General features: G+C 70.1%; 55 protein-coding genes, 2 tRNA genes and 1 other RNA gene (2 of these 58 cut by a window edge). 29 read left to right on the top strand and 29 right to left on the bottom strand.

Annotated features, from left to right (window positions below):
• A protein-coding gene (locus RKD05_RS15395) for an RNA polymerase sigma factor (RefSeq protein ID WP_424711202.1) crosses the window boundary here: on the bottom strand, positions 1-430 show its 5' end (the start). Its footprint begins 902 nt before the window's first position; 430 of the gene's 1,332 nt are visible here — the first part of the coding sequence; it begins with the start codon at positions 428-430; its stop codon lies beyond the left edge, outside the window.
• Positions 431-710: 280 nt separating this feature from the next.
• Complete coding sequence (locus RKD05_RS15390) at positions 711-1,637, bottom strand: proteasome assembly chaperone family protein (RefSeq protein WP_022878348.1); 927 nt, start codon at positions 1,635-1,637, stop codon at positions 711-713.
• An 85-nt stretch (positions 1,638-1,722) separates the two neighbouring features.
• Here RKD05_RS15390 and RKD05_RS15385 point away from each other — a divergent pair, with 85 nt between their 5' ends.
• The 3 genes from RKD05_RS15385 to sucB are packed head-to-tail and all read left to right on the top strand — an operon-like array spanning position 1,723 to position 6,335.
• On the top strand, positions 1,723-3,189 hold the full coding sequence (locus RKD05_RS15385; protein WP_424711200.1) for a leucyl aminopeptidase: 1,467 nt from the start codon (positions 1,723-1,725) through the stop codon (positions 3,187-3,189).
• Positions 3,186-4,559 (top strand): dihydrolipoyl dehydrogenase, encoded by a 1,374-nt coding sequence (gene lpdA / locus RKD05_RS15380; protein WP_424711199.1) that lies wholly within the window; start codon positions 3,186-3,188, stop codon positions 4,557-4,559. The genes RKD05_RS15385 and lpdA overlap by 4 nt, the downstream gene beginning before the upstream one ends.
• Positions 4,560-4,613: 54 nt before the next feature.
• Positions 4,614-6,335, top strand: a complete 1,722-nt coding sequence (gene sucB, locus RKD05_RS15375; RefSeq protein ID WP_424711198.1) for a 2-oxoglutarate dehydrogenase, E2 component, dihydrolipoamide succinyltransferase — start codon at positions 4,614-4,616, stop codon at positions 6,333-6,335.
• A 17-nt stretch (positions 6,336-6,352) separates the two neighbouring features.
• Here sucB and RKD05_RS15370 read toward each other — a convergent pair whose 3' ends face one another.
• Positions 6,353-7,456: a hypothetical protein gene (locus tag RKD05_RS15370; protein ID WP_424711196.1), complete on the bottom strand. Its 1,104-nt coding sequence runs from the start codon at positions 7,454-7,456 to the stop codon at positions 6,353-6,355.
• A gap of 120 nt (positions 7,457-7,576) precedes the next feature.
• On the opposite strand from RKD05_RS15370, the gene RKD05_RS15365 reads away from it, so the two are divergent.
• The gene (locus RKD05_RS15365) at positions 7,577-8,287 is read left to right on the top strand and encodes a DUF4191 domain-containing protein (protein ID WP_424711194.1); all 711 of its coding nucleotides are present in this window, start codon (positions 7,577-7,579) and stop codon (positions 8,285-8,287) included.
• 41 nt (positions 8,288-8,328) lie between these two features.
• On the opposite strand, the gene RKD05_RS15360 is transcribed toward RKD05_RS15365, so the two are convergent.
• Complete coding sequence (locus RKD05_RS15360) at positions 8,329-8,799, bottom strand: RDD family protein (protein WP_424711193.1); 471 nt, start codon at positions 8,797-8,799, stop codon at positions 8,329-8,331.
• A gap of 90 nt (positions 8,800-8,889) precedes the next feature.
• Here RKD05_RS15360 and glnA (RKD05_RS15355) point away from each other — a divergent pair, with 90 nt between their 5' ends.
• The gene (gene glnA, locus RKD05_RS15355) at positions 8,890-10,314 is read left to right on the top strand and encodes a type I glutamate--ammonia ligase (RefSeq protein WP_063258174.1); all 1,425 of its coding nucleotides are present in this window, start codon (positions 8,890-8,892) and stop codon (positions 10,312-10,314) included.
• A gap of 165 nt (positions 10,315-10,479) precedes the next feature.
• Here the strand turns inward: glnA (RKD05_RS15355) and RKD05_RS15350 are convergent, their stop codons facing one another.
• Complete coding sequence (locus tag RKD05_RS15350) at positions 10,480-10,794, bottom strand: DUF2277 domain-containing protein (protein ID WP_424711192.1); 315 nt, start codon at positions 10,792-10,794, stop codon at positions 10,480-10,482.
• Positions 10,795-10,891: 97 nt separating this feature from the next.
• Between RKD05_RS15350 and RKD05_RS15345 the strand changes: the two genes are divergently transcribed.
• On the top strand, positions 10,892-12,586 hold the full coding sequence (locus RKD05_RS15345) for a long-chain-fatty-acid--CoA ligase (RefSeq protein WP_424711191.1): 1,695 nt from the start codon (positions 10,892-10,894) through the stop codon (positions 12,584-12,586).
• A gap of 6 nt (positions 12,587-12,592) precedes the next feature.
• Here the strand turns inward: RKD05_RS15345 and RKD05_RS15340 are convergent, their stop codons facing one another.
• From RKD05_RS15340 to RKD05_RS15330, 3 genes are read right to left on the bottom strand one after another with little or no spacing between them, the layout of a single operon-like run.
• Complete coding sequence (locus RKD05_RS15340) at positions 12,593-15,583, bottom strand: bifunctional [glutamine synthetase] adenylyltransferase/[glutamine synthetase]-adenylyl-L-tyrosine phosphorylase (RefSeq protein ID WP_424711871.1); 2,991 nt, start codon at positions 15,581-15,583, stop codon at positions 12,593-12,595.
• 10 nt (positions 15,584-15,593) lie between these two features.
• The gene (gene glnA, locus RKD05_RS15335; RefSeq protein ID WP_026096109.1) at positions 15,594-16,934 is read right to left on the bottom strand and encodes a type I glutamate--ammonia ligase; all 1,341 of its coding nucleotides are present in this window, start codon (positions 16,932-16,934) and stop codon (positions 15,594-15,596) included.
• 27 nt (positions 16,935-16,961) lie between these two features.
• On the bottom strand, positions 16,962-17,168 hold the full coding sequence (locus RKD05_RS15330) for a hypothetical protein (protein ID WP_022880545.1): 207 nt from the start codon (positions 17,166-17,168) through the stop codon (positions 16,962-16,964).
• A gap of 98 nt (positions 17,169-17,266) precedes the next feature.
• On the opposite strand from RKD05_RS15330, the gene ppgK reads away from it, so the two are divergent.
• From ppgK to RKD05_RS15315, 3 genes are all read left to right on the top strand, one after another.
• Positions 17,267-18,052, top strand: a complete 786-nt coding sequence (gene ppgK, locus RKD05_RS15325; RefSeq protein ID WP_424711189.1) for a polyphosphate--glucose phosphotransferase — start codon at positions 17,267-17,269, stop codon at positions 18,050-18,052.
• A 5-nt stretch (positions 18,053-18,057) separates the two neighbouring features.
• Complete coding sequence (locus RKD05_RS15320) at positions 18,058-18,489, top strand: YkvA family protein (protein ID WP_424711187.1); 432 nt, start codon at positions 18,058-18,060, stop codon at positions 18,487-18,489.
• A 114-nt stretch (positions 18,490-18,603) separates the two neighbouring features.
• Positions 18,604-18,966, top strand: a complete 363-nt coding sequence (locus RKD05_RS15315; RefSeq protein WP_424711185.1) for a hypothetical protein — start codon at positions 18,604-18,606, stop codon at positions 18,964-18,966.
• A gap of 106 nt (positions 18,967-19,072) precedes the next feature.
• Here RKD05_RS15315 and rnpB read toward each other — a convergent pair.
• The 4 genes from rnpB to RKD05_RS15295 form a co-directional block, all read right to left on the bottom strand.
• Positions 19,073-19,437: RNase P RNA component class A (gene rnpB, locus RKD05_RS15310), an RNA gene on the bottom strand.
• A 48-nt stretch (positions 19,438-19,485) separates the two neighbouring features.
• Positions 19,486-20,508: a hypothetical protein gene (locus tag RKD05_RS15305; protein WP_424711183.1), complete on the bottom strand. Its 1,023-nt coding sequence runs from the start codon at positions 20,506-20,508 to the stop codon at positions 19,486-19,488.
• A 28-nt stretch (positions 20,509-20,536) separates the two neighbouring features.
• Positions 20,537-22,249, bottom strand: coding sequence for a bifunctional 3'-5' exonuclease/DNA polymerase (locus tag RKD05_RS15300; RefSeq protein WP_424711870.1), 1,713 nt, complete (start codon positions 22,247-22,249; stop codon positions 20,537-20,539).
• A gap of 6 nt (positions 22,250-22,255) precedes the next feature.
• Entirely contained in the window at positions 22,256-22,984 is a 729-nt protein-coding gene (locus tag RKD05_RS15295) for a zinc ribbon domain-containing protein (protein WP_424711182.1), read from the bottom strand.
• Between the two features lie 76 nt (positions 22,985-23,060).
• Here RKD05_RS15295 and RKD05_RS15290 point away from each other — a divergent pair, with 76 nt between their 5' ends.
• From RKD05_RS15290 to RKD05_RS15275, 4 genes are all read left to right on the top strand, one after another.
• Positions 23,061-23,396, top strand: coding sequence for a hypothetical protein (locus RKD05_RS15290; RefSeq protein WP_424711180.1), 336 nt, complete (start codon positions 23,061-23,063; stop codon positions 23,394-23,396).
• Positions 23,393-24,631 (top strand): hypothetical protein, encoded by a 1,239-nt coding sequence (locus RKD05_RS15285; RefSeq protein ID WP_424711178.1) that lies wholly within the window; start codon positions 23,393-23,395, stop codon positions 24,629-24,631. The genes RKD05_RS15290 and RKD05_RS15285 overlap by 4 nt, the downstream gene beginning before the upstream one ends.
• A gap of 25 nt (positions 24,632-24,656) precedes the next feature.
• Positions 24,657-24,729: transfer RNA gene (locus tag RKD05_RS15280), tRNA-Val, on the top strand.
• Between the two features lie 47 nt (positions 24,730-24,776).
• Positions 24,777-25,094, top strand: a complete 318-nt coding sequence (locus RKD05_RS15275; protein WP_424711176.1) for a hypothetical protein — start codon at positions 24,777-24,779, stop codon at positions 25,092-25,094.
• Between the two features lie 375 nt (positions 25,095-25,469).
• Here the strand turns inward: RKD05_RS15275 and RKD05_RS15270 are convergent, their stop codons facing one another.
• Genes RKD05_RS15270 through RKD05_RS15260 form a run of 3 tightly spaced genes read right to left on the bottom strand, consistent with a single transcriptional unit; the run spans position 25,470 to position 29,252 of the window.
• On the bottom strand, positions 25,470-26,165 hold the full coding sequence (locus RKD05_RS15270; RefSeq protein ID WP_424711175.1) for a hypothetical protein: 696 nt from the start codon (positions 26,163-26,165) through the stop codon (positions 25,470-25,472).
• Between the two features lie 4 nt (positions 26,166-26,169).
• Entirely contained in the window at positions 26,170-27,252 is a 1,083-nt protein-coding gene (locus tag RKD05_RS15265) for an acyltransferase family protein (protein ID WP_424711173.1), read from the bottom strand.
• Positions 27,237-29,252 carry a hypothetical protein gene (locus RKD05_RS15260; RefSeq protein WP_424711172.1) on the bottom strand — a complete coding sequence of 672 codons (2,016 nt, stop codon included), beginning with the start codon at positions 29,250-29,252 and terminating at the stop codon, positions 27,237-27,239. The genes RKD05_RS15265 and RKD05_RS15260 overlap by 16 nt, the downstream gene beginning before the upstream one ends.
• Positions 29,253-29,596: 344 nt before the next feature.
• Between RKD05_RS15260 and aceE the strand changes: the two genes are divergently transcribed.
• From aceE to RKD05_RS15230, 6 genes are all read left to right on the top strand, one after another.
• Entirely contained in the window at positions 29,597-32,323 is a 2,727-nt protein-coding gene (gene aceE / locus RKD05_RS15255; RefSeq protein ID WP_424711170.1) for a pyruvate dehydrogenase (acetyl-transferring), homodimeric type, read from the top strand.
• A gap of 89 nt (positions 32,324-32,412) precedes the next feature.
• Positions 32,413-33,600 (top strand): PucR family transcriptional regulator, encoded by a 1,188-nt coding sequence (locus tag RKD05_RS15250; protein ID WP_036329550.1) that lies wholly within the window; start codon positions 32,413-32,415, stop codon positions 33,598-33,600.
• Positions 33,601-33,682: 82 nt separating this feature from the next.
• Positions 33,683-34,603 (top strand): ACP S-malonyltransferase, encoded by a 921-nt coding sequence (locus RKD05_RS15245; RefSeq protein WP_424711168.1) that lies wholly within the window; start codon positions 33,683-33,685, stop codon positions 34,601-34,603.
• Positions 34,600-35,604: a beta-ketoacyl-ACP synthase III gene (locus RKD05_RS15240; protein WP_424711166.1), complete on the top strand. Its 1,005-nt coding sequence runs from the start codon at positions 34,600-34,602 to the stop codon at positions 35,602-35,604. Before RKD05_RS15245 ends, RKD05_RS15240 begins: the two co-directional genes overlap by 4 nt.
• 74 nt (positions 35,605-35,678) lie before the next feature.
• The gene (locus tag RKD05_RS15235; protein WP_022880558.1) at positions 35,679-35,927 is read left to right on the top strand and encodes an acyl carrier protein; all 249 of its coding nucleotides are present in this window, start codon (positions 35,679-35,681) and stop codon (positions 35,925-35,927) included.
• Between the two features lie 65 nt (positions 35,928-35,992).
• Positions 35,993-37,231: a beta-ketoacyl-[acyl-carrier-protein] synthase family protein gene (locus RKD05_RS15230; protein WP_424711164.1), complete on the top strand. Its 1,239-nt coding sequence runs from the start codon at positions 35,993-35,995 to the stop codon at positions 37,229-37,231.
• Positions 37,232-37,388: 157 nt separating this feature from the next.
• On the opposite strand, the gene RKD05_RS15225 is transcribed toward RKD05_RS15230, so the two are convergent.
• From RKD05_RS15225 to RKD05_RS15215, 3 genes are all read right to left on the bottom strand, one after another.
• Positions 37,389-37,892: a DUF3145 domain-containing protein gene (locus RKD05_RS15225; RefSeq protein ID WP_424711163.1), complete on the bottom strand. Its 504-nt coding sequence runs from the start codon at positions 37,890-37,892 to the stop codon at positions 37,389-37,391.
• A gap of 121 nt (positions 37,893-38,013) precedes the next feature.
• On the bottom strand, positions 38,014-38,991 hold the full coding sequence (locus tag RKD05_RS15220) for a hypothetical protein (protein WP_424711161.1): 978 nt from the start codon (positions 38,989-38,991) through the stop codon (positions 38,014-38,016).
• Between the two features lie 63 nt (positions 38,992-39,054).
• Entirely contained in the window at positions 39,055-39,630 is a 576-nt protein-coding gene (locus tag RKD05_RS15215) for a hypothetical protein (protein ID WP_424711160.1), read from the bottom strand.
• Positions 39,631-39,777: 147 nt separating this feature from the next.
• On the opposite strand from RKD05_RS15215, the gene RKD05_RS15210 reads away from it, so the two are divergent.
• Both RKD05_RS15210 and RKD05_RS15205 read left to right on the top strand, forming a co-directional pair.
• Positions 39,778-40,452 (top strand): response regulator transcription factor, encoded by a 675-nt coding sequence (locus RKD05_RS15210; protein WP_424711158.1) that lies wholly within the window; start codon positions 39,778-39,780, stop codon positions 40,450-40,452.
• Complete coding sequence (locus RKD05_RS15205; RefSeq protein ID WP_424711156.1) at positions 40,449-41,915, top strand: HAMP domain-containing sensor histidine kinase; 1,467 nt, start codon at positions 40,449-40,451, stop codon at positions 41,913-41,915. The genes RKD05_RS15210 and RKD05_RS15205 overlap by 4 nt, the downstream gene beginning before the upstream one ends.
• Here the strand turns inward: RKD05_RS15205 and RKD05_RS15200 are convergent.
• Positions 41,861-42,211 (bottom strand): ATP-dependent DNA ligase, encoded by a 351-nt coding sequence (locus RKD05_RS15200; RefSeq protein WP_424711154.1) that lies wholly within the window; start codon positions 42,209-42,211, stop codon positions 41,861-41,863. The genes RKD05_RS15205 and RKD05_RS15200 overlap by 55 nt on opposite strands.
• A gap of 276 nt (positions 42,212-42,487) precedes the next feature.
• Here RKD05_RS15200 and RKD05_RS15195 point away from each other — a divergent pair, with 276 nt between their 5' ends.
• Both RKD05_RS15195 and RKD05_RS15190 read left to right on the top strand, forming a co-directional pair.
• Complete coding sequence (locus tag RKD05_RS15195) at positions 42,488-43,876, top strand: hemolysin family protein (protein WP_424711153.1); 1,389 nt, start codon at positions 42,488-42,490, stop codon at positions 43,874-43,876.
• Positions 43,873-44,880 carry a CNNM domain-containing protein gene (locus tag RKD05_RS15190; protein WP_424711152.1) on the top strand — a complete coding sequence of 336 codons (1,008 nt, stop codon included), beginning with the start codon at positions 43,873-43,875 and terminating at the stop codon, positions 44,878-44,880. Before RKD05_RS15195 ends, RKD05_RS15190 begins: the two co-directional genes overlap by 4 nt.
• 11 nt (positions 44,881-44,891) lie before the next feature.
• On the opposite strand, the gene RKD05_RS15185 is transcribed toward RKD05_RS15190, so the two are convergent.
• From RKD05_RS15185 to RKD05_RS15165, 5 genes are all read right to left on the bottom strand, one after another.
• Positions 44,892-45,758, bottom strand: a complete 867-nt coding sequence (locus RKD05_RS15185; protein WP_424711150.1) for a zinc-ribbon domain-containing protein — start codon at positions 45,756-45,758, stop codon at positions 44,892-44,894.
• A gap of 34 nt (positions 45,759-45,792) precedes the next feature.
• Positions 45,793-45,978, bottom strand: a complete 186-nt coding sequence (locus tag RKD05_RS15180) for a zf-TFIIB domain-containing protein (protein ID WP_424711148.1) — start codon at positions 45,976-45,978, stop codon at positions 45,793-45,795.
• A complete protein-coding gene (locus tag RKD05_RS15175; protein ID WP_424711147.1) occupies positions 45,975-47,306 on the bottom strand; it encodes a glutathionylspermidine synthase family protein in 1,332 nt (443 codons plus the stop codon). The genes RKD05_RS15180 and RKD05_RS15175 overlap by 4 nt, the downstream gene beginning before the upstream one ends.
• Before the next feature lie 2 nt (positions 47,307-47,308).
• The gene (locus RKD05_RS15170) at positions 47,309-47,770 is read right to left on the bottom strand and encodes a hypothetical protein (RefSeq protein WP_424711145.1); all 462 of its coding nucleotides are present in this window, start codon (positions 47,768-47,770) and stop codon (positions 47,309-47,311) included.
• A gap of 217 nt (positions 47,771-47,987) precedes the next feature.
• Positions 47,988-48,200 carry a DUF3263 domain-containing protein gene (locus tag RKD05_RS15165; RefSeq protein ID WP_424711144.1) on the bottom strand — a complete coding sequence of 71 codons (213 nt, stop codon included), beginning with the start codon at positions 48,198-48,200 and terminating at the stop codon, positions 47,988-47,990.
• 742 nt (positions 48,201-48,942) lie between these two features.
• Here RKD05_RS15165 and RKD05_RS15160 point away from each other — a divergent pair.
• The 3 genes from RKD05_RS15160 (at position 48,943) to RKD05_RS15150 (ending at position 50,140) form a co-directional block, all read left to right on the top strand.
• The gene (locus RKD05_RS15160; protein ID WP_424711142.1) at positions 48,943-49,092 is read left to right on the top strand and encodes a hypothetical protein; all 150 of its coding nucleotides are present in this window, start codon (positions 48,943-48,945) and stop codon (positions 49,090-49,092) included.
• Positions 49,089-49,313: an XRE family transcriptional regulator gene (locus tag RKD05_RS15155; RefSeq protein ID WP_424711141.1), complete on the top strand. Its 225-nt coding sequence runs from the start codon at positions 49,089-49,091 to the stop codon at positions 49,311-49,313. Before RKD05_RS15160 ends, RKD05_RS15155 begins: the two co-directional genes overlap by 4 nt.
• Before the next feature lie 110 nt (positions 49,314-49,423).
• The gene (locus RKD05_RS15150) at positions 49,424-50,140 is read left to right on the top strand and encodes a hypothetical protein (RefSeq protein ID WP_424711139.1); all 717 of its coding nucleotides are present in this window, start codon (positions 49,424-49,426) and stop codon (positions 50,138-50,140) included.
• A 91-nt stretch (positions 50,141-50,231) separates the two neighbouring features.
• On the opposite strand, the gene RKD05_RS15145 is transcribed toward RKD05_RS15150, so the two are convergent.
• Together RKD05_RS15145 and RKD05_RS15140 are read right to left on the bottom strand one after the other, a co-directional pair.
• The gene (locus RKD05_RS15145) at positions 50,232-50,552 is read right to left on the bottom strand and encodes a hypothetical protein (RefSeq protein WP_424711138.1); all 321 of its coding nucleotides are present in this window, start codon (positions 50,550-50,552) and stop codon (positions 50,232-50,234) included.
• A 90-nt stretch (positions 50,553-50,642) separates the two neighbouring features.
• A complete protein-coding gene (locus RKD05_RS15140) occupies positions 50,643-50,837 on the bottom strand; it encodes a hypothetical protein (protein ID WP_424711136.1) in 195 nt (64 codons plus the stop codon).
• A gap of 145 nt (positions 50,838-50,982) precedes the next feature.
• Here RKD05_RS15140 and RKD05_RS15135 point away from each other — a divergent pair, with 145 nt between their 5' ends.
• The gene (locus RKD05_RS15135; protein ID WP_424711135.1) at positions 50,983-51,270 is read left to right on the top strand and encodes an ImmA/IrrE family metallo-endopeptidase; all 288 of its coding nucleotides are present in this window, start codon (positions 50,983-50,985) and stop codon (positions 51,268-51,270) included.
• 438 nt (positions 51,271-51,708) lie between these two features.
• Positions 51,709-52,599, top strand: coding sequence for a tyrosine-type recombinase/integrase (locus tag RKD05_RS15130; protein WP_424711134.1), 891 nt, complete (start codon positions 51,709-51,711; stop codon positions 52,597-52,599).
• A 46-nt stretch (positions 52,600-52,645) separates the two neighbouring features.
• Here RKD05_RS15130 and RKD05_RS15125 read toward each other — a convergent pair.
• Both RKD05_RS15125 and RKD05_RS15120 read right to left on the bottom strand, forming a co-directional pair.
• Positions 52,646-52,719 (bottom strand) — tRNA-Ile (locus tag RKD05_RS15125).
• A 174-nt stretch (positions 52,720-52,893) separates the two neighbouring features.
• Positions 52,894-53,856 (bottom strand): DMT family transporter, encoded by a 963-nt coding sequence (locus RKD05_RS15120; protein WP_424711132.1) that lies wholly within the window; start codon positions 53,854-53,856, stop codon positions 52,894-52,896.
• A 41-nt stretch (positions 53,857-53,897) separates the two neighbouring features.
• Between RKD05_RS15120 and def the strand changes: the two genes are divergently transcribed.
• On the top strand, positions 53,898-54,464 hold the full coding sequence (gene def, locus RKD05_RS15115; protein ID WP_424711131.1) for a peptide deformylase: 567 nt from the start codon (positions 53,898-53,900) through the stop codon (positions 54,462-54,464).
• A 6-nt stretch (positions 54,465-54,470) separates the two neighbouring features.
• Here def and RKD05_RS15110 read toward each other — a convergent pair whose 3' ends face one another.
• Positions 54,471-56,000 carry the 3' portion of an acyltransferase family protein gene (locus RKD05_RS15110; RefSeq protein WP_424711130.1) on the bottom strand. The gene runs 828 nt beyond the window's last position, so the window shows 1,530 of its 2,358 coding nt (coding positions 829-2,358); its start codon lies beyond the right edge, outside the window — the gene reads right to left on this strand; it ends in the stop codon at positions 54,471-54,473.

The raw sequence follows: 56,000 nt of genomic DNA, 5'->3' as shown, positions 1-56,000 counted from the left end.
GGTCGGCGGTCGCGCCGGTGATCTGCGCCGAGTAGACGGGGACGTCGTCCTCGTCGCTCGACGAGATGACGATCGCGCCGGTCGGAAGCGCCTCGGCGGCTGCCGCGGGCTTCTCCTCGTCGTCCTCGTCGTCGTCGCTGTCGTCCGACTTCTTGGCCGCGGGCTTCGCGGTGTCGTCGCTGTCGGTGTCGTCGTCCTCGTCGGAGTCGTCCGCGACCTCGAGGTCTTCGTCGAGGTCTTCCTCGATCTCGTCCTCTTCGATGTCGTCGTCGGCCTTCGCCTTGGACTTCGCCTTGGCGGGCGTCGCCTTGGCCTTGGCGGGGGCCTTCTTGGCCGCGGTCTTCTTCGACGCGGTCGTGGTCTCCTCCGCGGTGTCGAGGTCGGTGTCCTTCTCACTGCGGGAGCGGGTCTGGGTGTTCGTGCCTGCCACGTTTCGCCTTTCACCGGGAACGTACGTTGCACGGCCGCCGGTCGTTCTCGGACACTAGTAAGACCCTTGTCAAGTCCGATCCGGTGGAGCGGGCTCCAGGTTCGGCCGACAATGGGTCAGGTTCTTCATTGTCTCACATCCCCGGCGCGGGACTTGACGTGCACCGGGCATCTGTGCGTATACAACCGTTCACGGCCGCGAGGTATTCCTGTGCGGCGTTGTCGTCGGCGGGCGCGCGGCGGCGCGGATCCCGGCTTTCGCGGTCGTGTGTGCGGAGCTGTCAGCCGAGGCGCCCGCGGCGGTCGTCGTCGCCGGGACGGTTGGCGAGGAACCGCTCGAGCTCGGCCGCGAGCTCGTCGGCGCTCGGCAGGTCGCCCGTGTGGATGATCGGTGTCGCCTGGGTGGATCCGGCCATGTAGGCGTCGTAGCGTTCCTCGAGCCCCTGCAGCATGCGGGTCAGCTCGTCGCTGCCCTCCACCTGTTCGGTGACCTTGACGAGGAACTCGCGGTTCTCTTCTCTCAGGACCTCGCCCGAGAAGACGAGTCCCGTCGCGACGGTGAGGCTGTCGAGCGCGGCCAGCGCGGCCGCGGGGTACTCCGTGTCGCCGAGGTAGTGCGGGACGAGCAGGGCGAAGCCGGCGACCTTGGCCCCGGCCTCGGCGAAGCGGTACTCGAGCAGGTGCCCCGCTGTCGAGGGGATGTGCGTGTGCGGACGCCACACCGAGTGCGCCTCCGCGAGGTCGCTCCGTGTTCCGCTCACGGTGGTGCCGATGGGGCGGGTGTGCGGCACGGGCATGGGGATCGCGTGCACCCACGTCACGGACGACACCTGAAGGCCCGCGCTGATCTCGAGGACGCTCTCGGCGAACGCCTCCCAGAGGAAGTCGGGTTCGTAGCCGGCGAGCAGCAGAAACGGCTGACCCAGCGAATCGTGGGCGAGCGACAGTTCGAGGCGCGGGGGGCGGTAGTCCGTGAGGTGGTCTTCGACGAACGTGATGAGCGGCCGCCGCGCGCGGTAGTCGAGCAGCGTGTCGTTGTCGAAGACGACGACGGGGTTCGGCTCGAGATCGTCGCGGAAGTACTCGACGAGGCGGGTGACGGCTCCGCCCGCATCGGTGAAGCCCGTGAGCGCGATGACCAGCGGCAGCCCCGACGGCACCGGCGGCGCGGCGGGTGCGCGGTCGTACAGCGGTGCGGGATAGGCCATGTCTCCACTCTACGAGCCGGGTCGGACACCTCGGCGACGGTGCGTCCCGCTGCTAGCGAACAGCCGCGAACCTAGGATGGAACCCATGCCGTATCCCTCCGTCACGCACACCGATGTCCCCGTCCTCGAGTCCGGCGCCGATGCGATCCTCCTCGTGGTCCCCAAGGCGAACGGCTCCGCGACAGATCCCGAGGGCTGGGACGGTCTCAGTGCATCGCTGACCTCGGTCGGCTTCACGGGTGGGCCGGGATCCTTCCAGCGCGTGCACGTGCCCGGCGTGACGGTTCCCGTCGCCGTGGTCGGTGCCGGATCCGACCCGGATGCCGCTGCTGTCCGCGACGCGGTCGGAACGGGCCTGCGTCAGCTCACCGGGTTCGAGCACGTCGCCGTCCAGTCGCTCGTCGACGTCCCGTGGGCGTCGCTGGCCGAGGGCGCGGCGCTCGGTGGATACCGTTTCGCCGGCTACAAGACCGAGGCCCCCAAGGAGCGCGCGTCGCGCGTGTCGGTGTACACGCCGGACGCCCCCACCGAGGCCGAGCAGACCGCCGTGTCGGCGATCGCCGGTGCTGTGGCGCTCGTGAAGGACCTCGTCACGACGCCCGCCGAGTGGCTCGGTCCCGCCGACTTCGCGGACGCCGCGGTGGAGGCCGTGAAGGGCCTGCCGGTCAAGGTCCGGGTGCTGGACGAGTATGCGCTCACCGAAGGCGGCTACGGCGGGATCCTCGGCGTCGGCCAGGGGTCGGACCGGCCGCCGCGTCTGGTGCACCTCGAGTACGCCCCCGCCGACGCCGGACGCCACGTCGCACTGGTCGGCAAGGGCATCACGTTCGACACGGGTGGCCTCTCCCTCAAGCCCGCGGCATCCATGGTCGGGATGAAGTACGACATGTGCGGTGCTGCCACGGTGCTCGCGGTACTGCGCGCCGCGGCGGAGATGGCGCTGCCGGTCCGTGTGAGCGCGTGGCTGTGCATCGCGGACAACATGCCCTCCGGTCGCGCGACCCGCCCGGGAGACGTGCTTCGCATGCTCGACGGCACCACGGTCGAGGTGCTCAACACCGATGCGGAGGGACGCCTGGTTCTGGCCGACGGTCTCGTCGCCGCGAGCCGCGAGAACCCCGACCTCATCGTCGACGTCGCGACGCTGACCGGCGCGATCACGGTCGCCCTCGGCAATCGCCACACGGGTGTCATGGGTGAGGACGACGCCGTCGCCGAATACCTCGCCGCCGCCGAGCGGGTGTCCGAACTCGCGTGGCAGCTCCCTCTCCCGGCCCACATGGTCGACGACCTGGACTCCCCCATCGCCGACTTGCAGAACGCGAAGATCGGCGATCCGGCGGGCGGGTCGCTGTTCGCCGGTCTCTTCCTGCGCCACTTCGTGGGGCGTGTCTCGGAGGAGGCGGACGCGCCGCGCATCCCGTGGGTGCACCTCGACATCGCCGGCGTCGGCATGAACAAGGGTGCGCCGTACGGCTTCACCGACAAGGGTGTGACCGGCGCGACCGTGCGCCCGCTGATCGAACTCATCGCCGCCGGCGGCGTGCGGTGACCGAGTACTCCGCCGACGTCGTCGTCCTGGGCGGAGGGAGCGGCGGCTACGCCGCTGCCCTGCGTCTGGCCGAGCTCGGCAAGGACGTCGTCCTCGTCGAGAAGGACAAGCTCGGAGGCACCTGCCTCCACCGGGGCTGCATCCCGACCAAGGCGCTCCTGCATGCGGCCGAGGTCGCCGATGCTGCGCGCGGGGCCGCGGAGATCGGCGTCCAGGCGACTTTCACGGGCGTCGATCCCGCTCGTGTGCGTTCGTACCGCGAGGGAATCGTCGCGAAGAAGTTCAAGGGACTCGAGGGCCTGATCTCGACCCGCGGCATCCGCGTGGTCGCCGGTGAGGGATCGCTCGAGGCGGGGCCGGCCGTGCGCGTCGGCGACGACCTGTACCGCGCGTCCGACGTCATCCTCGCGACCGGGTCGTACACCCGCACCCTCCCGGGGCTCGAGATCGGGGGTCGAGTGCTGAGCAGCGAGCAGGCGCTCGACCTGGACGTCGTGCCCGAGCGCGTCGTCGTCCTGGGCGGTGGAGTGATCGGCGTGGAGTTCGCGAGCGTGTGGCGCTCGTTCGGCGTCGAGGTGACGATCGTCGAGGCTCTGCCGCACCTGCTGCCCGCCGAGGACGTCGCCTCGAGCAAGGCGTTGGAACGGGCGTTCCGCAAGCGCGGGATCACGTTCCATCTGGGCAAGCGGTTCTCGTCGATCACGGAGACGGCAGCGTCGGTGACGGTCAGCCTGGATGACGGGACGACCCTGGATGCCGATTACGTCCTTGTCGCCGTCGGTCGCGGTCCCGCCACGGCGGGCCTGGGCTTCGAGGAGGCCGGCGTCCGCCTCGAGCGCGGTTTCGTGCAGACCGACGAGCGCCTCCGCACCACCGTCCCGCACGTCTGGGCCGTCGGCGACATCGTCGCCGGTCTGCAGCTCGCCCATCGCGGATTCGCGCAGGGCATCTTCGTGGCAGAGGAGATCGCCGGCCTCGCTCCGGTGCTCGTTCCCGACATCGATGTCCCGCGCGTGGCGTATTCGCATCCCGAGGTCGCCTCCGTCGGACTCACGGAGGCGCAGGCGCAGGAGCGCTTCGGCGCTGATGGCATCCGTGCCTACGAGTACAACCTCGCGGGCAACGGGCGCAGCGAGATCATCGGCACGTCGGGCATCGTCAAGATCGTCCGACGCGTCGACGGTCCCGTCGTGGGTGCCCATCTCGTGGGCGATCGCGTCGGCGAACTCATCACCGAGGCGCAGCTCGCGATCGGGTGGGAAGCCCACCCCGAGGACATCGCACCGTTCATCCACGCCCACCCCACTCAGAGCGAAGCACTGGGCGAGGCCTTCCTCGCACTGGCCGGCAAGCCGCTGCACGCACTCTGACCCCTCAGCCGTCACTAAGCTAGACACCGCATCCGGTACGAAGGAGACATATCCATGAGCACTTCCGTCGTCCTCCCCGCTCTCGGCGAGAGCGTGACCGAGGGAACGGTCACCCGCTGGCTCAAGCGGGTCGGTGACACCGTCCAGGAGGACGAAGGTCTCTTGGAGATCTCGACCGACAAGGTCGACACCGAAATCCCCTCGCCCGTCTCGGGCGTGATCGAGGAGATCCTCGTCCAGGAAGACGAGACCGTCGAGGTCGGCGCCATCCTCGCCAAGATCGGCGACGGCTCGGGTGCAGCTCCCGCGGACGACGCTCCCGCGGCCGCCGCCGCCGAAGAGACGCCCGCGCCCGCCGAAGAGGCCGCGCCCGCCGAGGAGGCGGCGCCCGCCGCCCCGGCCGAGCAGCCCGCGGCTCCCGCCGCGTCGAGCGACGCGACCGAGGTCAAGCTCCCCGAACTCGGCGAGAGCGTCACCGAGGGCACCATCACCCGGTGGCTGAAGGCCGTCGGCGACGACGTCGCGGTCGACGAGCCGCTCCTCGAGATCTCGACCGACAAGGTCGACACCGAGATCCCCTCGCCCGTCGCGGGCACCCTGCAGGAGATCCTCGTCCAGGAGGACGAGACGGTCGCCGTGGGCTCCGCGCTCGCCCGCATCGGCAGCGGAGCGGCCGCCCCCGCGCAGGCGCAGCCCGCCCCGGCCATCGAGCCCGAGCCGATCCAGCAGCCCCAGCCCTCCGAGGTGCAGGAGCAGCCCGCCGCCCCCGCCGCGGAAGAGAAGCCCGCCGCTCCGGCGCCGCAGGCCCCCGCTCCGGCGCCTGCCCCGGCGGCCGCTCCCGCCTCGAGCGGTGACGAGATCACTTACGTCACGCCGCTCGTGCGTCGCCTCGCTCAGCAGCAGGGCGTCGACCTCTCGACCGTCAGCGGCAGCGGCGTCGGTGGTCGCATCCGCAAGGAAGACGTCCTGAAGGCCGCCGAGGCCGCGAAGGCGGCTCCGGCCGCGTCCGCCGCTCCGGCCGCTGCGCCCGCGGCTCCCGCCGCGCCGGTCGAGGTCTCGCCGCTGCGGGGAACCACGCAGAAGATGACGCGTCTGCGCAAGGTCATCGCGGAGCGCGCCGTCGCTTCGATGCAGGCCACGGCGCAGCTGACCACCGTGGTCGAGGTCGACGTGACCAAGGTCGCGGCTCTGCGCGACCGTGTGAAGGGCGAGTTCCAGCAGAAGACGGGCGACAAGCTGTCGTTCCTCCCCTTCTTCGCCCTCGCCGCCGTCGAGGCGCTGAAGACGTACCCGATCATCAACTCCACGGTCGAGGGCGACGAGATCGTCTACCCGGCGCACGAGAACGTCTCGATCGCGGTCGACACCGAGCGGGGCCTTCTCACGCCGGTCGTGAAGGATGCGGGCGAGAAGAACATCGCCCAGCTCGCGCGCGAGATCGCCGATCTGGCGGCGCGCACCCGCGACAACAAGCTGAAGCCCGACGAGCTCGCGGGCGGCACGTTCACGCTGACCAACACCGGTTCGCGTGGCGCGCTGTTCGACACCCCGATCGTCTTCCTGCCGCAGTCGGCCATCCTCGGCCTCGGTGCGGTCGTGAAGAAGCCCGGCGTGGTCTCGGTCGACGGCAAGGACGCGATCTCGGTCCGCTCGTACGTCTACCTCGCGCTGTCGTACGACCACCGCATCATCGATGGTGCCGATGCCGCCCGCTTCCTCGGTGCGGTCAAGGCTCGCCTCGAGGCCGCGGCGTTCGAGGGCGACCTCGGGATCTGATCCCCGCCGACACCGGCTCATGATGGCTGGTCCGCAACGTCTCTGACGGAGCGGACCAGCCATCGGTCTTGTCCCCGGACGAGGGTGACGTACTGAGCCCGTTCCCCGTCCGTGAGTCGGACGACGGCGAGCCCGCCGAAGTCGTCGATCACGTCGAGTCGGGCGTTTCGCGGATCCAGCGGCGCGGGTTCCGCGAGGTCGGCCGGAGCTTCGCGAAGCGGAGCCGCACACACGTCGTCCGTGCAGGCGGCGAGCGAGGACAGCAGGGCGGATGCCGCGGAGGCGAGGTCGCCGGACGTCGTCTCGGACGAGCCGCCCGGTGCGGTGTCGGAGGCTTGCGGCGCCACCCCATCGCGCGAGGCCGTGGCAGGTCCTGACTCCGCCGCGCTGCTCGAGGAGTCCGTCGGCTCCGCAGTCGGAGTCGCACGAGAGGACACGGCTCCGTTATGCTCCCTGCGGTCGGCCCCCGCCCCCGGCGTCTCCCCGCCGGGCGCCGCGGCAGCCGCAGGCTCGCCGAACGACGCAGCAGCCCCAGGCTCGCCCGACGGCGTCGTCACCATCATCGCGACCACCACGACGACCACGGCGGCCCCGACTCCGGCGAACAGCACCCGCGGCCGCACACGTCCGAGGGCGGCACGCACTGCCGCGAGGAACGGCGGGGGCTCGGCATCCGATCCGCTGACGTTCGGCGGCGGCGTGCTGTCGGGCATGGCCGGGCTCAGCGGTCCGAGGACGATCGGCTGCGGCTCGATGACGGCGAGCAGGCGCCGCTCGAGGGTGTCCCACGTCGGCGGCGGGTCGGTGAGCAGAGCGTCGCGCAGGCGAGCGAACCCGGGGCGCACGTCGGGCGGTACGAGGGACGCGAGGTCGTCCAGGACGGCGACGCTCGCCTCGAGGACGTCGTCACCGCCGGGCTCGTCCACGAGGACGGGTCGTCCCTCGGCGGTGATCCGCCACTGGGCGCCCGCGGCACGGGAGGGAGCCGCCGCACACCCCCGCACGACCGCGACCGCGAGAGTCGTGGCCTCCCCCGCGGTCAGCGGGAGCGCGCTCCGTCGTCGTCGTCGGAGATAGCCGACGACGGTGTCGATCGTGGTGTCGAGCGGAACGGGAGGCATGTCCCGATGCTCGCCGACCGGGGACCACGCCGTCGGGGTAGAACCGCGGTTCCGTGGAGGAATCCGAGATCAGCTCGGGTGGGGAGGAGCGGTGCCGGGGGCGAAGATAGAATCGAACGCATGGCCGCTCGCACCTCCACCCCCGAGAAGCGCCCGGGATTCTTCTCCCAGCTGCGCACCCTGTACACCTTCACGCAGAAGGAGTACCGCTGGCTCCCCTTCGCGCTGGCCGGAATCGTGCTCGTGGGCATCGGCCTCGGCGTGCTCGTCGGGTTCCTGCTTCCGCAGCCCGCGGCATGGAGCATCATCCTGTGGGGTGTCACGGGTCTGCTCGCCGGCATCCTGGCCGGGATGATCACCATGACGCGCCTGTCGACGAAGGCCATGTACCGGCAGATCGACGGCATGCCCGGTGCCACCGGCCACGTGCTCACGTCGTCGCTCGGACGCAATTGGCAGGCCTCGGAGACGCCGATCGGTGTGAACCCGCGGACACAGGATGCCGTCTACCGCGCCATCGGCCGGGGCGGCGTCGTGCTCGTGGGTGAGGGCTCCCGCGCGCGCCTGTCCCGTCTCGTGAACGAGGAGCGCGCACGTGTCCAGCGCGTGGCCGCGGGCGTTCCCGTCACCGTTCTCTACGTCGGACACGGCGAGGGTGACGTGGAGATCAAGAACCTCGCGTCGGCCATCAAGGCGCTGCCCAAGAAGGTCGACCGCACGACCCAGGCCGCGGTCATCAAGCGCGTGGCATCCGTCTCTCCGGGGCTGTCGTCGCTGCCGATCCCGAAGGGCGTCGACCCGACCAAGATGCGTGCGCCGCGCCCTCGCTGATCCTCGACGAACGACCCCGCTCCGGCGGGGTCGTTCTCGTTTCAGCGTCGGACGAGAACCGTTCCGACGGCCTTGTCGTGCAGCCCGCGCTGATCGGCGTCCCACACGACGGCGGGGATGATCAGACCCAGCAGCAGGGTGCGGACGACCGGGCGCCACACCCCGACCCATCCCCCGGATGCCAGTTCCAGACGCATGCCGAGCAGTCGGTGCCCGGGGCTTCCCCCGATCAGCGGGATGAAGACGATCTGCACGAGGAAGAAGATGAGGTTCGTCGCGATCGGGTTCGCGAACGGCACACCGGTCACCGGATCGGGCGACGAGAAGAACGCGTAGCCGATGAGCCCGGCGCACGCGACGTCCACGAGGAGGGCGGCGATCCGGCGGCCGGGACGGGCGATCGAGCCACGGCCCTCGCGGGGAAGGCCGAGTCGCTGGCCCGGGTAGGTGTTCTCTGCGGCGGGTGTCACAATCCTCAGCGTAATCGGGCTCGTGTAACACGCCCGAAACATCCGAGATATCGCAGAGACACCGGTTCTGGATAGGGTCGGGGAGGCTGGCCGAGGCCTACCGATCCCGAATGTTCTACCTCTGGAGTCTTCATGTTCAAAGATTCGTCCGAGGTGCTCAAGTTCATCCAGGACGAGGACGTCAAGTTCCTCGACATCCGTTTCACGGACCTTCCTGGCGTGCAGCAGCACTTCAACATCCCCGCGTCGACCGTCGACGAGGAGTTCTTCACCGTCGGACAGCTGTTCGATGGCTCGTCGATCCGCGGGTTCGCGAACATCCACGAGTCGGACATGCAGCTCATCCCCGACGTGACGACGGCGTACCTCGACCCGTTCCGCGAGGCGAAGACGCTCATCATGGTCTTCGACATCTACAACCCGCGTAACGGTGAGATCTACTCGAAGGACCCGCGTCAGGTCGCCAAGAAGGCCGAGAAGTACCTCGCCTCCACCGGCATCGCCGACACCGCGTTCTTCGCTCCCGAGGCCGAGTTCTACATCTTCGACGACGTCCGCTACGAGGTGAAGCAGAACGCCAGCTTCTACTCCGTGGACTCCGAAGAGGGTGCCTGGAACACCGGTCGCGTGGAAGAGGGCGGAAACCTCGCCAACAAGACCCCCTACAAGGGCGGCTACTTCCCCGTCTCGCCCGTCGACAAGCAGGCCGACCTCCGCGACGACATCAGCCTCAAGCTGATCGACGCCGGCCTCATCCTCGAGCGCGCTCACCACGAGGTGGGCACCGGCGGTCAGGCCGAGATCAACTACCGCTTCGACACGATGGTGCACGCGGCCGACGACATCCTGAAGTTCAAGTACATCGTCAAGAACACGGCGCTCGAGTGGGGCAAGGTCGCGACCTTCATGCCGAAGCCCCTCTTCGGTGACAACGGTTCGGGCATGCACACGCACCAGTCGCTGTGGAACGACGGCAAGCCGCTGTTCTACGACGAGGCCGGCTACGGCGGGCTCTCCGACATCGCGCGCTGGTACATCGGTGGCATCCTGGCCCACGCGCCCGCCGTGCTCGCCTTCACGAACCCGACCCTCAACAGCTACCACCGTCTGGTGAAGGGCTTCGAGGCTCCGGTCAACCTGGTGTACTCGGCCGGTAACCGCTCCGCGGCCATCCGTATCCCGATCACGGGCACGAACCCCAAGGCCAAGCGCATCGAGTTCCGCGCGCCGGACGCCTCGGGCAACCCGTACCTCGCGTTCGCCGCGCAGCTGATGGCCGGCATCGACGGCATCAAGAACCGCATCGAGCCGCACGAGCCCGTCGACAAGGACCTGTACGAGCTTCCCGCCGAGGAGGCCAAGAACATTCCTCAGGTTCCGAACTCGCTGCTCGACTCGCTCGAGGCTCTCCGCGCCGACCACGAGTTCCTGCTCGCCGGTGGTGTCTTCACCCAGGAGCTCATCGACACCTGGATCGAGTACAAGATCGAGAACGAGATCCAGCCGCTGGCCCAGCGCCCGCACCCCTTCGAGTACGAGCTGTACTTCGGGGTCTGATCTCCGGATCATTCACGACGAAGCCCGTCCCCGCCGTTTCGCGGGGGCGGGCTTCGTCGTTCCACGCGCGGAATCACCGCGGTACCGAATGACGACGGCATCCCGGATCTGGAGAGCCCGGATGCCACTCCCCTGTTCGAGCGCTTCGACGAGGGCTGATGGGGCTCAGGATGCCGAGCGCGCGGCGCGCTTCTGCTCCTGGAACACGCGGATCGCCTCGTAGCGGTCCGCCGATCGGGCCTGCCGTTTCGCGGCCTCCACCTCACGCGTCTTGGGCGGAGCCGTCGTGACGAGTTCGTCGAGCAGCCGACGTGTGGCCTCGGCGATCTCCTCCACGGCGCGATCGAACACTTCCTGATTCGCGCGGGACGGTTTCGTCGTCCCCGAAATCTTGCGGACGAACTGCAGCGCCGCGTCGTGGCACTCGTCGTCGGACGCGGGCGGCTCGAAGTTGTGGAGCGGCACGATGTTGCGGCACATGCCGACAGGGTAAGCCGCTCGCCCGCGACGGGAAAGACCCCGCGTTCCCGGCATCCGCACAGCGGACGTGTCGGTGGGGTCGGGAAGGATGGATGCCATGACCTCCCCCTACGCGTCGCGTCCGTGGCTGAGCTCGTACGCCGAAGGCGTGCCGCACGACATCGATGAGCCCTCGCAGACGCTGCCCGAGATGATCGCGGACTCGGTGCACCGCTACGGCAAGAGCGTCGCGCTCGAGTTCTTCGGCGCGCAGACCACCTACCGCGAGTTGGGCGACCAGATCATCCGCGCGGCTGAGGGGCTGCGACGTCTCGGCGTCAAGGCGGGCGACCGTGTCGCGCTCGTGCTGCCGAACTGCCCGCAGCACGTGGTCGCGTTCTACGCCGCGCTGCGGCTCGGCGCGATCGTCATCGAGCACAACCCGCTCTACACCGCGCGTGAGCTGCGGCACCAGTTCGAGGACCACGGCGCGAAGTTCGCGATCGTGTGGGACAAAGTCGCCGACCTGGTCGCCGATTTCCCGTCCGACCTGGCGCTCGTGCACATCGTGAGCGTCGACATCACGCGGGCGATGCCCCTCGGCACTCGCCTCGCGCTCCGTCTGCCGGTGAAGAAGGCGCGGGAGTCCCGCGCCCAGCTCACCGCCGCGCCGACGTCCAAGCGCCCGAAGCCGTGGGACGCGCTGCTCACCCACGGGAGGCTCTCGCGGAAGCACCACGGTCCGCTTCTCGGCGACATCGCGCTGCTGCAGTACACCAGCGGCACGACCGGCAACCCCAAGGGCGCCGTCCTCACGCACGCGAACCTCCGCGCCAACGCGATGCAGGGTCGCGCCTGGGTTCCGGGCCTCCACGACGGCGAGGAGACGTTCTACGGCGTGCTCCCCCTGTTCCATGCCTACGGGCTCACGCTGTGCCTGACGTTCGCGATGAGCATCGGCGCGAAGCTCGTGCTGTTCCCGAAGTACGACCTCGACCTCGTGGCATCCGCGGTCAAGAAGAGCCCGCCGACGTTCCTGCCGGCCGTTCCCCCGATCTACGACCAGCTCGCGCGCGCCGCCGTCCGCGGCACGCTCGACCTGTCGACCGTCCGGTTCGCGATCTCGGGCGCCATGAGCCTGCCGGTCGCCACCGTCGACCGGTGGGAGGCGGCCACGGGCGGTCTGCTGGTCGAGGGGTACGGCATGACCGAGTCGTCGCCGGTGGCACTCGGCAACCCGATCGGTCCATCGCGGCGTCCGGGCACGGTGGGTGTGCCGTTCCCGAGCACCGACATCCGGGTGGTCGACCCGTCCGACCCCGAGAAGGACCTCCCGCTCGGCGAGGCCGGCGAGCTGCTCCTGCGCGGGCCGCAGGTGTTCCAGGGGTACTGGAACCGTCCCGCCGATACCGCCGCGACGCTCCTCGACGGCGGCTGGCTCCGCACCGGCGACATCGCCTCGGTCTCGGCCGACGGCTTCGTCACGATCGTCGACCGGCTGAAGGAGATCATCATCACCGGCGGCTTCAACGTGTCGCCCAGCGAGGTGGAGGACGTTCTGGTGTCGCATCCCGACATCGAGGGTGCCGCGGTCGTCGCTCTCCCGAAGCCCCGAGGCGGGGAGGACGTCGCCGCCGCGATCGTCGTGCGCGACGGCGTGCAGATCGAGCCCGAGGCGATCCGCGACTACTGCAAGTCGCGGCTCGCGGCCTACAAGGTCCCGCGGCGCGTGGTCGTCGTCGACGACCTGCCGCGGTCGCTCATCGGCAAGGTGCTGCGTCGTGAGGTGCGGGAGCGACTGCTGGCATCCTGAACCGGATCATCCGTAGAAGAGCTTCTCGAACACGCGGCGGGCGCGCCGCGTGGCGCCGAGGTAGTCCTCTTCGACCTGGGTGGCCGAGTGGGGCGGGTACTCGAGGATCCGTCCGATGCCGTCGAGGCGGGCACGGTCGGCCGGCAGCACGTCGCTCGTCTGCCCGGACAGCAGCGTGTTGGCCGATCGCAGGCGGCTTGCCAGGTGCCAGGATGCCGCGAGCTTCTCCGCCGCGTCCGGGGCGATGAGGCCGGCCTCCACCGCGGCTCCCAGCGCGCCCAGCGTCGACGTCGTGCGCATCTCCGGGATCGCGCGTGCGTGCTGCAGCTGAAGGATCTGCACGAGCCACTCGACGTCGCTGATCGACCCGGGGCCGAGTTTCAGGTGGCGCGCGGGGTCGGCGCCCTGCGGGAGGCGTTCGTTCTCGACGCGGGCCTTGATCCGACGGATCTCGCGGAGCCCGTTCGGGTCGGCGGTCGCGGGGTACCGCACGTCGTCGGCGAGGGCGATGAAGTCGGCGATGAGCTTGACGCTTCCCGCGACACCGCGGGCGCGTAGCAGCGCCTGCGCCTCCCACGACAACGACCACCGGCGGTAGTACTCGGCGTACGCGTCGAGCGAGCGGGCGAGGGGGCCGCTACGGCCCTCCGGGCGCAGATCCGCGTCGAGGTCGAGGGGAAGGCGGTGGTCCTCGGAGTGCTCGCGCAGACCGGCCACGATCTTCAACGCCAGCGTGCTCGCGCGCTGCGGGTCGACGCCGTTCGCGCGATAGACGTACATCACATCGGCATCCGACCCGAATCCGATCTCGCGCCCGCCGAAGCGTCCCATGGCGATGATCGAGAAGTCGAGGGCGTCGTCCTCGGGCGGAACGACCTCGCGGCGCACCGCGCGGAGCGTCGCCTGGATCGTGACCTCGGTGATCGTGGTGAGGGCGTCCGACAGCTCTTCGAGCGACACGACCTCGAGTACCGCGGCCATGGCGATGCGGAGCATCTCGCGGCGGCGGAGCGCGCGCACCGACCGCATGGCGCCCTCGATGTCGTCCCAGCGCGTCTGGATCGCGCGAGCCTCCTCCTGCAGCGCAGCGCCGGAGCGCGGCCGCAGCAGCGCGTCGTCGTCGAGCCACGCGACCGACTCGGGGATCCACTCCATCAGCTCGCCGATGTAGCGCGAGCCCGACAGCACGCGGGTGAGGCTCTCGGCGGCGCCGGCGGAGTCGCGCAGCATCCGCAGGAACCACGGGGTGTTGCCGAGCCGTTCGCTGATACGGCGGAACACGAGCAGGCCGTAGTCGGGGTCGACGCCGTCGGCGAACCACCGGATCATGATCGGCATGAGGTGCCGCTGGATCGTCGCCTTGCGGCTCAGGCCGCTGGTGAGCGCCGCGATGTGCCGCAGTGCGCCGGCCGGGTCGCGGAAGCCGATCGCCGCGAGGCGGTCGCGCGCCTGCTCGGTCGAGAGCGACCGCTCCCCCTCGGGCAGCGCGGCCACGGCCGACAGCAGCGGCCGGTAGAACAGGCGGACGTGGATGTCACGGACCTCGCGCTTGATGCTCTCCCAGGCGGCCTGCACGCCCGCGGCGGAGTCCGCGAGTCCGGTGGCGCGCGCGAGGACGCGGAGGTCGTCCTCCTTCTCGGGCAGCAGCGCCGTGCGACGGAGTCCGCGGAGCTGCAACCGGTGCTCGATGAGCCGCAGGAGGCGGTAGTCGCGCCCGAAGGCCTCGGCTTCGCTCCGGCCGATGTACCCCTCGGCGACGAGCGCGTCGAGGGCCTCCAGCGTGCCGCGCTGACGGATGCGGTCGTCGGTGAGTCCGTGCACGAGCTGCAGCAGCTGCACGGTGAACTCGACATCCCGGATGCCACCGGGCCCGAGCTTCACCTGCCGGTTGATCTCGGCCGCGGGGATGTGCTCGGTGACGCGCTCGCGCATGCGCTGGACGCCCTCGACGAAGTTCTCGCGCGCGGCACTGTGCCACACCAGCGGCTGCACGGCCGCGATGTACTCGGCGCCGAGGGCCGGGTCGCCGGCGATCGCGCGGGCCTTCAGGAGCGCCTGGAACTCCCAGCTCTTCGCCCAGCGGGCGTAGTACTGCTCGTGGGCGCCGAGGCTGCGGACGAGCGCCCCCTGCTTGCCCTCGGGGCGGAGGTTCGGGTCGACCTCCCATAGCGGCGGCTCGATCTCGGGGCCGGAGATGCCGCGCATCGTCTGTACCGCGAGGCGGGTGCCGATGTCGATCGCGCGGGCCTCGGACACGACCTCCTCATCGGCGCTGCCGCCGACGAAGATGACGTCCACGTCGCTCACGTAGTTCAGCTCGCGCGCCCCGGTCTTGCCCATCGCGATGATCGCGAAACGCGTCGCGGCGACCTGGGCGCGTGGGAACGTGCCGGGCCCGGTGCCGGACACGCGTGACCGGGCGACGGCCAGCGATGCCTCGAGCGCGGCCCCCGCGAGGTCGGCCAGGGCCGCCGACACGATGTCGATCGCCGCGGCCGAATCCTCCTGGCCGAGGTCGTACGCGGCGATCCTCGCCAGCAGACGGCGGTACCGCACGCGCAGCGCCACCCACGCGGCATCCGTCGCATCGGCGGCGAAGCCGTCTTCTTCGCCGACGGATGCCAACAGCTCGGCGCGCATGGACTGCTCGTCGGGCACGGTCAGACCCGCGCCGGCGAGGTGGGCGATCTCGTCCGGATGCCGGAGGTAGAACTCCGCGAACCCGTCGGACGCCCCCACGATGTCCCACAGCGCGCGCCACGTGCCCGCGTCGGCGGCCGCGGCCCGGACGGCAGCGGCATCCCGTCGCGCGATCTGCACGAGCGCCGAAAGCGCCCGGTCCGGATCGGCGACGCGGTGCGCCAGGTCCATGGCATCCGCGCGCTCGGCGCCCGTGAGCTGTTCGAGCTCGCCCAAGCCCGCATCGGCTTCCGCGAGACGCGAGAAGCCGGTGCGGGCCAGGGCGGTGAGCGCCGTCGATCGATCGCCCGAGATCACCACGGCGCGGTCAGAGCGCCTCGAGGTTGCTCTGCAGCTCGAAGGGCGTGACCTGCGCGCGATACTGCTGCCACTCGCGACGCTTGTTCAGGAGCACGTACTTGAAGACCTGCTCCCCCAGCGTCTCGGCGACGAGCTCGGACTCCTCGAGGTAGCCCAGGGCGTGGTCGAGGCTCGCCGGAAGCGGCGCGTAACCGAGCGCGCGACGCTCGGCGTCGGACAGCGACCACACGTTGTCCTCCGCCTCGGGCGGCAGCTCGTAGCCCTCTTCGATGCCCTTGAGGCCGGCCGCGAGCATGAGCGCGTACGACAGGTAGGGGTTCGCGGCGGAGTCGAGCGCACGGTACTCGACCCGCGTCGACTGGCCCTTGTTCGGCTTGTACAGCGGAACGCGCACGAGCGCGGAGCGGTTGTTGTGACCCCAGCAGATGAAGCTTGGAGCCTCGTCGCCGCCCCACAGGCGCTTGTACGAGTTGACGAACTGGTTCGTGACGGCCGAGATCTCGTTCGCGTGACGCAGGAGGCCGGCGATGAAGTGACGGCCCACCTTGGACAGCTGGTACTGGCCGCCCTCTTCGTAGAACGCGTTCATGTCGCCCTCGAAGAGCGACATGTGCGTGTGCATGCCGCTGCCCGGCTGGCCGCTGAGCGGCTTCGGCATGAACGTCGCGTACACACCCTGTTCGATCGCGACCTCCTTCACGACCGTGCGGAAGGTCATGATGTTGTCGGCCGTGGTGAGGGCGTCGGCGTAGCGGAGGTCGATCTCGTTCTGGCCGGGCCCGCCCTCGTGGTGGCTGAACTCGACCGAGATGCCGAGGTCTTCCAGCATCCGCACCGAGCGGCGGCGGAAGTCGTGCGCCGTGCCGCCGGGGACGTTGTCGAAGTAGCCGGCGGAGTCGACGGGCTCGGGGCGTCCGTCGGGACCGAGCTGCGACGACTTCAGCAGGTAGAACTCGATCTCGGGGTGCGTGTAGAACGTGAACCCGGCGTCGGCGGCCTTCGCGAGCGTGCGCTTGAGCACGTGCCGCGGGTCGGCGACCGCGGGCTGGCCGTCGGGCGTGGTGATGTCGCAGAACATGCGCGCCGTCGGGTCGATCTCCCCGCGCCACGGGAGGATCTGGAACGTCGTGGGGTCGGGGTGCGCCAGCAGGTCGGACTCGTACGACCGCGTCAGGCCCTCGATCGCGGAGCCGTCGAAGCCCAGGCCCTCGCTGAACGCCCCTTCCACCTCGGCCGGGGCGATCGCCACCGACTTCAGGGTTCCGACCACGTCGGTGAACCACAGGCGCACGAACTTTACGCCGCGTTCCTCGATCGTCCGCAGGACGAAATCGCGCTGCTTGTCCATCGTCATCCTCGTTTCGATCGGGTGGGGTCAGCGGCCGGAGCCGGATCCCCAGTCGGAGTCGCGGGCCTCGTCCTCGGCCCACTTCTTCGAACGTTCCTGCAGCAGCTGGGGCGCACGCGCCGCTTCCTCCGCGGTGTCGAAGGGACCCGCGCGATCGACCGCCGGCGACTCGTACCCCTGCTCGACCTGGCCGGTCTCGAGGTTGTACCAGTACTTCTTGTTGTCGTCGCTCACGATCGCTCCTTGCGTGGGTCTGGCTCCGTAGCGGACGTCTGACGGGCGCTCCCCCGATCCTACTGATCCGGGCCCCCCGCCTGGCTAGGCTGGAGGGCATGGCAACGAATGCGTCGCGTGCGGTCGGAGTGGACATCGGTGGAACCGGGATCAAGGCGGGGATCGTCGACCTGGATGCCGGTGAGCTCATCAGCGATCGGGTGAAGGTCTCCACCCCGAAGGGCGCGGAGCCCGCCGACGTCCTCGAGGCGGTGAAGGAGGTCCTCCAGACCCTCGAAGCCCCGGACGAGTTGCCGCTGGGCGTCGCGTTCCCCGCGATCGTGAAGAACGGCAAGACGCTCTCGGCCGCGAACGTCTCGTCGTCGTGGATCGGCTTCGAGGCCGAGAAGTTCTTCGAGCAGGGCCTCTCCCGTGACATCCACTTCGCCAACGACGCCGATGTCGCCGGTATCGCCGAGGTCCGCTACGGCGCCGCGAAGGGCGTGAACGGCCTCGTGATCCTCACGACGCTCGGCACCGGCATCGGCTCCGCGATGATCTACGACGGCGTCCTCATCCCGAACAGCGAGCTCGGTCACCTCCAGCGCGCCGAGCACAAGAAGGATGCCGAGGGCTACGCCGCCTACTCCGCGATGGAGCGCGACGAGCTGTCGTGGGAGAAGTGGGCGAAGCGTCTGCAGTGGTACTACGACTACGTCGAGTTCCTCTTCAGCCCCGACCTGATCGTCGTCGGCGGCGGGGTGTCGAAGCACTCCGAGGAATTCCTGCCGATGCTGAAGCTGCGCGCCCCGATCGTCCCGGCGAAGCACCGCAACAACGCGGGCATCATCGGCGCGGCGTCGCTCGCGGTCCCGGTGGTCGAGGCGCTTCCCGCGGTCAAGTAACCCTGTTGCCCGACTGGGTCGCAGTCGTTCTCGCCGTCGTCGGCGGGCTGGCCGTGCTGTGGGCGGCGCTGATCGCCGTCCTCGTCGTGCAGCACCGCCGTCTCGGGCGCGAGCTGGACTGGCGCGAGATCCTGCGCCTCATCCCCGACGTCGTCCGGCTCGTGCGGCGCCTGGCCGCCGACCCGGCGGTGCCGATGGCCACGCGCATCTGGCTCGGCGCGCTGCTCGTCTACCTGCTGCTGCCGATCGACCTGGTGCCGGACTTCCTGCCGGTGATCGGCGTGCTCGACGACGCGCTGATCGCCGCGCTCGTACTCCGCTACGCGATCCGGCACGCCGGACGCGACGCCGTCGCCCGCCACTGGCCCGGCACGACCGCGGGCCTGGAGGGGATGCTGGCGCTGATGGGCTTCGGAGCGGACGAGGGCGAGGGCTGACAGGCACGCGAACCTCACGCGGGGGCACGTCCTGGGACGTCCCGTGCGACAGATGCCTCCGGGTAGCCCCCCCGGCATGTGCCGGGCGAGTCCATGCACTCGTACGATCGGCATATGGGCGTCCGCGATGGGAAGCTGACCGCAAAACGCACCGCGACGAGCCTGGTCGTTGGGACCTTGACCATGGCTCTGTGCGCAGTCGCAGCTGTTGTGCTGATCTGGTCCGTTGCCGTACCGACGGGGCCGGATGTATGCGTCCTCACCTACCCCGGGCCACGAAACTGCTTCGTCAGCGATCGGAGTGATGCGGCCGTTGCATCCACGCTGGTACTGGGGGTGACGTTTGCTGTTGCGCTTATCGCGTCCGTCACGCTGTTTCGCCGGTGGTCGTGGGTGGTCGAAGCGGGAGCTGCGCTGGTGTTCTTCGCCGGTGCCGCGGCGTTCGTAGCGGTTGCCTGGATTCCCGCCTGGGCGTGACGTCACGGCAGCTGCCACACGAGAAGCGCGTCGGGGCTCCTCGACAGGCCGCCTGGCGGCCTGCGTCGGGTACGCCGGGTGCAGACTGTGGCCAGACAGCGGGGCGCGAATGGGCCGGCCTGTACGCCGGGTTCTGTCCGGGGGCGTGAGCCCCGTGGACGGTCATCTCTCTCGGCGACACGTTGCCGTGCCGCTCCAGCGGCCTACCCGGGGACTCGGCGAGCCGCGTCGTCATCCCCTGTCTGGCCTTGCTCCGGACGAGGTTTACCTCGCGGGTCGTGTCACCACGACCCCGGTGGTCTCTTACACCACCCTTTCACCCTTACCCGCGCCGAGAAGCGCGGGCGGTCTGCTCTCTGTGGCACTGTCTCGCGGATTGCTCCGGGTGGGCGTTACCCACCGTCCTGCCCTGTGGAGCCCGGACGTTCCTCGGCACGGGCGAACCCGTGACGCGACCGTCCAGCCGACCCATTCGCACCGTCGAGTCTATCCGGGTGCGAAGCTGCACCCCGGGGCGGGTCAGCCGATGATCAGGAGCAGGACGCCCAGGATCAGTGCCGGTGTCCCGAAGACGATGCCGATGAGCAGAAGGGCTTCCCACCACAGCGAGCGTCGTCGGAGCCGCCGCCCGGCGGCGGGCACCTGCGTCCGCGGATTCTCCGTCCGGGGGTCGGTGTACGGCGCGACCTGTGTGCGTAGCTCTGCGCCGAGCAGCAGCGCGAAGCGGAGTAGGCCCGGTACCTCGGTGGCATCCTGTCTCTGCCGGAATCGAGCGGATGCCACGATCACCCGGTCGTCGACGATCTCGACGTCCCAGGCGCGGCCGTGGTCGAGCAGGCAGACCAGGACGTCCGGGGTGAGAAGCTGCAGGGCGTCGCGCTCGTACCCGCGGGGCGCGTAGACGGCGAAGTGTCGGTCGACGTCGCCCTCCAGCCGTAGACGCTGCACCGCGGACGGCCCCTCCCGCAGACGGCGATTGCGCAGGGAGTCGATCATCACGTGGGGAACGGGCCGCGGCAGCTTCAGCTCCAGGAAGCGGAAGACCGGCCGCGGCCCCCGCGGGTCGTTCTTGTTGCCGCGGAAGGTGGCGACCCCCAACCGCAGGTCGGGGCTCAGCGATGGGCCGCTCCGCAGCTCGAATCCACTCTGATAGACCGGGGTGCGCCCGGCGGCCCCGTCGGTGAAGAACACCCCGCGCGCCTCGACAGGTCCCCCGGAGCGGACATACTCCAGTCCCGCCTCCCGTCCGAAACGGCTCAGGGCGATCCCGCGCCGGACCTCGGCCGGACGCTGGAGGAGCGAAACGCCGATGACGAGCGCGACAAGGCCCGACCAGAACAGAATCGTGACGACGAGGCCCCGGATCCCGTCGAGCCAGTCAGCCGTAGGGATCTCGAGCTGTACGAGCGCGGCGAGCAACAGCAGCGCGACGCCGCAGGGCAAGACCACCACGCCCGCGGCGGCGAGCCGATACGCGGCCGGCGCGACTTGGCGCACCTCGGCGCTCGAGGCGCGCTTGGGGTAGGCCGGCAGAGCGATCACCCGACGACGATAGCGAAGGGCCTGCGCATCAGCCCTTCTCGGCCGTCTCACCGATCCGCAGGTCGAGGGGGAAGTCGATCGGGAACGTCCCGAACAGCAGTCGACCCGCGGATGCCGCGGACTCCCGCACCGCGTCGGCGACGGCGTCCGCGTGTTCGACCGGGGTGTGCACGACGATCTCGTCGTGCAAGAAGAACGCCAGGTGCGGGACCCGCGCGAACGCCGGACCGGACGCCGGCGCGGAGCGCGTGGCATCCACGGGTTCGAGGGCGGACAGGCGGGTGCGCAGGTCGGCGAGCCACGCGAGAGCCCACTCGGCGGCGGTGCCCTGCACGACGAAGTTGCGGGTGAAGCGGCCGCGGTCGCGGGCGGCGCGGCGGGCGCGGGTCTCGTCGACCCCGGATGCCTCGGCGTCACTGGCCCGCGATTGCACGGCGCGCCACAGTTCGCCGGCGGGCGGTGACGTGCGACCGAGCCACGTCTGCACGCGGCCGCCCTCCTCGCCGACGCGCGCGGCATCGTCGACGAGCGCCATCGCCCGCGGGAACGTCCGCCGCAGCCGCGGCACGAGACGTCCGCTCTCGCCACTCGTCGCGCCGTACATGGCACCGAGCATCGCGACCTTGGCCTGGGCGCGGGTCGCCACCGCTCCGGCATCCACGATTCCGGCGTAGAGATCGCGACCGGATGCCGCCTCCGCCAACGCCGTGTCGCGAGCCATCGCGGCGAGCACGCGCGGTTCGAGCTGCGCGACGTCGGCGGTGACGAGGGTCCAGCCCGGGTCGGCGCGGACGGCGGTGCGGAGCTGCCGCGGGATCTGCAGCGCTCCCCCGCCCGACGACGCCCAGCGTCCGGTGACGACCCCGGCGGGCACGTAGACCGGGCGGAAGCGCGAGTCGTGGATCCACTCGGCCATCCACGCCCAGCCGTTCGCGGTGTAGAGCCGCATGAGCTTCTTGTAGGCGATCAGTGGTGCGACGGCGGGGTGGTCGTGCTCGGCGAGCTCCCACCGGTTGGTCGACTCGACGAGCAGCCCCGCGCGATGCAGCGCGCGCAGCAGACGCGGCTGCGAGTCGAGCGAGACGGACGGATCGCCGAGCGCGTCACGCACCGCGGTCGCCGCCCGCTCGACCCGCGTCGGCAGTCCGCCCGCGACGCGCGTGCCGAGCTGCTCCTCGAGCATGCGTTGGTGCGTCTCGACGCTCCACGGGAGTCCCGCGGCGTGCAGTTCCGCGGCGATGAGCGCGCCGGCGGACTCCGCCGCGGCGAGCAGGCGCAGTGCTCCGGGCGTGCGCGCGGAAGCGATCGCGGCGCGCTGGCGGCGGTACTCGGCTGCTGCGGCGTCGACGTCGTCGGGCGGGCCGGTGCTCGCGGCGCCGAGAGAGAAGAGCGTGTCGGTGTCGTCGGACGCCGAGGCCGTGGCATCCCATTCCGGATGAGCGCGCAGACCGTGGTCGTCGACGACGGCCTCGGCATCGCGGAGGAACGCGTGCACGAGCCGCAGGTCCCACGCGCGGGCGACCCGGACCCCGGATGCCAGCAGGGAGCCGTACCACGTGGATGTGTCGCTCCACACCCACCGCACGTCTCCCCCGGACTCGCGGTCACGGATCGCGGCGGGCAGGTCATCGCGCGAAACGGTGACCGTGCGGACGACGGAGCCGGCGGCATCCAGGTCGCTCACGGCGATGGTTCCGGATGCCGCGCGCCCGACGACGACCTCAGTCGACGAGGACGCCAGGGCGGGTCACCGCGATTCTTCGGTGCGGACGAGGATCGCGCCGCACTCGGGGCAGAACACGACCTCGTCGGTCTGGGCGCGGCGGACCTCGGCCAGGTCGCTCGGCGGGAGGACCATGCGGCACGCTTCGCAGGCGCCGGCGCGCAGGAGTCCGGCGCCGTTGCCGCGCGCGGCCAGACGTTCGTACAGGGCGAGAAGGTCGGACGGCACCGCCCCGGCCACGGCTTCGCGGTCGCGACGCGCGGCTTCGAGCCGGTCGGTGGCTTCGGCGACGACCCGCTTCGCCTCGGCGCTGAGCTCGGCGCCCTGCGCGTTGGTCTCGGCGATGATCGCCTCCTGCTCGGCGACGGCCGCGTCGGCCGCCTCGAGCTGCTCCATCAGGGCGATCTCGGCGTCTTCGAGGTCGCTCTTGCGGCGCGCGAGCGAGGCCAGCTCGGCCTCGAAACCCTGCGCCTGCTTGGCGTTGGTGGCGGCGGCGAGCCGCTCGGCGTCGCGCTTCACGCGGGCTTCGACCACCGCGACGTCGGACTCGACGCGGGCCAGTTCGGCCTTCAGGTCGTCGCGGACGTTGGCGCGGTTGCCCAGCTCTTGCGTGAGCGACGACCGCTGCGCGATGAGCTCGCGCACCTTCGCGGCCTGCGGCGGGTTGCCCTTGACGTGCTCGTCGCGGCGGATGCGGGCGTCGAGGTCGGCGAGATCGAGCAGTTTGCGCTGGTCGGCGGGGTCGGCGTTCACGGAGTCCACGCTACCCCGGGGGTGCGACAGCGGTGTTCCGGATAGCGTGGACGTTCCCCTCGGAAAGGATGCCGCTGTGAATCCGCTCGTCGCGCTGACCGGTCCGATCTTCCTGGCGATGGGCATCGTGGCCTACAGCGGTGTGTGGAAAGGCTGGATTCGCGTGCGCCGGGGCTACGGCAGCACGATGGGCTTCGCGTGGTTCTGGTTAGGACTGGCCTTCACGATCGCAGCGCTGGCGATGGCGATCGACGACATCTCGCTCCCCGCCGCGATGACCCTCCTGATCGTCGCCGTGGTCCCATTTCTCGTCGCGCTCCTCGGATTCTTCTGGCTTCCGAGGTTTCTGCTCCCCTCGTGGTTCCGCGTTCTTCGTGGAGATCCGGATGCCGTGACAAAGGCGCAGCGATGATGCACGGCTCCACGCCCACGGTGCTCTCCGCGACGGCGTCATTCGCCGAACTCCGGTACCCCGACTCGTTCGCCCTAAGCGAGACATCCACGGGTGGGCTTCTCCTCACCTACCGGCCCGCGGCGGCGTTCTCGCCGACGGTGGAGCTGCTCGCGACGCCGAACTCTTCCCCGCTGGCCGAGGCGACGTCCGGTCTCTTGCGTGCCGCGAGCGAGCGGCATCCGTCCGCTCTCGTCGTGGGAGCGGATGCCTGGGACTACCCGGTCGACTCCGATGCGCCGCGCGCCCACCGCCTCACGGTTGTCGCTGAGGAGGGAGCCGTCGATGTCGTCACGGTGACGTACGTGTGGGCGACGGGACAGGAACACGTCTTCCTGGTCGCTCGCGCCACGCCGTCGCAGCTCCATGAGCTCGCCTCCACATTCGACTGGATTGCCGCGCAGGTGGTGCTTCGCGCGTCGACCGATGGTGTGCTCGACGCTGCGCGCGGGCAAGGTGCGGATGCCATCGAACGCGCTCTCTCGACGCGCGCCGGATTCCCGCTCCCCGTTCTGCCGTCGTCCGCCGCCTTCGCCTCCGCGGCTCCGCGCCTCACCGACGACGATCGGACGGCGCTCATCCGCGGCGTCGGAAGGGCGCGCATCGGCGCGTGGCACGGCATCCTGTCCCGTGCCTCCCGCGGCACGGATGTCGCCGATCGTCTCCGCGCGGCAGGCCTCGTCGACGATCGCGGTCGACTGACGGCGGACGGGTCGGTCGTGGGTCAGGCGCTCTTCCGGGCGACCCAGGTGCTCGTCGCGCGCGTGCGGCGGGGCGACCGCGCCGCGGTCCTCGGTGCATACGTCGCGCCGGGTGGGCGTGTGGTCGTGGTGCACGACCCGACGGTGGCGGAGCAGGAGACAGCAGTTCCCGTCGACGAGTCCCATCGTTTCGTGGCGGTGATGGATGCCGAGAAGCTCCCCCGCTTCCTGTGCTCGTGGGTGGGTCTGACGCCGTTCTGGCCGTTCGGGGACGACGCGTCGGCGACCACCGTCGACATCGATCGTCGCGTCGCCGAGGGCGAGACCGACGTGCTCGTTCAGCGCCCCAGCGGGTCCATCTACGACGTCGTCGCCACCGACGGAACGTGGCAGCGAGTCGGGTCGCCGGAGGATGGCATCCACCCCCTCCGGACGGATCCGCCACGCGCGTACTTCGACAGCGTCTTAGCGCTCTGCGCTCAGGCGTTCGCGTGAGGCCCGGCTAGACTCGAGGCATCCAGGGCCTTTAGCTCAGCTGGTAGAGCGCCACGTTTACACCGTGGATGTCGTCGGTTCGATCCCGGCAGGGCCCACACCATACATGCGTGGCTGATGATCGCCTGTCCGGCATACTCGCGGCATGAGCGACCGCGCAGCCTCTCCTCCCCCGGAGCCCCTCACCTGGCGGCAGCTGTGCGCCGTGATCGGATGGATCGTGCTGGCCGGTTCCGTCCTCGGCGCCGCGGTCTTCGTCCTCGACACCTTCCGGGCCGGGATCGGTGCGGCGCTCAACGCAAAAACCGAACCCCCGCCGAACTCGGGTGCGTGGTGGATTCTGGTGGGCGCGGCCGCGTCATTCGTACTCGCCATTCTGGGCCGGCGGTGGGTTCTGCTCACACTGTCCGCGCTGTTGCTTCTGGTTGCTCTCGTCCTCACGCAGGGGCGGGCGGGGGCGTGATCACCCGCGCACCCGAACGTTCACCCGCGATTGCGTTACGAGGCTTGCGTGCCTGGGACGGACTGACAGGGTGGATGCCATGCCCTCCCTGATCCAGCAACGGTTCGCCGTCGAGCGGATTCGCGTCCGGGCGCTGTGGATCATCTCGGTGAGCGGCAGTCTGCTCGCGATGAACGGCGTGCTGGCTCTCAGTGGGTCGTTCAGCCTGTTCTCAGCGTTCTCACTCGTGGCCTGGACCACTGGCGTGGCGTCCGGCATCGCGGAGTTGCTTCGCTTCCGGCGAGCGATCCGCGAGTTCGAAGCGGAGCACGGGCCCGGCAACTGCCGCACCCACGCGGCAACGGCCGCACCCACGCGCCGGGCCCCACTCGAACCTCAGTTCAGGATGTTCACGCTCCGCGCAATGACCAGCGCCAGCAGCACGAAGCCCGAGATCGCCTGCACCATCATGAACAGCTTCGCGCGGACGCTCAGGGGCATCACGTCGGTGGGGCTGAACGCCATGGCGTTGGATGCCGAGAAGTACAGGTAGTCGATGTAGCCCGGCGCCCAGTCGGCGGTGTTGGACGACCGACGCTTCACTTCGCTCACGGCATCCCCGTCGGAATCCTGCGGGAACTGGAAATCGGCCGGCTGGAGCTGGTCGCGCGGGTCGCGACGGCGGGCGACGGGTCCCCCGCGGTCCATCTCCCAATACACGGCGCCGTAGCCGATGACGTTGATGGCCCACACCTGTGCGGCGCCGAGCAGCGTCACGGCGCCGTTGCCCTGGCCGTCCAGCAGCTGACGCACGAGCAGAACGAAGGCGACTTGATTCGCCAGGAGCAGGATCGAGACGAACGCGAGGGCGAAGGCGCGCCCGACGCGCGAATCGCGGTCGAAGCGGGTGGGATGAGCGATGACCATCGCGATCGTGCACAGCAGGCTCGCCCCCACGACGACGTACCGCAGTTCGCCGGAGATGTCGCTCGGCAGCACCGCGTAGAGCGCCGTGCCCAACGCCAGGAAGATCAGCACCGGCCAGCGGTGCTCGGGCCGGGTGCGGAATCCCGTGGATTCGTCGGAAGTCACGCGCTCAGGCTAGACCTGCCTTTCCGCGGCGCGACGACCATCGACGGTGCGCCCGCATCACGGGCCGCTCCACGAACAGCCAGCTCGCCCACGCGAGGGGCACGGTGAGAGCGACGGCGAGCGCGAGGGAGGCCACGGCCGGGACCCCGCGATGGGCGAGGGTGAGAGCGAGTATCTGCTGGACCGGGAACGCGTAGATGTATATCCCGTACGAGATGTCGTTGCACGCGCCGGCGCGTCGGAGCCGGAGCAGGATTCCCAGCGCGAGAAGGAGGTAGGCCAGCGCCGGGCCGGCGAGGACCATCGGCGCGCCGGCCACCACCACCGCCGTCACGGCGGCGGCGCCGACGACGACCAGGACGGGCCGAAGAGGAATGCGGTCCCGTCCGAGGAAGACGAGCGAGCCGGAGAGGTAGAAGCCCAGCAGCGTCGCAAAGGTCGCGAAAGTTGTCGGCACCGCGAGGAGTCCGAGGCCGGAGAGGATGGAGACGACCATCGCCCCCGCCCACAGGGCCACCGTGATCCATGCTCCCCACCGGACGGCGAGGCATCCGACGAGCCCGGTGACCACGTAGCAGGCGAACTCGAACGCGAGGGTCCACAGCGAGCCGTTCCAGACCCCGGGATACGGGATGTCGGCGAGCATCCCCGGAATCGTCGGTTGCGCCATCCACAATCCGGCATTCCGCACGACGTACAGAACTCCGGCGCCGGGCGACCAGGGGCCGCCTCCCCAGAGGATGGATGCCGCGGGGGCGAAGACGAAGGCGACGATCACGAGGACGACGAAGAAGGCCGGATAGATCCGGGCCGCTCGACGCGCGAAGAACTCCCCCACGCCGCGAGTTCGAGCCCTGCTGAGCGCGATGAGATAGCCGGAGATGCAGAAGAACCCGGCGACGGCCCACGGGCCGAGCGGCTTGGTCTGCAGACCATATCCCCCCAACTCCCAGGCGTGGGCGACGAGCACGAGCAGAGCCAAGCCCAACCGGAGGGCGTTCAAGCTGTTCGAACGGGGATCGAGTCGGCCGCCGATGGTCGCCGAAGACGGGCGCGATCGGACGCGAAGGTTCAGATCTGGAACCATGCGGACCCCGAACCGTACGTGTAGAAGACGAAGGAGGTCATGTCGGAGGTCCCCACGCGGAGGGACTGCGTTCCCTTGAGGACGAGGAATCCTCCGACGAACGTGATCGGTTCTCCGTCGGCAACGACGCGGATGACCTGCCCCGCGTGCGCATTGGTGAAGCCCGTGTAGGTGCGACCACCCTGGAGGCGCACCTGCTCGAGGCCGCACACCGAGACCCGCCCATCGGCGTCAGGTTCGAGGATCGGGGTCGACGTACCCGTCATCGCTTCCCAGATCAGGGACGTCCCCATCTGCATGCGGTCGGGGTCTTCGTAGCGGACCGTCGCGATCGGACCGGGTCGGCCGCTCCCGTCGCCCGGGAGGCCGTACCAGGCAGGATGCCAGCCCGCCAGGCGGTTCGCGTCGCCGACGCTGCGCGCGAGGGTCGCCACCGATCCCGGCGACGTGCGCACCCCCTCCGTCGGCGGCGGGAAGTAGATCACCGGGTTCAGCACCCTCGAGGCGCCCCCGCGGAACCGGAACAGGTCGGCTCGCGATCCGGGGAGCGCGGTGCCGGGGTTCCCGTACTGGAGTGATCCCGTGACACCGTCGTGCAGCTCTGCCACGGCAGAGAAACGACAGTCGTCGAAGGTGACGTCGTTGCCGAGGTCGAAGCAGGCGGGTTCGCCGTCCGCGTTCCCGCAGCCACCGAAATCGCATCCGATGAACGTGGTGTCGCCCCCGGTGAACCATCGCTCGCCGATGCCGTCCGGCACCGAGAAATGGCATCCGAGGAAGGTGACCGCCGTCTTGGCTGCTGCTGCCCGGCCACCGGCGTACTGAACCTCGCCGACGACGATGTGGCTGGGGTGGCTCCCGGCGTGGGCGTAGGTGTTCTGAACGAACATGCACGAGGCGAAGCTGATCTCGAGGACGCGGTCGACGGTGGAGTCGGGATTCGGGGGGAATCCGATCGACACCGGCGGTTGTGCGGATGCCGTCCCCCACCCGTGCTCGAACTTGCAGCCCAGGAATTCGACGTGGCGCGTTCCGCGGTCCAGGAAGAGCTCCTGCTCGCAGAACTCGATATGGGTGTCGACCACACGCAGAGCGTTGGAGTTCTCGACGATGTCGCCCCCCGCGTTGCGGGTACTGACGATGGACAGACCGTAGGGAAGCAGGTCGGGCGGGGCCGCGAGACGTGACGGCCGTCCGCACCACCCGATATTGCTCGCATCGATGGTGGAGTCCATCACCCCCTCGAACCGGATCCCTTCGCGAGCGAACCCGAACACCGACACCCGTTCGAGCCGCACCTCCTGGCTTTGGTGCACCAGGATGCCGACGCGATCGGCGACGTATCCGGCCTGAAGGGGATGCCCGTCACTCTGAACGGTGAGCCCACGGATCACGACGCGCTTGAGGAGATCCTTGCTGCCACCCGGCGAGTCGGGGTTGCCGAGATAGACCACCGGGCTGCCGGCGACCGAGCCGGGGTGGTCCTTCACCACGAGTACAACCCCGTCCGCTTCGACGGTGATGCGCACCGACCACTCGCCGTACTGCTCTCCGTCGGGCTCCGACCCGGGCAGGCCGAGGTCGGAGGGCCTGGTCGCCATCGACCACTGATCGATGGCGTAGAACCCCGGCGGTACCCGCAGCACCGCGCCGGCGTTGGGGCGCCAGTTCACGCTGTTCCCTGACGCGGGCGAGCTCTCCGGTGCGGGCACTTCCGCGAGGCGCTGGAGAGCGCGCGTCCAGGCGGTCGTAAACGCGGCGCTGTTGATCTGCGCTCGCCGCGAGTATTCGGCCACGTCCAGGATCGCCGTGCGGGTGAGATACGGGATGCCGGGGATTGTTCCCTCGACCGTCACCACGTCGATGGGGCCGGTCAGGGTGTCGGCGTGCGCGGACTCGGCGGGTGGGGTCGTGACGACGCTCGCCGCGGCGAGGGCGGCTCCGGACCCGGCTGCAGCGAGGAAGCGGCGGCGATCGAGGGAGAGGGAGGGGCGGCTCACGAGCGTCACGCTAGAAGTTGTGCGGCGACGCCTTCGTGCATCACCGGACGCGACGGCGACACGGGTGAACAGTGCTGATTCGCGGGAATCTCGGCATGTCTACATGTCACCACCTCGACGTTCGACAGGAGCGCCACATGCGTTTAGCCCATACCTTCACCCGACCGCCGTATGGTCCGTTGCCTCGCCGCCGAGGCATCCATCCCCCTCCGGCTGCCGATGCGCAGCCGTGGGGGTCGCGACTGACTAGGCTGGACGACGGTGAATTGTGCGGAGCAGACAAGGGTTGCCGCACGAGTATGGCGATTCTCTGGCATGACCTGCCAGACGACGAAAGGTCTTCCGTGACTGTTCACGATCAGGATCCGTATTCGCAGGGGCCGCAGGACAGCGACCCGGAAGAGACCGCGGAATGGCAGGAATCCCTGCGCCAGCTGGTCCAGGCGAAGGGCCCCGGCCGCGGGCGCGAGATCATGCTGAGCCTGCTCAAGGGCTCGAAGGATCTGCGCCTCGGCGTTCCGATGGTGCCGACCACCGACTACATCAACACGATCGCTCAGTCGAACGAGCCGGAGTTCCCCGGTGACGAGGAGCTCGAGCGTCGCTACCGCAAGTGGATCCGCTGGAACGCGGCGGTCACCGTCCACCGCGCGCAGCGTCCCGGCATCGGGGTCGGCGGCCACATCTCGACCTACGCGTCGTCGGCCGCCCTGTACGAGGTCGGCTTCAACCACTTCTTCCGCGGCCTCGACGACCCGTCGGGCGGCGACCAGATCTTCATCCAGGGCCACGCCTCCCCCGGCACGTACGCCCGAGCCTTCCTCGAGGGTCGCCTCAGCGAGGCGCAGCTCGACGGCTTCCGCCAGGAGAAGTCGGCCGCGCCGAACGGCATCCCGTCGTACCCGCACCCCCGTCTCATGCCGGAGTTCTGGCAGTTCCCGACGGTGTCGATGGGTCTCGGTCCGATCAACGCTATCTACCAGGCGATGTCGAACAAGTACCTCAGCAACCGCGGCATCAAGGACGTCGGAGACTCGCACGTCTGGGCCTACCTCGGCGACGGCGAGATGGACGAGGTCGAGAGCCGCGGCCAGCTCCAGGTCGCCGCGAACGAGGGTCTCGACAACCTCACGTTCATCGTCAACTGCAACCTGCAGCGCCTCGACGGCCCGGTCCGCGGTAACGGAAAGATCATCCAGGAGCTCGAGAGCTTCTTCCGCGGTGCCGGCTGGAACGTCATCAAGGTCGTCTGGGGTCGCGAGTGGGACGACCTGCTCGCCCGCGACACCGAGGGCGCGCTGCTCAACCTCATGAACTCGACGCCCGACGGCGACTACCAGACGTACAAGGCCGAGAACGGCGCGTACGTCCGCGAGCACTTCTTCGGTCGCGACCCGCGCGCGCTCGAGCTGGTCAAGGACTACACCGACGAGCAGATCTGGGGCCTCAAGCGCGGTGGCCACGACTACCGCAAGGTCTTCGCGGCGTTCAAGGCGGCCAAGGAGCACAAGGGCCAGCCGACCGTCATCCTCGCCAAGACCATCAAGGGCTACGGCCTCGGCCCCCACTTCGAGGGTCGCAACGCCACGCACCAGATGAAGAAGCTGACGCTGGACGACCTCAAGGCCTTCCGCGACGCGATGGACATCCCGGTGTCCGACGCGCAGCTGGAAGAGAACCCGTACCAGCCGCCGTACTACAACCCCGGCGAGAACGACGAGACCATCAAGTACATGCTCGAGCGTCGTCGCGCGCTCGGCGGCTTCCTGCCCGAGCGCCGCACCACGCACGTCGGTCTCGAGCTCCCCGGCGACCAGGCGTACGCGCTGCCGAAGAAGGGCTCGGGCACGCAGGAGGTCGCCACGACGATGGCGTTCGTCCGCCTGCTCAAGGACCTCCTCCGGGTCAAGGGCTTCGGCCACCGCATCGTGCCGATCATCCCCGACGAGGCCCGCACCTTCGGCATGGATGCCTACTTCCCGACGGCGAAGATCTACAACCCGAAGGGTCAGCACTACACGTCGGTCGACCGCGAGCTGCTCCTGGCCTACAAGGAGAGCCCCGAGGGTCAGATCATCCACGTCGGTATCAACGAGGCGGGCGCCCTCGCGGCGTTCACCGCGGCCGGTACGTCGTACGCCACGCACGGCGAGCCGCTGATCCCGGTCTACGTCTTCTACTCGATGTTCGGCTTCCAGCGCACGGGTGACGCCCAGTGGGCGGCCGGCGACCAGATGGCGCGCGGCTTCATCATCGGCGCGACCGCCGGGCGCACCACGCTGACGGGCGAGGGCCTGCAGCACGCCGACGGACACTCGCAGCTGCTGGCATCCACGAACCCCGCCACGGTGTCGTACGACCCCGCGTACGGGTACGAGATCGCGCACATCGTCCGCTCGGGCATCGAGCGCATGTACGGCGGCCAGCACCCCGACCCGAACGTCATGTACTACATCACGGTCTACAACGAGCCGCTCGTGCAGCCGGCCGAGCCCGAGGGCGTCGACGTGGACGGTATCGTCCGCGGCATCCACCGCGTCTCGGTGGGTGAGGGCGAGGGCCCGCGTGCCCAACTCCTCGCGTCGGGCGTCGGTGTGCCGTGGGCGTACGAGGCCCAGCGTCTCCTCAAGGACGACTGGGGCGTCGTCGCCGACGTGTGGTCGGTGACCTCATGGACGGAGCTCCGCCGCGACGGCCTCGCCGCCGACGAGCACAACTACCTGCACCCCGATGAGGAGCCCCGCACGGCCTACCTCACGGAGAAGCTTCGGGATGCCGAGGGCCCGGTGGTCGCGGTCAGCGACTGGATGCACGCCGTCCAGGACCAGATCCGTCAGTGGGTGCCGCAGCGCTACCTGACGCTCGGTGCCGACGGGTTCGGGTTCTCCGACACCCGCGCCGCCGCCCGTCGCTTCTTCAAGATCGACGGCCCGTCGCTCGTCGTCCGCACCCTCCAGGGTCTCGCGGACGAGGGCAAGGTCGACCGCGCCGTGGTCGGCCAGGCCATCGAGAAGTACCGCCTGTACGACGTCAACGCCGGTACGAGCGGGAACGCCGGCGGCGAGGCCTGATCCGCGTGACCGATCGCGCGGCCGTCGACGGTTCGGGAGGGAGCGGGAACACCGCGCCCTCCCGGGCCGCCGAGGAGAAGGCCGAGACCCTGGCGTGGCTGCGCCGGATCTCGGGCGACCTCGCGACCGCGACGATCCAGCGGCTCGAAGAGACGCTGCCCTGGTACGCCGAGATGCCGCCGGCCCGCCGCTCCGCGGTCGGGCTGGTGGCACAGGCGGGCATCACCTCGTTCCTGCAGTGGTTCGAGGAACCTGCCTCCACTCCCGCCATCGCGGCCGACATCTTCGCCGCGGCTCCGCGCGAGCTGCTGCGGAGCGTGAGCCTCACCCAGACGCTGCAGCTCGTCCGCGTCACCGTCGAGGTGATGGAGGAGCGCGTCGCGGGCCGCAGCGAACGCGTGCGCGAGGCAATGCTGTCGTACTCCCGCGAGGTCGCTTTCGCCGCCGCGGACGTCTACGCCCGCGCCGCCGAGGCGCGCGGCCTGTGGGATGCGCGGCTCGAAGCCCTCGTCGTGGACTCGATCCTCACCGGTGAGGCCGACGACGAACTCCCCAGCCGTATCGCCGCCCTCGGGTGGCACGGCCACGGCGAGGTCGCGGTGCTCGTGGGCACGACTCCCCCGCAGCTCGACGTCGACCACGTTCGCCGCACCTCGCGCAAGCTCGGCGTCGACGTGCTCATCGGTGTGCAGGGCTCGCGGCTGGTGCTCGTCGTGGGTCGCGCGGATCTCCCGGTCCGCGGCCGCGAGGACACCACCGAGCTGCCGTTCACCGAGATCGCGAAGCGCCTCGAGCCGAGCTTCGGTTCCGGCCACCTCGTCCTCGGCCCGGCCGTGGCCGCCCTCGTCGACGCCGGGCAGAGCGCCCGCGCCGCCCTCGCCGGGTTCGCCGTCGCGCGCGCCTGGCGGCACGCCCCGCGCCCGGTCGAGGCCGACGACCTGCTCCCCGAGCGGGCCCTCGCGGGCGACGCGGTGGCCAAGCAGACGCTCGTCGAGCGCGTGTACCGCCCGCTCCACGCGCACAGCGCCGACCTCGTCGCGACGCTCTGGAGCTACCTCGACAACGGCCGCTCCCTCGAAGCGACGGCGCGCGAGCTGTACGTCCACCCCAACACGGTGCGGTACCGCTTGAAGCGCGTGTCCGAAGTGATCGGGTGGGATGCCACCGGCCCCCGCGAGGCGCTGATCTTGCAGACTGCGCTGATCCTCGGATCGATCGGAACGGATGCCACGCGCCGACGCGGAACGGGTGTGCGGCGGACCACACTCCCCCGCTGATGCACGGCGCGCACAAAGACACGCCGATTTTCTGTGCCGATATCTCCAGAACGGCCCGCCGGATCCTTGGCAGGATGGGACGGTGATCATCGCCGTCTTCCCCGGGCAGGGTTCCCAGACCCCCGGGTTCCTCTCGCCATGGCTCGAGATCGACGGGGCGCGTGAGCGTCTGGCCGAGGCTTCCGAGCACGCCGGCGTCGACCTCCTCGCCGCCGGCACCGAATGGGATGCCGACCGGATCCGCGACACGAGCGTCGCGCAGCCGCTGATCGTGGCCGCGAGCCTGCTGTCGTGGGGCGTCCTGCGCGACCGCGCCGGTCAGGGCGCCGACGGCGTCGCCGGCCACTCGGTCGGCGAGTTCGCCGCGCTGGCGGCATCCGGTGTCCTGTCCGAGGCGGACGCGCTGCGTCTCGTCGGGATCCGCGGCCGCGCGATGGCCGAGGCCGCCGCGACGGTCGAGACCGGCATGAGCGCCGTCGTCGGCGGCGACGAGCAGACCGTGCTCGACCGGCTCGCCGAGCTCGGCCTGACGCCCGCCAACTACAACGGCGGCGGTCAGATCGTCGCGGCCGGTGAAACGTCGGCCCTCGCCGAACTCGCGGCGGAGGCGCCGCGCGGCTCGCGCGTCATTCCGCTGCAGGTGGCCGGTGCCTTCCACACGCGCTTCATGGAGCCCGCCGTCGAGACCCTCCGCGCCGCCGCGGCCGACGTCACGGCCTCCGCGCCGCAGACGACGCTCTGGACCAACTCGGACGGTTCCGTCGTCGAGGACGGCCGCCGCGCCGTCGACCTCGTCGTCTCGCAGGTCGCCTCCCCCGTGCGCTGGGACCGCAACATGGCGTCCTTCGCCGAGCACGGCGTGACCGGCATCATCGAACTCGCGCCCGCCGGCGCCCTCACGGGCCTGGCCAAGCGCGCCCTGCGCGGCACCCCGACCGTGGCAGTCAAGACCCCGGACGACCTCGACGCGGCCGTCGCACTCCTGAAGGGAGAGCAGGCATGAGCACTCCCGTCCTCCGTCAGCTCCAGGGCCCCGCCCACACCCGCATCTACTCGTACGGCGCCGCGCGCGGCGAGAACTTCGTCCCCAACGACGACCTCGTCGGCCCGATCGACTCCAGCGACGAGTGGATCCGTCAGCGCACCGGCATCGTCACGCGCGTCCGCGCCAACAAGGAGACGGATGCCATCGACCTCGCCGCCGCCGCCGCGGCAGAGGCCGTCGAGAAGTCCGGTGTCGCCCCGAGCGACATCGACGCCGTGATCGTCGCCACGATCAGCAACCCCAAGCAGACGCCGTCGGCCTCGGCGATCGTCGCCGACCGCATCGGCGCCAACCCCGCCGCCGCGTACGACGTGAACGCGGCCTGCGCGGGCTTCGCGTACGGCGTCGCGCAGGCGGACGCCCTCATCCGCGGCGGTCTCGCGACGCACGTCGTGGTCGTGGGCGCCGAGAAGCTCAGCGACGTCGTCGACCCGACCGACCGCAGCATCTCGTTCCTGCTCGGCGACGGCGCGGGCGCCGTGGTCGTCGGCCCGAGCGAGACTCCGGGCATCGGCCCCACGATCTGGGGCTCCGACGGCTCGAAGGCCGACGCGGTCGGCATGAACCACACGCTGACCGAGTTCCGCGACGGCGTGGCCCCGTGGCCCACGCTCCGCCAGGAAGGACCCACCGTATTCCGGTGGGCCGTCTGGGAGATGGTCAAGGTCGCCCGACAGGCCATCGAGGCCGCCGGCATCCAGCCCTCCGACCTGGCGGCGTTCGTGCCGCACCAGGCCAACATGCGCATCATCGACGAGTTCGCGAAGCAGCTGGGACTGCCCGAGACCGTCGTGATCGGCCGCGACATCGAGACCACCGGGAACACCTCGGCGGCGTCGATCCCGCTGGCCACCCACCGACTGCTCGAGGAGCACCCCGAGCTCAGCGGCGGCCTCGCTCTGCAGATCGGCTTCGGCGCCGGTCTGGTGTTCGGCGCGCAGGTCGTCGTGCTTCCCTGACGCGTGAGCGTCGAACCCTAGACTGATCGGGGCCCGGACGACTCCCCGGGCCGCCCCCAACAACAGGAGAAATCATGGCATTCACCAACGACGAGGTTCTCGCCGGCCTGGCCGAACTCATCACCGACGAGACCGGCATCTCGGCCGACGAGGTCGCGCTGGAGAAGTCCTTCACGGACGACCTCGACATCGACTCGATCTCGATGATGACGATCGTCGTCAACGCCGAGGAGAAGTTCGGCGTCACCATCCCCGACGACGAGGTCAAGAACCTCAAGACCGTCGGCGACGCTGTCACGTTCATCACGTCGAACCAGTCCTGACCCTCCCGGTGGGGGCCACGGCCCCCACCGGTCACGACCCCACCGGCCGCACCAAGGATCACACCATGAGCACATCCCGCATCGTCGTCACCGGTATCGGTGCCACCTCGCCCATCGGTGGCACGGCACCCGAGAGCTGGGACGCCCTGCTGTCCGGTGCGTCCGGCGCGCGCACCCTCGAGCACGAATGGGTCGAGCAGTACCAGCTGCCCGTCACGTTCGCCGCAGAGGCGCTCGTGCGGCCCGAAACCGTGCTCGAGCGCCCCGTCGCCAAGCGCCTCGACCCGTCCTCGCAGCTCGCGATGGTCGCGGCGAAGGAAGCGTGGGAGGACGCGGGCAGCCCCGACATCGACCCGGACCGCCTCGGCGTCGACTTCGCCACCGGCATCGGCGGCGTATGGACGCTCCTGGATGCCTGGGACACCCTGCGCGAGAAGGGCCCGCGCCGCGTCATGCCGATGACGGTGCCGATGCTCATGCCCAACGCCGCGGCCGGCAACCTGTCGCTGCACTTCAACGCCCGCGCGTTCGCGCGCACCGTCGCGTCGGCGTGCGCGTCGAGCACCGAGTCGATCGTCAACGCCGTGCAGCACATCCGCGACGGCCTGGCCGACGTTGTGATCGCCGGTGGCACCGAGTCGGCGATCCACCCGATCACCATCGCGTCGTTCGCCTCGATGCAGGCGCTCTCCAAGCGCAACGACTCCCCCGAGACCGCGTCGCGTCCCGGCAGCATCGACCGCGACGGTTTCGTCATGGGCGAGGGCGCCGGCGTGCTGATCCTCGAGACCGAGGAGCACGCGAAGGCGCGCGGCGCAAAGATCTACGCCACGATCGTGGGCGGCGGCGTCACGGCCGACTCGTACCACATCACCGCGAACGACCCCGAGGGTCGCGGCGCTGCGCGCGCCGTGCGCATGGCGCTCGAGATGGCGGGAGCGTCGCCCGACGACGTCACCCACATCAACGCCCACGCCACCTCGACCCCCGTCGGCGACCCGAACGAGTACCAGGCGCTGCGCGCGGTGTTCGGCGCCCGCGTCGACGAGATCCCGGTGTCGGCGACGAAGGCATCCACGGGTCACCTCCTCGGTGGCACCGGCGCCCTCGAAGCGATCTTCACGGTGCTGGCGCTGAAGAACCGCGTCGCGCCGCCCACGATCAACCTCACCGAGCAGGACCCCGAGGTGCCGTTCGCGATCTCGGGCTCGCCGGTCGAGCTCGGGTCGGGCGACCAGCTGGCCATCAGCAACTCGTTCGGCTTCGGCGGCCACAACGCCGTCGTCGCCATCGCCTCCGTCTGATCGCTGATCCTTCACAAGCCGAACGCCCCCGGCATCCCCCGACTGCGGCGGGGATGACGGGGGCGTTCGGTTCGTCGTCGGGCGGGAGATACGCGGTCCCGGTGCCGGGAAGCGGTCACCGGCCTCCGGTAGTGGCGCCTCCCCCACCCGACATCTGTCAGCCGACTTTGTGCAACCAGACGATGTGCTGGTCGTCGCCGGCGTGGCGGAAGGGCTCGAGCTCCTCGTCCCAGGCGGAGCCCAGGGCGACGTCGAGCTCGCGCTGCAGTTCGAAGGGGTCTCCGGCCGCGACGTCCATCGCGTAGCGCACACGGTCCTCACCGATGACGACGTTGCCGGCCGAATCCGTCTGGGCATAGTGGATGCCGAGCCCCGGCGTGTGCATCCAGCGGCCGCCGTCGCTGCGGGGCGTGGGATCCTCGCTCACCTCGAAGCGGAGGTGCTCCCAGCCGCGGATGGCGCTCGCGAGGGCGGCGCCGGTTCCGACCGGGCCCTCCCAGTAGAACTCGGCCCGACGGCTGCCCGCGAGCACCGGCTGGTCGGACCAGTCGAAGTTGACCGCACGGCCGAGGGCGCGTCCCGCCGCCCACTCCAGGTGGGGGCACAACGCGCGCGGCGCCGAGTGGATGAGGATCACTCCGCGCGAAGACGTGGTCGCCATGGTCTCTCCTTCGTCAGGTACGTCTTCCCCTACGACCTGCGCGAGAGCGGTGGCGGCTGTTCGGTTGTCTCGGTCATTATCGCCGTTTCATAACGAAATCACAACACTGTGATTCCGCCGCTCACGAGCCGAACCAGAGCTTCCAGTAGAGAGCGAAATTGCGGTTGCCGTAGGACGAGCAGCCGTCGCCCTTATCCCATCGGGCGGCGATCGCGGCGGCGTTCGGCTGGTACGGCGTGTAGTTGTACAGCGCGGCGGTGGCGTGGTTGCGGATCTCGACGTCCGTGCCGCCGCAGGCCGGGTCGGGCGAGTACGCGATGTAGTGCGTGCCGGGCTGACGCATGAACTCCGACGCGCGGTACGCCTTGAGGTCGGTCGCTCCTTGGGCGACCTGCGCGGCGAAGCCGGCCTGCCCGGGGTCGCACGCGGCGTCGTCGGGGCACCGCGCGCCCATCGCGGCGCCGAGTGCCTCGGGCGACGGAGCACGGGCGATCCGGCCCGAGACGAGGCTCTGCTCCTTCTGCAGCGTCACGAGCAGCACCTTCGCCGAGATGCCGCACGCGCGCTGCACGCGGTCGATGATCTGCGCCGCCGTGAGGCTTCCGCCGTCGTAGGCCGCGCAGACCGTCTCCCCCGTGTCCTGCGACACGATCGCGTCGCGCGCCGGGAGATCGGCGTGCAGGACGTTGAGACACGCGTCGTTCTGGCAGACGCCGATCTGGTCGTCGAGGAAACGCTGGATCTCGTCGGCATTCATCGCGTTGCCGTCGTAGAAGGCGCCGTCGTCGATGAGGAAGCCGGGGTCGAACCCGGCGAGGTCGACCGCAGCCTTGCGCGCCGCGACGTTCCAGTCGGAGTTCCACGCGGCGACGAGGTGCACGAGCGGGACGGTCGCAGCCACGATGAGACCGACGACGACGGCGGCGAGGATGCCGACGGTCCAGCGTCGCCGGCGGAGTTGGCGGACGCGGGCGGGGCTGCGCTTCGGGCGTCGGCCTGCGGGTCGGGCGGGGGTGCGTCCGACGGGTCGCGCGGTGGTTCGCGCGCGCGGCTTCGACGGAGGCGTGGCGCGGGGGCCTCGGTTCCCGCGCGTCGCCATGCAACGATCGTGCCGCACCGCGCTGACCGCGTGCTGGACGCGGTCGGCGCGGCGCGGCGGAGTTCAGCTCCCGTTCGTCGCGGGCGGCGTGGCGCCGGGCGTGGGGGCCTGGCCGGGGGTGGGGGCCTGGCCGGGCGTCGGCGGCGTGGGGGCCGTGCCGTCGGCGGGCGGGCTCGGCGGGGTCGGGGCGCTGCCGTCGGCGGGAGGGGCGGGCGGGGTGTGTCCGTCCGCGCCCGGAGCGCCGGGGCCGCCGGGCCCAGCCGGTGCGCCACCGGGGCCGCACTCCCCCGGCTTCGGTCCGTTCCCGGGCGCGGCCGGAGCCGTGCCGTCGGCCGGAGGCGTGGGCGCGGTGCCGTCGGCCGGGGGCGTCGGCGCACCCGTCGGCGCGCCGGTCGGCGCTGCGGTGGGGGCGGTCGCGCCGGGACCCGTCGCGCCGCCGTCGGCGCTCGGAGCGTTCGTCGCGGCCGCGACCGTGCTGCTGGACTGAGCCGCGAGCGCGGCGGTGCCTCCGGTGAGGCCGAGCGCGGCCACCACCGCGGCGGTGATCACGACCGGGCGCACCCACGTGCGGCGGGGCGGTTCCGGGGTCGGATCCTCGTGACGGGGCAGCGGCAGGGTGGGGTTGTCGTCGTCGGACATGGCTTCCTCTCGGGCCGGCGAGTCTCGTCGGCGTCTGCTCATCAGCCTCGGAACCGGAACTGAAGCCGACCTGAAGCGGCCACGACCGGGGCGAATCCCCATCGTTCGCATAAGCGGCATCCAGTGTCCGCCCGTATCGTCGGCCGGATGTCCGCCCCCGCCCGCGTTCTCGTGCTCGACGACGACGAGACGATCCGCCTCGCCGTCGTGCTCGCGCTGCGCGCCGACGGCTTCGTCGCCGAGGGGGCGCCCGACGGCACCGATCTCACTGAGCGCCTGGACCGGTTCCGCCCCGACCTCGTGGTGCTGGACTGGATGATGCCCGGGCCGAGTGGCATCCGATTGCTCCCCGTCGTGCGCGCCGCGGGCGACACCGCCGTGATCATGCTGACCGCGCGCGACGAGGTCGACGATCGGCTCCGTGGATTCGCCGAGGGCGCGGACGACTACGTCGTGAAGCCGTTCACGATGGCCGAGCTCGTGGCGCGTGCCGGTGCGGTGCTCCGGCGACGGGGACGGCTGCCGCAGACGGTCGCGGTGGGTGATCTCGTCGTGGATGCCGATGCCGCCACGGCGCATCGGGCGGGAGCGCTGCTCGACCTCACGGCGACCGAGTTCCGTCTGCTGCGTCTGCTCGTCGAGAGCCGCGGAAGGACGCTGTCGAAGACGCAGATCCTCACGCAGGTGTGGGGGTACGAGGACTACGACGTCAATCTCGTCGAGGTGCACGTGAGCGCGCTGCGCCGCAAGATGGAGGCCCACGGCGAGCGTCTCGTCCACACCGTGCGCGGGCTCGGCTACCGCCTGAGCGAGCGCGCATGAGCGCCCTGCGGTCCGGGTCGCTCCGGCGACGCACGATCGTGTCCGTGCTGGCGCTCGTCGCGCTGTTGCTCGTCGTGCTCGCGGTGATCGTCGATGTGGCGCTCGGCGCGCGGCTCCGCGGGCAGATCGAGGACCGGCTGCGCGATCGCACCGCCGCGACCGCGTCGCTCGTGGGGATCGTGGATGCCGAGGATCTCGCCGACCGGCTCTCGGCACAGGGCCTGTCGGTGCGCATCGACGAGGCCGGCGGCGGGTCGGTCGTCGCGGGCCCGAGTCCCGAGCAGTTGCGCGGGAGTCCGGCGGGACCGCCCGGGGGTCCGCGGGGCGGCGAGGCCCCGGCGACGCCCGCGCCGGGAGCCGTGACCGTCACCGCCTCGGAACTCGGTGGTGACGCCGATCTCGTGACCCTGCGTTCGACGCTGAGCGACGGATCGACGCTCACGCTCACGGCCTCCGCCGCCGGGGTCGGCGAGACGCTCGGGCAGGTGCGCTGGATCATGGCCGGCGCGTCCATCGCCGTTCTGCTGCTCGCTGCGGGCGCGGTCGTGCTGGTGGTGCGCCGCACCCTGCGGCCGCTCGACGAGGTGTCGGACGTCGCGCGGGCGATCGGCGCCGGGGAACGCGACCGACGCCTCCGTCCCACGCACCCCGACACCGAGATCGGGCGGGTGGCGACGGCGCTCGACGACATGCTCGACGACGTCGTCGGCGCCGAAGTCGCCGCGCGGGCCGCCGAGGAACGGCTGCGGGCCTTCCTCTCGGATGCCGCACACGAACTGCGGACGCCGGTCGCCGGCATCCGGGCCGCCGCCGATACCCTCGTGCGCGCCGACCTCGACGGTCCCGAGCGCGAGATGCTCGCCGGGCACGTCGTGCGGGAGGCGACCCGCGCGTCGCGTCTCGTGGACGATCTGCTGCTCATGGCGCGCGTCGACCGCGGGTTGGAGCTCGCGCTCGCTCCGGCGGATCTGCGCGAGATCGTCGACGCGGAGGCGGCGCGGGCACGCCTGGTGCATCCCGGCCTGACCCTCAACACCGAGATCCCGGATGCCGCTGTCCCGGTGTCGGTCGACCGCGACCGCATCGCGCAGGTGCTGTCGAACCTCGTCGAGAACGCCGCGCGCATCACCGGCGGCCACGGGCGTGTGGTGCTCGGCATCCATTCGTCGGGCGCCGACGTCGAGGTGCGCGTGAGCGACGATGGGCCGGGCGTCGCCGCGGACGATCGGGAGCGGATCTTCGATCGGCTCGTGCGGCTCGACGCCGCGCGCGCGGGGTCCGGCGGCGTCGGGCTCGGGCTCCCGATCGCGCGCGGGATCGCCCGCGCGCACGGCGGCGATGTGCAGTGCCTGCCCGCGGGGAGCGGAGCGGTGTTCGCGCTCCGTCTCCCGCGGTCAGCGGCTCCGATTCAGCGCACGGGGCGTGCCGCGCGCGCGGGCGTCGGTCGCGCCGGCGTCGTCTGAGCAGAGGCGACGCCCGACCCCGTCAGCGTGAGGCCGTCGGCACCGCTGGCGTCGTGCATCATCTGGTCGACGAGTTCGCGATCGATCGACGGTTCGCGGCCGCCGTAGAACTGCAGCACGAGGGCGTTCGAGGCGTGGATCCACAGGCTCGCCTGGCGCACCCCCTCGTTCACGGGCACCTGGAGCATGAAGCCCTCGTTCCGGCGCAGCTTGTTCATGATCACGATGCGCAGATGCGCGAGCAGACGATCGTCGATGTCGAACGTCGCACGGTCGCGGTAGATGAGGCGTCCCACGGCTGGTCCTTTTCTGGCGCGCCGAAGCGTACCTGTCGTGCAAGGGCGGGACCACGCCGGGAAGCGAGGCAATGCGGGGATACCCATTCTGCCATTCCGAAACGGCTCCCGGCCGCGTTCCCGGCCGCTACGGCGGTTTCCCAGCGACGCCGGATATCGTGCTCGTCACCGCATCGACGACCCACGAGAGAGAACCCCCGTGAGCCATCCCCGCACCTCCCCCGATCAGGAGGGCCGATCTCCGAGCCCCCTCGTTTCGAGAGGGGGTGAGATCCGATGCTGGCTGCTGTCCTGACGCTGCTCCTCGGCGTCATCGTGACGCTGGCGATCATCGCGGCGTGCGGCTTCTTCGTCGCGCAGGAGTTCGCGTACATGTCCGTCGACCGCGCGAAGCTCGCCGCGCGCGCCGAGAAGGGCGACGTACAGGCGAAGCGCGTGCTCGCGATCACGCAGCGGACGTCGTTCATGCTGTCGGGCGCGCAACTGGGCATCACTGTCACGGGCCTGCTCATCGGGTACGTGGCCGAGCCGCTCATCGGCGCCTCGATCGGGACGCTGCTCGGCGGCGCCGGGATCGACGCCGGCATCTCGATCGCGATCGGGACCGTGGCGGCCCTGCTGCTCGCCACCGTCGTGACCATGATCTTCGGCGAGCTGTACCCGAAGAACCTCGCGATCGCGAACCCCGAGCCGCTCGCCCGCGCGCTCGCGGTGCCCACCCGCATCTACCTGCTCGCGTTCGGCTGGCTCATCACCGTGTTCGACGTCGCCGCCAACGCGCTGCTGCGCCTCGTGCGCATCGAGCCGTTGGAGGACGTCGACGAGAGCGCGACCGCCCGCGACCTCGAGGCGATCGTCGAGGAGTCGCGCGCGAGCGGCGACCTGCCGGACGACCTGTCGATGATCATCGACCGCATCCTCGACTTCCCGCAGCGCGACGTCGAGCACGCCATGATCCCGCGCTCCCGCGTCGACTCGGTTCACCCCGACACCACGGTCGGTGAGGTGCGGGCGCTCATGGCGACCGGCCACACGCGGTACCCGGTGATCGGCGACGAGGACTCCCCCGTCGGCGTCGTCGAGCTCATCGACGTCCTCCGGCTCGCCCCGGATGCCGACGACCTCGTGGCATCCGTCATGCGCCCGGCGGTCGTGCTGCCGACGTCGATGCTGCTGCCCGTCGCCCTCGACCGCATGCGGCGCAGCCGCAACGAACTCGCGTGCGTGGTCGACGAGTACGGCAACTTCGATGGCATCCTGACAATCGAGGATCTCACCGAGGAGGTCATCGGCGAGCTGTCCGACGAGCACGACGTCGAGATCGACGAGGTCACGCCGGTCGGTGACGCCGCGTGGACGGTGCCGGGCGACCTGCACCTCGACGAGCTCGAGCGCCTCATCGGCCTCGACCTCGCCGACGGCGACGTCGAGACCGCGGCCGGACTCGTGATCGACGCGCACGGTGATCTGCCCGGCGTCGGCACGGTGGTCCGTGTCGCCCTGCCCGAGCGCGCGGCCGAGGTCGTGCAGGGTTTCGACGTGGAGCGCTGGCTCGAGATCGAGGTCACCGAGGTGGACCGCCACGTTCCCTCGCAGCTCGTCGTGCGTCTGCGTGAGAGTGACCGTTCCGCTGCGCTCGCATCCGACGAGGAGGTGGCCCGATGAGCTGGTGGGTCGTGACCCTCATCACCGCGGCGCTGATCGTCGCGAGCGCGTTCTTCGTGATCGTCGAGTTCGCGCTGCTCGCCGCCCGTCGCCACCGCCTCGAGGCAGAGGCCGCGACGAGCGCCTCGGCCCGCGCGGCCCTGCGGGGCGTCAACGAGCTGACGGTCATGCTCGCGTTCGCACAGCTCGGGATTACGGCGTGCACTTTCCTGCTCGGCGCGATCACGAAGCCGGCGATCGACTACGCCCTCGCGCCCGTGCTGGCGCAGTGGGGGCTGCCCGCGGTGCTCGCCGACGTCCTCGCGTTCCTCCTGGCGCTGATCGTCGTGACGTTCCTGCACCTCGTCATCGGCGAGATGGCACCGAAGTCGTGGGCGATCGCGCACCCCGAGACCGCGGCGAAAGCGACGGGCATCCTGGCTCGCGCCCTCACGTGGCCGCTGCGACCGTTCCTGCTGTGGATCAACCGCATCGCGAACCGCCTCGTCCGCGCGTCCGGCGTCGAGCCGGTGGACAAGGCGGCGGCGGGCGGCCAGGACGCCGACACGATCCGCGAGCTCGTCGCGCACTCGCGCCGCGCGGGGACCCTCGACGAGCAGTACTCCGCGCCGATCGCGCAGGCGATCGAGCTCGGCACGCTCACGGTCGGCGACATCGTCCGCACCGACCGGACTCCCACGGCCGTCCCCGCGGATGCCACGGCGGCCGACGTGCAGGCCGCGGCTGCGGCATCCACGCACCTCCGGATCCTCGTCGGAACCGGTGCCGCGGCGCGGGTCGCGCACGTCCGCGACACGCTCGAGGTGGCTCCCTCGACGCCGGCGGCGGCCATCGCGCGCGATCCGCTCGTGCTCGGACCGGATGCCTCGGCGTACGACGCGCTCGCGCGCATGCGCCGCGGTCGCGTGCAGTTGGCCACGGTGGTGGACGGCGATCGGTTGCTCGGCGTCGTGACGCTGGACGACCTGCTGAAGGAGATCCTGCCGGGCGTGGGCGCGGCCTGAGTCGGCGCCCGTCATCGCGCGTACGCATCCACGAGGAGCGGACCCCGGATGCCGCGCAGCGTCTCGACCAGCCGGTCGAGCGCCGCGCGGTTCCAGGCCGCCAGCTGCAGGTCGTGGGGTCCGAGGGGCTCGAGCTTGCCGGTGCGCAGGCGCACGACCTCCCAGCCGACCGCGCGGAGGGCCCGATCCTTCCGCCGATCGGCCTGTTCGCGTCGGCCGACGTGCTCGAGGCCGTGGCGTCCGATCGAGTCGTATTCGATCGCGATGCGCAGCTCGGGGAGCACGAGGTCGGGCCAGATCTCGAGGTGCTGGAAGAACGGGCGGGCGACGCGGACGGCATTGAGCCCCTCCGTGAGCGCCAGCCGCGCGAACAGGTCGGCGCGGACGCGGTCCTCCACCGCGGATGCCGGTCGCGGCGCGCACACGGAGACGAACGCCTCGCCGGGCGGGAGGTTCGGCGTCTTGTCGCACAGCGGCGGGGTCTTCTTCGGCATCCGGGCGCGCAGCACGCCTGGCTGCGGCGGCGACGGCGCGTCGACGGACTCGCGCATCGGCAGCGCCACGACGCGGGTCGGGGCGGCGAGCTCGCTGCACTCCGGGCACCACGCGCTGCGGCGCCGCTCGCGGCCGGGACGGAGCCGCTGCTCGGTGGGCGTCGCGGCGAACCGATGGCCGGAGTCGCACTGCCACAGCAGCAGCACGTCCGCCGCGGGTGGGACCTGGCTCAGCGCGATACCCGCGTTGAGGTCGGGGTGATACTGCCGGATCAGGGCGGGAAACGCCGCCCACGCCTCGCGGTACGCCCCGACCGCATAGGGCACGTCGGCGCCCTTCGACCACTGTCGCCGGGCCCACCACGCTTCGACTCGCTCCGCCACGCGAGAACGCTAAACGCGACCTCCGACATCCGTGTCAGTCGTCCCAGGGGTCCTCGTCGTCCTGACCTCCGGAGCGCGACCACGCGAGCCGGAAGCCACATTCCCGGCACTCGTCGGCATCCACTCCCTCATCCAGGAGCGGATGCATCGTGATGCCGCACGACGGGCAGATCGGCTGTGCGCTGTCGCCCTCGTCGTCGTACGGGAAGAGGAAGGTCATCGCGGGCCGCCGACGACCGTGTGCGGGAGGAAGTTGGCGAAGTTGTCGGTGATCGGGCCGCGGCTCTCGCGCACGGCCATGCCGGACGGCTCGCCGTCGATCATCCACACGCCGACCACGGTGCTCACGTCGACGCCCTCCTCTCGTCGCCGGAACCGCGGCGGTTCCGCGAGCTCCTGCACGATGAAACCTTCCGCGCCATAGCCCTGTTCCTCACCGCGGATCCGCACGCCGCTCGGGTGACTCAGGGTGATGTCGGCGCCCTCGCGCGCGAGGATCGGCTTCCGCGCGTACCCGGTGCGGTTCACCGAGAACGGCTCGTCGCCGTCGAACCAGGCGGGGAGGAGATACTTCCGACCGTCCTCCGATTTCCCGAACAGGTGCCACAGGACGGGGAGGATCGCCTTGTTGCTCCACAGCATCTTGTAGGGCGGCTCGATCCAGATCGTCCCGCCGGAGTACGGGTTCCGGTCGAGGCCGGAGTGGAGCAGGTCGGCGAAGATCGCGTCGGCGTTCTGCTCGCGCGCGAGGTGCTCCCACGGGTAGAGCTTGAAGATCACGTCGATGTGCTCGCCGCCCTGCCCGGCGTAGAAGCGACCGTCGTCACCGAGCCAGATGTTCTCGATGTAGATCGTCTCCACGCGATAGCCGGCGAGCTGACACGTGTCGCGAAGGACGAGCGTGTTCATCTCGTCCTCGTGCGAGGGGTCGACCTCGCTGCACGCGAAGAACACCGTGGGCTCATGGCCGATCTTCGCCGAGATGAGCGCCAGGTTCCGCTTCCACGCGGCGATGAGGTCTTCGTACATGTTGGTCCACTGCGAGACCGTCTGGCCGCCCGGCTCGAGAGAGAAACGCGGCCGGTTGTCCTCGAACCAGTCCCACTGCACGAGCGACTCGACGAGCGAGGTGGGCGTGTCGGCGTTGAACTCATAGAGCTTCGGCGTGCGCAGGCCGGGGTCGGGGTGCGCGACCCCGCCGAAGCGGAAGTCGTACCGCCCGAGGATCGAGCCGCACGCCGGCTCCTCGTTCCAGCTGTCGACGACGGCCCGCATCGCGACCGTCGGGATCTGGAACTTCTGGAGATGCCACGCCCCCTGTGGCGACAACAGCCAGTCACCGGCATCCTGAAGCATCCGGAAGATCGCAGTGGATGCCTCTTCCAAGGCGACGATGTCGTCGGCGGTCATCTCGTAATAGGCGTCATCCCGCCAGTAGCGGTAGAGCTCCGGATGATCGGATCGCGGGTCCTCGTGCGTGTAGACGAGACCCGCCTCCTGCACTCTCGCGAGGTAGTCGGGCCGCGCCGGGATCAGACGACGCTGCATGCTCAGCCGCCCGTCCCGTGGGCGCCGTCGCCGTCGCCGCCGAAGCCGCCGGGCTTGCCGCCCGATCCCCCGGACCCGCTGCCGAATCCGGCGGGCTTGCCCGTGGAGGCCGAGATCCCGTTGGACACGCGCCCGCTCGACGACAGCCCCGCGGCCGCGCGCGCCGCCGCGTCGCTCGCGGCGAAGCGGGACGTCGACATCGCCGGGTCCAGCCGCGAGCCCACCGGGAGACCACCCGCGTACCGGCCGATCAGGAACCACGCCAGCGCCGAGCCTCCGCCGCTGTGCCCGGTGCTCGTGTCGTCGCAGAGGGACTCGTCGACGATCGTGTTCTGCTCGTCGACGCAGTACACCGTGTCGGACGGCGTGCTCTCGAACTGATCGTCGGCGCAGCCGGCCAGGACGAGCGCCGCCATCGCGGCGACGGCGGGCAGCGCGATCCGTCGCGTCCGGGGTGGGGTCATGTCCACGATCCTTCCAGCCGCGGGCGTACCCGTCTGCCCCGCGCACGCACGGACCCGACGGATCCGGGGGAACCCGAGAGTAGGGCGGGTGGGACTTGAACTCTCTCCACGCCCGCCTGGCACCGCGTTACCCGCGGAATCGCGCGGGTCATGCGGTGGTGTGCGGTGGCGTACGCACGGGTGCGGCGGGGGTGAATGTGGGCAAAATGTGGGCAGATTAGCTCGCCTGTCGACGGCCACCGGCAGCTCGCTGACGCAGGAGTCTTCGGACGAGCATGGGCTTGGCCTCGAGCGCTTCTCGCGTATCGATCGCGCGCTCCAGGAGCTGTAAGTACCGCGCAGGTGGGACGTGGAAGCGGGCGCGGATCGCGTCGCCCTTCTGGCCTGACCACCTCGCCCACTGCTCCTCGAAGTCGAGCAGCTCCGTCATCTCGATGCTGGGCGTGTGGACAGTCTCCTCGGGGCCTCCGACATCCGGGCTACGCATCCCCCGATGCCCCTCCCGCCACCGCTCGCGTGCCCGCTCTGCGGGTCGGTGATCGCGGCGACCTAGTGCCACGCGTGCCGCATCCACGTCATCCCCGTGGCGGTGGAGTGACGTAGCCTGGTGCACTCTCGGCCGGGGAAAGGGGAATCCCGTGGCTGAGTGGCACCCGATCATGGCCGCCGTCGAAGACCCGCCTGGGACGTGGCGGATAATTGACCCTCAGGGCCGGGAGTACGGGCGCGATCGAGATCCGCCGTGTCGACGCCGGCCGCGTCATCGCCTAGCGTGCCGAGCGTGACGGCGTGGTGCTCGGGTGGGCGTCCTCGCTGCGTCCCGCGTGCTTCAAGGTCCACGGTGCCATGCTCGCGTCCCTCGCACCGTCGGGCGGTGCTGTGGCCATTGGGGTGAGCTCACCGGCAACGGCAGGCGGAGGCGACAGTAAAGCGGTGACGTTCCATACATCCTAACGTTGCATAATGCATCGTAAGGTTGTGTGATTAGAGCACAACAACAGACAGGAGGTGAGATGTCCGAGATAGTGGACAACCTGGTCAAACTGATCACCGCCACCGCAGCCCCCATCACAGCCCTCGCGCTGTGGCGAAAGGCCGGTGAACGGAAGAAGGAATATCCAGAGGGGGCCGGAAGTAGACCTAGTACCTCCGTCCATTGTCCGACACCCACCATGAAGAAGCCATACGGATACGCCGCGACCGTGCTCGCGTTCGTCACCGCTGTCGTCGCTTTAAGCGTAGGCAGTACCTGGGCGGGCGCCTTCGCGGTGCTCACTGGTGCCCTCGCCGCCTACGCCACGATCGGCGGTGAGCGACGATGACACAGCACTACCTCTCGCGCGCTCAATTCGGGGAGCGCATCGGCGTCAAGCCCGCCTCGCTGGGGCGCTACAAGCTGCCCGAGCCCGATGCGATGATCGGCGACGTCCGAGGCTGGCTTCCCGACACGATCGACACCTGGCACGCCGCGCGGCCAGGGAAGGGTGCCGGCGCAGGGCGCAAGCCGAAGCCCAGGGACAATCATGCAGGGCTGTCTGAATGAGCCGGCGAGGGTGCATTTTCTGCGGGTCGGTCACGAACAAGATGAGCCGTGAGCACATTTTCCACAGAGCCTGGGGAAAGCACATCCCGCACAGCCCTGCGACCGTGCGCTTGGACTACACCAGCTACCGCAGCGGCGACGAGAAGCTGACGGAAATGCCCGTGTCGATGTTCGAGGCTCAGGTTGGGGGCGTCTGCAAGCCATGCAACGAGTCGTGGATGAATCACATGGATCTGGCAGTCGGCCCACTCGTCATCGAACTCGCCAACCTCCGGGAACAAAGGATCCCCGCCGACCGGGTCGAAGCCTTCGCAACCTGGGCAGTGAAGGTGGCTCTACTCCGCGCTGAGGTGAACCGCGGCCGTGACTGGCACGCGCACCCGAAGATGCTCCACGACTTCTACCAATCTCAGCTACCCCCGAAGCGGGCCATCGTTCGGGCCGGACTCTCGAGGGAGTTGTTAAAGGAGGGTGGATCGAACGGATCGCTGCACCCAGAACCACTCGATCCGGCGATGCAAGAATTCGTCCGGGCCAACGACCATCGCGACGAGTTCCACCGCATCAACGTGGTCAGCTTCTCCCTCGGCGGCCTCTACGTCCACGTCATCCTTCCGTCATCTCGCGCCCCCCGCGTCAAAGTGGAACAGTTCGATGACCGGACGCGCGAGCTCGCCGGTCCGACCGCCCGCAAGCTCTGGCCCCCGGATGGGGGCGATGTTCGGCTCACCCATTGGATGACCCAGGACATCGCCGATCGAGTAGGCGAGGTGGCCTACCTCACTGCGGGAGTGAGATCTCGACCGATACCACCGCGCGCCACCTAACGCCGAACGCCCCCGGCGTCCGTTCATCCGAGAATGAAGGACGCCGGGGGTGTTGTGGTTCAAGGGCCCCGCAGGGGTGGGGTCAGGCGGCTCAGTGAGGGTCCGAAGTCATTCTGCGGAGAACGCGAGCCTGACGTTCACGGGCTTCGCGGAAGGCGCGCAGCGCGGCATCTGTCTCATCGCTGTCCTTCGCGACGACGATCCCGTCACCGAAGGTGGAGAGTACCTGCGTTTCGATGCGATTCGCTGCGTCGTCCATGGCGAGGGCCGATGCGTAGAGTTCGTCGCTGTCGATGCGCGATTGCGTCCACACGCCGATTCGGTCTGATGTCTCCGAGACCTCGTAGCCTTCAGGCAGTTCTTCGACAGCGTGCCCCCTCAGGGGGCCATCAATCAGCGTGTAGTGACTCATGCCGTTCATTCTGTCGGCCGTAGGGGAAATGCGAAACGCCCCCGGGGTCCGCCCACCACGAGGGGTGAAGGACGCCGGGGGCGGTCTTGTTCATGCCGGGGCGTCGGGCGCTCCGGTGACGGCTTCGATGATGACCTCCCGGCTGCCACCGTCGGCGACGTACTGCGCGGCCATGGTCGCGAGCTGCTGCGGCACCGCGGCGAGTCGCTGGCGCCGCTCCTGCTCGGCGAGCACCGCGTTGAGATGCTCTGCGAGCTGCTCATCGGTCAGCGTGGTCAGATCCATTGGATTTCGTCCTCTCCGGTCGGTCACAGCGCGGGGATGACGCCGTCAGCGGTGCCGGGTGCCGCGGTTGGCCATGGGTCGTTGGTGAACCAGACGAGACTGCCCTGGTAGAGCGTCGCCGTCGTGCCGGGCTGCAGCGGCCGACGTGCGCATCGAATACTCGCTTCTGCCACCCGACCGTGACGGGGAGTACCGCCACCGCCACAACGCCATCCGCCTCCGCCGCGGAATGTCCAGCCGACTACATCGATCAGTCCTCGCCCACGAGCTTGCACACGCCGTGTTCGGCCACGTGCCCAGCCGTTTCGGCCCGGAAGCGGCGAAGCAGGAGCGCGTCGCCGAGGAGTGGGCGGCCCTGCGGCCCTGCGGCCAATCCGTCACGAGGACTACAGGCGAGCGGAGGAGCTGCACGAGGGCCACCCTGGCGCGATAGCGTACGAACTCGGCGTCGTGCTTAGCATCGTCGAGGTTTACCGAGCGGTGCTCCTGAGCATCCAGGTCGAGGGGGAATCGCCCGACGTCGTCTATGTGCGACCTGCGGCTGGGCGCGGGCGGATGGACCTAGCGGCTCGAGGCTCCCGAGAGCGCCTGATGGCTGGCACCATCACGCCCTACGACACCGCGGCAGGGAAGCGATACCGGGTCCGCTACCGCAAGCCAGGCAAGACGCGGACCGGCAAGCGAGGGTTCCGCACGAAGCGCGACGCCGAGCTGTTCCTGGCATCCGTCAGCGTGTCGAAAGCGATCGGGCAATTCGTCGACCCGACAGCCGGGCGCGTCACCGTCTCCCACCTCGGGCCTGCCTGGCTCGCGAAGAAAGAGGGGCTCAAACCGTCGTCGTACCGACCGCTCGATCTAACCTGGCGCGTCTATGTCCTCCCGAAGTGCGGGCGCGTGCCCGTCGCTAGACGTGAAGGCATCCGACGTCGAAGCATGGATCACCCAACTCGGCGCCGGGAAGGCCCTGGCCGAGGGGCTCGGGGGGCGCAAGAACGGAAAGCTTCTATCGGCCTCGAGCGTGCTCCGCGACGTGGGAGCGCTCGCCGGGATCCTCGATGACGCGACGCGCGACGGCCGCATCCACAGCAACCCCGCGCGCGGCGCCGACAACGTCCCGAAGACAACCGGGAAGGCGCACCGTCGCTACCTCACCGACGCCGAGGTCATGCGCCTCGCCACCGCGATCGCTGACCCCACGAGTTCCACCCTCGTCGTGCTCCTCGCATACACCGGCATCCGATGGAGCGAGGCGGTCGGACTCCGCGTCCGCGACCTCAACATGCCCCGCCGCCGGCTCCACGTGCGCCGCCCGTCGTCGAGATCGACGCCTCTTCCACGAAGGCGAACCGAAGTCCTGGGAGCGCCGCACTGTCGCGTTCCCCGCGTTCCTCGACCACGCGCTCGCGGCGCTCTGCATCGCGAAGGGCCCCGACGACACCATCTTCACCGATGGCGCGAACTACATCCGCCAGCCGCACACGTCCAAGTCATGGTTCCTCACGGCCTGCGGACCGCCGAGATCGAACGGCTCACGCCGCACGACCTGCGCCACACCGCGGCATCCCTCGCCGTGTCAGCAGGCGCCAACGTGAAGGTGCTCCAGGGAATTCTCGGGCATAAGTCGGCCGCCATGACGCTCGACACGTACGCGGATCTCTTCGACGACGACCTCGACAACGTCGCCTCGCTCCTCAACACCCGCGCGAACTCCGCAGCGGATGTGGGCAATGTTTGGGCAGACCCCGGAATCCGCGCGTCCTGAGCAAAAAAAGCCCCCCAATCAGGCATTGCCTGTCGGAGGGCTTGAGTAGGGCGGGTGGGACTTGAACCCACGATCGTCGGGTTATGAGCCCGCTGCCTTGACCAGCTTGGCCACCGCCCCCTGTGTTCCCCGAGCCTACCGGCATCCATCCCTCCTCGCCGAAGCTGCCGGATCACGTGATCTGACGCCCCGCACACCCCGCCGAGAGTCCACGATCGGGTCGAGCGCCCAGGGGCGGGTCGACCGGAGCGTGAGCGCTCGACCGGATCGAGAGCGCTCGGCGCGGCGAAGCCGTCAGACGACGCGGGGCTTCTTGCGCTTGCCGTCGGCCGTCACCTGGGGGTGGTGGCGGGTCAGCTGGATGACGCCCCACGTCGCGATCGCGCCGGCGATCACGAAGCCGATCAGGGCCCACGCGGGAGCCGTCGACGCCTCGCCGAGGACCGCCAGGCCGATGAGCACGGCGACGATCGGGTCGATGACCGTGAGACCGGCGATCACGAGGTCGGGCGGCCCGACCGAGTACGCCGTCTGCACGAAGTACGCGCCGACCGCGACCGCGGCGAGCAGCGCCACGACGCACAGCAACGTCAGCCACTCGAAATTCCCGGCCTGGATGCGGCTGATGATGACCTTCGCGAGCGTCGCGACGAAACCGTAGATGACGCCCGCGGCCATGATGTAGAACAGCGCCTGCGCGCGACGGCGCACGAGGAACCAGAACGCCCCGAACACCACGACCACCACGGCCAGGATGCCGAGGATGATCAGCAGCTCGCGCGAGGTGACGATGTGCTCGGTCGCGAAGAACGCCGCGATCGTCACGAAGATGAAGATGCCGCCGACGCACGCGGCGATCGCGATGAGCGACTGCCGCGTCGGCTTGTGGTGGGTCACCCGGGCGTTGAGGATCGTCGTGATCACCAGCGCGATCGCGCCAAGGGGTTGCACGAGGATCAGCGGAGCGACTGACAGAGCCGCGAGCTGACACACGATCGCGAGGCCGAGCATCAGCGTGCCGGCCACCCAGGACGGGCGCGTCAGCAGTGACGTCACCTGCGACCGCGAGAGTCCGCCGGTCGTCTTGCCGGACAGTCGCTCGACCTTCTGCACCCCGCGGTGCTGGTACTGCGCGCCGAACGACATGAAGACCGCGCCCAGCAGCGCCAGCGGGATACCGAGCAGAATGCGGGGATCGCGGAAGACGCCGACGAGCTGATCGATACCGTCGGTGAGGGAGACATCGAGCGGAATCACCCTCCGACGATAGCCGCCGTATCGCCGCATAGGCTGGTGACGTGGCCGTTCTCCCTATCCGCATCATGGGCGATCCCGTCCTGCACGCCCCCGCTTCCCGCGTCGACGAAATCACCGACGACATCCGCACGCTCGTCGCCGACATGTTCGAGACGATGGATGCCGCCCCCGGCGTGGGCCTCGCGGCCCCCCAGGTCGGCGTCGGCCTGCGCATCTTCACGTACACGTACGAGGACGACGAGGGTCAGCTGTGGCGCGGGGTCGTAATCAACCCCGAGCTGTGGATCCGTCCGCTCGAGCCCGGCTATCCCGACCCCGACGAGGAGTCCGAGGGATGCCTCTCGTTCCCGGGTGAGCGCTTCCCGCTGCGCCGTTCCGAGGCGGCGCTCCTCACGGGCGTCGACCTCGACGGCCAGCCGGTGCGCATCGAGGTCTCGGGGTGGCGTGCCCGCATCCTGCAGCACGAGTTCGACCATCTCGACGGCGTGCTCTATGTCGACCGCCTCGACGAGGAGGACAGCCGCACGGTCGCGAAGATCGCGAAGAAGCGCAAGTGGGGCAAGCCCGGCGCCTCCTGGATGCCAGGAGTCGACGACATCGACGCGTGACGCGTCTCAGTACAGCCCGCGGGACTGTAGCTCCTGCTGCAGGATCGGGGTTAGGCGTTCGGCGAACGCGGGCGTCAGGTGCGTGTCGTCGTACCGCACCGGCGTATCGCCCGCGAAGGCCGGGCAGACGTTCTGCCAGCACGTGAACGGCAGCGCGCTGATGGCGTTGTTGCCGGTGGCCGCGGCTTCGGCCTCGGTCGCGGTCTCCATCTGCGTCCACACGTCGTCCACCGCGGCGAGGCACGCCGACGGGCCGGTTACGGGCGAATAGCACCGGTCGAGGTCGGCGCCGTGGGGCGGCGGGGAGAGGAACACTGTGCGTCCGGCCGGCGCCCAGGTGCCGATCTCCGCGAACGTCGACGCGGCCAGCTGCGTCGGATCGAGCGACGCCCCGCCGACCGCCGTGCCGAGCGTGAACGCGTTCGAGACGATGACGAGGTCGGCCGGATCGGCGGCGACCATCGCCCGCACCTGCGCTTTCCGGGTCTCGCACCCAGCGTTGACCGCCGGATCGCGGCTCTCGATCATGACGTCGGTGAAGCGGCATCCATACATTCCGACCGTCGTCGCGCGCCACGCTCCCCCGCTCTGCTCCGCGAGCTTCGCGATCGCCGGCGCGTACGCCATCGCGCTGGAGTCGCCGACGAGATACAGATGACGGGATGCCGCGGGGTCACCGAACGTGCATCGTGCGGGGTCGGGGGCGATGTCGGGGGTGAAGCAGTCGTGCGCCCGGTTGTCGGACGACGATTCGCGGATGACCTCGTCGAGTCCGGGGTGGAGGTCGGGCCAGGCGTCCGCGCTGACGGCGGCGGCGAGCTGCGCCTGCAGGGTCGGCAGGGCCTCGGCGACTTCCGCCGGGTCGGCGGTCGGCGCGGCCACGAGACCGGGGAGCTGCAGGACAGGAGCGCCGTACGCGACGAACACGGCGAGCACTGTGGCCCCCGCGCCGATCGTCAGCACTGCGGCGGCGAGTCCCATGCGGGCGGAGAAGCGTTCGCGCCACGCGGCCCAGGTGAGGGGGCGGGCGGCGGTGGGTTCCGGTTGCCGTTCGGGTGCGGGCGCGACGGGCGGTGCCGGGGTCGGCTGCGGTTCCGGCACCGGTTGCGGTTCGGGCGCCGGGGGCACGGCATCCGGTTCCGTCATCCGGGGACGCGAACCGGGGTAGTAGCGCTGGCCGGGCACCCATCCGGCCGGGCGGGAGGCCAGCGCCGCCGGTCGTGCGGCAGGCGCCGGTGCTGGGGCGACCGGCTCGGGCACGACCTGCTCCTCCTCCGTCACGGTACGGCTCCGCTCGAGCCACGGCGAACGGTGGATCGGTTGCTCAATACCCAGGTAGGTCGCGACCGTGAGGACCGCGGTGATCAGCAGCACGATCGGCATCCAGAAGGGTCCGGGCGGGAGGAGGACCTCCGCGAACACGATCGCGGGCAGGTGCCACAGGTACAGCGAGTACGAGACGTTGCCGAGTGCGACGCTCAGCGGGTTGGTGAGCGGGAAGAGGTGGCGGTGGCGCGGGTCTCCCCCGATGCCGCC

This window comes from Microbacterium sp. SLBN-111, assembly GCF_049739645.1.
Lineage (GTDB): Bacteria > Actinomycetota > Actinomycetes > Actinomycetales > Microbacteriaceae > Microbacterium.
The sequence above is the reverse complement of the archived record's forward strand: the minus strand, read 5'-3'. Positions and strand labels throughout refer to the sequence as shown.

Coding starts and splice junctions, on each gene's coding strand:
- RKD05_RS15205 (WP_424711156.1), top strand. CDS start 40,449: ATGAGCGCCCTGCGGTCCGGGTCGCTCCGGCGACGCACGATCGTGTCC.
- glnA (WP_026096109.1), bottom strand. CDS start 16,934: ATGGACAAGCAGCGCGATTTCGTCCTGCGGACGATCGAGGAACGCGGC.
- RKD05_RS15180 (WP_424711148.1), bottom strand. CDS start 45,978: ATGACCTTCCTCTTCCCGTACGACGACGAGGGCGACAGCGCACAGCCG.
- RKD05_RS15235 (WP_022880558.1), top strand. CDS start 35,679: ATGGCATTCACCAACGACGAGGTTCTCGCCGGCCTGGCCGAACTCATC.
- RKD05_RS15145 (WP_424711138.1), bottom strand. CDS start 50,552: ATGAGTCACTACACGCTGATTGATGGCCCCCTGAGGGGGCACGCTGTC.
- RKD05_RS15160 (WP_424711142.1), top strand. CDS start 48,943: ATGAAGAAGCCATACGGATACGCCGCGACCGTGCTCGCGTTCGTCACC.
- RKD05_RS15220 (WP_424711161.1), bottom strand. CDS start 38,991: ATGGCGACGCGCGGGAACCGAGGCCCCCGCGCCACGCCTCCGTCGAAG.
- RKD05_RS15265 (WP_424711173.1), bottom strand. CDS start 27,252: ATGGTTCCAGATCTGAACCTTCGCGTCCGATCGCGCCCGTCTTCGGCG.
- RKD05_RS15345 (WP_424711191.1), top strand. CDS start 10,892: ATGACCTCCCCCTACGCGTCGCGTCCGTGGCTGAGCTCGTACGCCGAA.
- RKD05_RS15315 (WP_424711185.1), top strand. CDS start 18,604: ATGGGCGTCCGCGATGGGAAGCTGACCGCAAAACGCACCGCGACGAGC.
- RKD05_RS15240 (WP_424711166.1), top strand. CDS start 34,600: ATGAGCACTCCCGTCCTCCGTCAGCTCCAGGGCCCCGCCCACACCCGC.
- RKD05_RS15155 (WP_424711141.1), top strand. CDS start 49,089: ATGACACAGCACTACCTCTCGCGCGCTCAATTCGGGGAGCGCATCGGC.
- RKD05_RS15225 (WP_424711163.1), bottom strand. CDS start 37,892: ATGGCGACCACGTCTTCGCGCGGAGTGATCCTCATCCACTCGGCGCCG.
- RKD05_RS15210 (WP_424711158.1), top strand. CDS start 39,778: ATGTCCGCCCCCGCCCGCGTTCTCGTGCTCGACGACGACGAGACGATC.
- RKD05_RS15215 (WP_424711160.1), bottom strand. CDS start 39,630: ATGTCCGACGACGACAACCCCACCCTGCCGCTGCCCCGTCACGAGGAT.
- RKD05_RS15190 (WP_424711152.1), top strand. CDS start 43,873: ATGAGCTGGTGGGTCGTGACCCTCATCACCGCGGCGCTGATCGTCGCG.
- RKD05_RS15385 (WP_424711200.1), top strand. CDS start 1,723: ATGCCGTATCCCTCCGTCACGCACACCGATGTCCCCGTCCTCGAGTCC.
- RKD05_RS15390 (WP_022878348.1), bottom strand. CDS start 1,637: ATGGCCTATCCCGCACCGCTGTACGACCGCGCACCCGCCGCGCCGCCG.
- glnA (WP_063258174.1), top strand. CDS start 8,890: ATGTTCAAAGATTCGTCCGAGGTGCTCAAGTTCATCCAGGACGAGGAC.
- RKD05_RS15360 (WP_424711193.1), bottom strand. CDS start 8,799: ATGTTTCGGGCGTGTTACACGAGCCCGATTACGCTGAGGATTGTGACA.
- RKD05_RS15195 (WP_424711153.1), top strand. CDS start 42,488: ATGCTGGCTGCTGTCCTGACGCTGCTCCTCGGCGTCATCGTGACGCTG.
- RKD05_RS15130 (WP_424711134.1), top strand. CDS start 51,709: ATGTCCTCCCGAAGTGCGGGCGCGTGCCCGTCGCTAGACGTGAAGGCA.
- ppgK (WP_424711189.1), top strand. CDS start 17,267: ATGGCAACGAATGCGTCGCGTGCGGTCGGAGTGGACATCGGTGGAACC.
- RKD05_RS15350 (WP_424711192.1), bottom strand. CDS start 10,794: ATGTGCCGCAACATCGTGCCGCTCCACAACTTCGAGCCGCCCGCGTCC.
- sucB (WP_424711198.1), top strand. CDS start 4,614: ATGAGCACTTCCGTCGTCCTCCCCGCTCTCGGCGAGAGCGTGACCGAG.
- RKD05_RS15140 (WP_424711136.1), bottom strand. CDS start 50,837: ATGGATCTGACCACGCTGACCGATGAGCAGCTCGCAGAGCATCTCAAC.
- RKD05_RS15170 (WP_424711145.1), bottom strand. CDS start 47,770: ATGACCCCACCCCGGACGCGACGGATCGCGCTGCCCGCCGTCGCCGCG.
- RKD05_RS15175 (WP_424711147.1), bottom strand. CDS start 47,306: ATGCAGCGTCGTCTGATCCCGGCGCGGCCCGACTACCTCGCGAGAGTG.
- RKD05_RS15365 (WP_424711194.1), top strand. CDS start 7,577: ATGGCCGCTCGCACCTCCACCCCCGAGAAGCGCCCGGGATTCTTCTCC.
- RKD05_RS15165 (WP_424711144.1), bottom strand. CDS start 48,200: ATGACGGAGCTGCTCGACTTCGAGGAGCAGTGGGCGAGGTGGTCAGGC.
- RKD05_RS15275 (WP_424711176.1), top strand. CDS start 24,777: ATGAGCGACCGCGCAGCCTCTCCTCCCCCGGAGCCCCTCACCTGGCGG.
- RKD05_RS15230 (WP_424711164.1), top strand. CDS start 35,993: ATGAGCACATCCCGCATCGTCGTCACCGGTATCGGTGCCACCTCGCCC.
- RKD05_RS15370 (WP_424711196.1), bottom strand. CDS start 7,456: ATGCCTCCCGTTCCGCTCGACACCACGATCGACACCGTCGTCGGCTAT.
- RKD05_RS15285 (WP_424711178.1), top strand. CDS start 23,393: ATGATGCACGGCTCCACGCCCACGGTGCTCTCCGCGACGGCGTCATTC.